We start from the raw sequence: 57,671 nt of genomic DNA on the forward strand, positions 1-57,671 counted from the left end.
CGATATGCCTGTGCACAGAGGTAGAGGAAAATATGAAGCAAAAGCTTCTCTAACTTTATACAACTATGAGGTAGAAGCTATTCTGGCTGCTTTACCAAAAGGACAAAGATTACAGGATATTAATCCGTTCAGCATTATTGTAAGTTATTTGGATGACAGCAACGAAGTAATCACTCACACCGTAAGAAACTGTGAATTCAACTCCAACAGCAGAGGAATTAGTCAGGGAGATACTAAAATTGCGGTTTCATTTGACTTAATCTGCTCTCATATCGAATGGAACTAACCATTACCAATATTCCCTAACCTTAATAATTCCTGTCTAAAAAACCGGCTCGAAAGAGAAACCCAATCTTATAGTGTTATGCAGAAAAGAAGTTCAAAAGCAACATGATTTCTGTCCGCAAATTATTTCTACAGCTCTTAGCTAGTCCGTTTTCGGGCAGGTAATTATCTACTTCACAGGCTGCCTGAGTATTTTTCATCCTGAAATACAGCTCAGGCAGCCTATTTTTCAATCAAAAATAAGTTCTCAAAATGGAAACAACCCATACAAAAACTGCCAATATCCTGGACGGAAATATTACCCAGGCGCAACTCAACCAATGGAAGTACAAACATAAAAAAGTAGTTAAACTCACCATTGCTGACGATGACGAAACCACGTTGTTTGCGTATTTCAAAAAACCCGATATGAGTATTCGCGCTGCGGTTTTACAAGCTTCCAAAATGGATGAGTTTAAAGCACTGGAAGTTCTTTTTAAAAACTGTTATCTCGGCGGTGATGGCAAAATCGAACAAGAAGACGATTTGCGTCTCAATATCACTACTGCATTCTCAGACCATATCCAACCAAAACCCGTAAAAGTCGAAATTTTGTAACAAACACCTTTTTGCCCTTTCCTAAAAACTATCTCAATGATTATTAAAAACCATACTATAGAACTTAAAGATACCTGTACTTCAGAAATGGCAAGGTTCAGGCAAATCATGCTGAGTATTTGGCGCCAGCAGATTGAGGATGATAAAAATGAAATCGTCATGAATCAGTATATCAAACTAAATAACCTTACACAACCTTATGGCGATTCACTTATACTTGATCAAGTCGAGGATATACTTTTTGATCCTTTTGTAAATGTAAATGGTCATTTTTATAATAAAGATGGAACTTTTGAGGGGAAAATAAATACTACGAAGAATAAAGGAAGTGTCAATGACGTGTACGTTTGCGACGGAAAAAGAAATGAAAAAGACACTTTTTTAAATGTAAGTAAATTAGACATAACGCATGAAAATTTTTGCTATATTGCCGGAGTAATAAAATCTGAGGATTCAAGTACTTTTGAAAGTGCCGCCGCAACCACTCAAGCAACTTTTAATGCTGTTAAATTTGAAAAAGGAGAAAAACTGACTATTGAAGAACAAGGCAAATTTGCAAAAAAACTTCTTTCTACAGGCTATTCAACAGCAAAATCGAAAGAATCATTAAAAGATACCGAAAATGATAATCTTTGCAAAAATGCACGTAAAGGACTAATTCATGTTTTACAAGGAAAAAAAGATTACTCAGAAGGAGCTGTATTGTGGGACGGAATCGATTTTGCTGATCGAGGAGTAATAAGTGATAGACCACATCCTAAAACAGGTAATGAAGGAGGAATACACATTACAAAAGAATTATGGGTCAAATTTGTAAATAATAGTGAATATAAACCTGACAGCAACGGCGTATTAAAATTAAATAGACATACTACGCCTGAAGGTAGATTACATGACAAAACAAAAGAGGAAGTATTAGCAACTATTCCTTTTAAAAAAAATAAAAGTGAAATCACACCTAAAAATGATTACTATGACATTTTCAATTTTCACCCAACAGAAGATACTATTTGGCAGAGTTCTAATAAAAAGAAAGATATAGATTATTATGAATCATTAGGAACAGGTCGTAATAGCGGAAGAGTATTGCACAAAGCCACTGTAGTTGTAGGAAAACATATTTTTTGGAAATTTTATTATGACAGCCCTAATAATAAAGGATATTTATGGAAATATTATATGAATCATAAATTATGAAACAATTATTTTACATTCTATTTATTTGCACTCTCGGATGTAATAAAACAACCACGAGAGAAGATTTAAACAAAAGCATACAGAAACCTATTGTATCGAAAAATTCAGAAAGCGATTCAATAATTAATCCTATTTTTAAATATGAAGATAATGGGAATATCATCAAAGCTGATACTTTCAAATTAAAAAATAGCTATACTTTAATAATTTATCCTACGAAAGATTCTGTAGAAAAATGCGGTGTTATAAACTATAGGATTATAAGTAAAAAAATTGACAAAAGTTTTTTATTAAGTGATAACCTCAAAGAAAATTATATTCCTTATTTTAAGAACATTGATTTTCAAAATTATTTTGCCTTGCATAGTAATGGAGGAGGAACAAGCAATTTGTATTTCTGGTTGTACGATAAACGAACTGGTCTCGAAGTTTTGACAGATAGTAATTTTAAAATACAATTAGATTTTGATTTAAAAAATGAACTCATTTTGTATACAGATGAAGATAATGAATATAAAAAATTCATTTATGATATAAAAACAAAAGTAAAGACATTCGTTGATATTCCTCAATCATTTACTGATAAACAAGAATGTACTCGCAATAATTATTTTGAAAAAACTTCATACATAAAAAGAGTTACAGATAAATATTATTTTATAGCATTTAGGGATTGTCCTTCTAAAATTGAGTTTAGAGTAAAGAGAGCCAAATAATCTTAGTCTTTAAAATACAAAATAATAAATTAATTAAAGACTAATGAACTTAACTAAAATTTAAAAATACTTTTCAAATAGTTTGGTCAAATTCGAAAACAATGACATCATTAATCGGTTTGTATCAAAAGAAGCGGCGGATATCTTGTACAAAATCGGATTACCGAATCATAATACTTTTGGTGGCGGCTATCATTTTTTTGGAAATGCAGAATAATTAGATCAAAAGTATTTAAAAATAGGTACAAGAAATACTTTTATCAATGAACCATCTGGATTATGCATTGAAATTGAAACTCAAAAAATAATCGGGAGGACAAATTATAGCGATGGTATAAAAACCTACACTATTAATAAAAATCTAAAAACCAATCTTGAGTATTTATATATCTTCAGACGTTTTACTAACGAAGTAAAAACACACAAAACATTACCAAAACTACTGATTTACAAATCCATAACTTCACAAAACACACTATTACGGCGTGTTTTTGCGGTGTTCTTAAAAGCACTTACACTACCAAATTTATCTTTCTAAAAAGGAATATTTTCAGGATTTATTCAAGGCATTCTTTCAGCTTTAAATAAATTAAAAACCACAAATGCTCTTATCGCTTATCTATTTCCGTGCTTGTTTTCAAACAGTCAGGAGAGTTTTTTTATTGCCAAAACTTGAAATCATTACGACAAGCCACTATGGATCAAACCGCAAAAATTATACTTTTGCAAGACATGCAAATGTTCCTTTAGAACAAACAAAAACAATGAATTTTCCCAGAAGAAGAATAAATAAATAGATATATGAAAAAGATACTTATTGTAATCCTGCTTACATCGATTGGTTGTGGCAACAAACAAAAAGAATTGGAATATTTAATCTGTAAAGATTCTATACAATATTGGAATTACGAATGGCCAAGAGATAGGGCTCAATATTATGGGTTTACGTTTAGCCTAAGTAAAAATGGAAAGCTAAAGAAGTACTCTTATGATAAAGTAAAAAATAGAAGAAGCGTTTTTTGGGATATTCAAGATCCGGATATTAGTAAATGGAGTGTATCAAAAGACTCTGTTCTAACTGTTATGGGAGATAAGGATAAAATAATTAAATACACAGATGATACAATTTATGTCATTGGTCTGCAAAATAAAACCAAAAGTTATTATGTGAGAGTAAAAGGAGATTTAAATATCTCTAAAGATGGCAACATCCCTAATTTGTAAATTTAGTAACCAATCAGAAAATCCTTCCTATCAAGACAAAGCGCTGCGCATGCAAAGGTTTATCTAAAGCAATTTCAGCATAGTAGTTTAAAATGACAAATAAAGATTATTACGAAGGCCAAATGGCTAATTTTATTACATCCATTAACTATGCTTCAAGACAAAATAAAGCCCAAATTTTAGGAGGTTATTATATTAATTATCGAAATTCAGGAGGAACTCAACTGTTTAATAATAAAGAATTACTTTTAATTCAAATAAGTGAGCCTTTAGATGGACCGCATTAAATACCAACTATGACAAATAAAATTTTGCTATTACCACTATTTTTTATTCTTATTTCGTGCAAAAATAGAGATGAACTAGGATTGACAAACCCTGTCAAAAAATGGGTATATTTCGACTCAGATAAAAAATTTGACAAAGACAGCATAAAGTTTCTCACCTATTTAAAGTTTGATGCCAACGGAAAATGTGTCAATTTATTCTTTAGTGGAAATCAGTATAATTCTTCTATGGATTGGAAGTTTACGAAAGATGATAGTATTCTGGAAATAAGCGATAAAAGGTTTTTAGTTCAAAAAATTTATAAAGACAGTATCCTCATGAAAGACTTAAAATACAATAGACCAGTTAAAATGCTAAATTGGTCTATTGTATCAAAAGAATTATGAAATAACAAATAGATCACACTCACAACATTTAAGTAAACTAAATGATACTGATAAATGAGTTGTAAGAAGTAACATTATTATAAACTCTAAAAGATTTATTACTAAACTTACTGAAAAAGAAGGAGCAAATAGATTTTTTTGATGATTTTGTACAAAAATTATAAATGCCTGTATCCCTATAACCTATTTACTCGTAATATTCATAGGGGTAAAAATCCAATAGAAGATTTTATAAACAATTCTTTTTAGAGTTTTATCGAACTATATAAATGAAACAAATAGGAATTAAAAACGAAATTTTTATAGCAATCGACGAAAAAATCTCTAACAGATGGTTTTCAAAAATAGTATTTGTTATAAATGAACATGATTTTAGATATAATGAAGAAGAAAACCTTAGTTTTCTATGTGTAGATTTTGAAGTGTTTAAAATTGCTATTGATAACGATCCTAAAGTATTTAAAGATGATTATTTCTGGTCTATCAATAACGATGAATTAATTAAAAAATGGAATAACTATTTTAATAGCAAAACAATTGAGGAAATGGAAGATCCAGAAATTGAATTATTTGATAAAAAATTTAATACTGTTAAAATTCCATTCACCAGTAGGTTTTTCAATTTATGGGTTTTTATAGGATATTTAAAAGATGACATTTGGCACTGGAAAGTTTGGGAAACAATAAATCCCAAAGAGATACTAGATTTTAAAATTTCAGCGAAAAGTTTAAATGAACTTTTAATTCAAACGCCAAATTATCTTAGAGAAACTATCTTATTAGATTAAATGCTATTGTTTCCAAAATGTTGTTTCTCTATTTCAAAAATTATTATTGCTTTATCCGTCCTAAATGTTAATCATAAAAAATCAATTATGAATATCAAAGAACAAGTAATTCAAAACTTAAAAAATTGGTTAACAAAAACAAAAGTCATATCATATGATGAGCGTATTCCTTTGAATTGCTGGGATAAAGAATTAAAAGATCTAAGAAACGGAACAGTAAAAGAAGTTTACATAGTATCATTTAAAACAAAAAGTACTACTATAGAGTATAATGAAAAAGGCGAAGTAGTTTCTTTTTTCGAAGGACTGTACTGTTTTGCTTATTTTGATGCCGAAACTTTAGAGCTCCTTTATATAATGAAAAAAGCTGGATATATTGAGGTTGACGGCTCTTATTAAGTAAAACCAATACATTTTTTAATTTTCCTCATTAATAAAACAATGAAAACCATAACAAAAGTTCTATTCTTTATCGGAGTTTTTCTTTTTCTCTTTAGCTATATTATTGATCCTTATAAAATCAATGAAGGAAATTATATTGTAATTGATGGAGATACTGTCGCATTCTTAAAAATGCTATACATAATTACATGCCTGCTTTTCGGATATTCATCTTATCTATTTCTTAGATTTTTTAGAAGTAGAGTTTATTTCATTTTTTCTCTTATTTTACTTATCATTAATCTAATATTTTTAGGGAAAATGTTTTTGTATTTTGACCCATTTTTAAACTAAAATTCTAAAAAAAGGTTGTTTATCTTCTAAAGATAATTCCATTTTCAATCTATTAAACATCCATTTTTCCAAAGAAGAAAAACGGGTGTTGTTTATCATTTATTTTCGTTTTTGTCTGCAAAATGCCCCCCAAAAAACACATAATACCCTACTGAAACTACTGATTTACAAAGTAAAATCATTTTTAAAATAGGCTATTTCGGCGTATTTTTACAGTGCTGCTAAAGGCAATATACCATCAATAGCAGCCTCCTTAAAAGGAACATCTCAGATTTATTGAAGACCTTTTTTCAACCTTGAATAAATTTCAAAACAAATAATCTTATCGAATACTTAAAACCCTGATGTTTTCTAATAATCCAGAGGAGCTTTTTATGGTCTAAACCTAAAATCATTAATACCAATAAATATGGATCAAACTACAAAAAAACACATTGATTTGCTTCACCCTTCGGTTCGGGAAGAAGTAACCAAAATTATCGAAGAATGCGATCTGGCGCTGAACGGAAGAGCAAAAGTCAGAATTACTCAAGGACTCCGATCTTTTCAGGAGCAGGAAGATCTTTATGCTTTTGGCCGAACCAAACCCGGAAAAAAAGTAACGAATGCTAAAGGAGGCCAATCTATTCACAATTATGGTTTTGCAGTCGATATCTGTTTAATTATAGACGGTAAAACGGCTTCCTGGGATACTGTAAAAGACTGGGACAACGACCAAATTTCGGACTGGCAGGAATGTGTAAAAATTTTCACTAAGTACAATTGGAACTGGGGCGGAGACTGGAAAACTTTTAAAGATCTTCCACACTTTGACAAAAAAGGGTACAGCGACTGGAAGGTGCTCAGCAAATTAAAACGTGACCGAAAAAACTATGTAATCTTATACAAATAACGCAGATGAAACCTTTCAAATTAAAACATACAGCTCTCCTACTTGTTCTGGCTTTTACCATTACCTCCTGTACTTCGACAAAAACAGCCCCATTCGACCTTTATTCCTATCAAAAAACAATTGCAATAAAAGTTGAAACCATTAAGCTAATGGAGAAAGCCACTACCCCATTTGCGGTTCATAAAGTCGAAATAAACGCTTTATTCCTTGACATTGAAAAGTTGACTGAATACGAAAAAAACAAACTCCATAACGAAATCACTTTTTCGATGTGGAAAACCCTAAACGATAAAGAAAAGAATCTTTTGGCCGGTTTTTTCAAACGATGGGAAACGAAAGGAATTTTATCTCCAGCTTTTATACAAGAATCCGAAAAACAAGTTTTGCAAGCTCTCGATTTACTGATTCAGTACGAAGCCAAAAAAGATAAAGAGTCAAAAGATGCTCTTTTATATTTAATCAACAGCAATACCTGAAACGATGCATAACGATACATTACCAGACCAATTAAAAAGCAAACTAAAAATTATTATAACAGAAAGTTATAAGGATAACAAATTCGAACTGGAGAAAGATTTGAACACTTTCTTGGAAATCTCCGGAGAGAAATTGGAACGCTGGCTCTTTCTTTTCTCCTCCGGAAATTTAACCCAAGAAGATTTAGAATGGCTGTTAAAAAGTCAATTCAATTTAATGGAATTTCAAACGCTTCAAGCAACCGGAATATCAAAAATAAAACTGAATGCTATTAAAAATAACATCCTAAAAATGATTTTCAAAGTACTTCTTGATCTGGTTATCCCACAGGGTTAAATCCGTGTGCTTTTTTCAAAAAAAACAACACCAAAACACTAAAAATCAATAACTTAAAAACCTACATCAACTTACTGAAACTACTGATTCGCAAGCCTTAAAATCTTGGTAAAAGACAAATTCGGGCGTATTTTTACAGTATCAAATAAAAGGGCATTTTTTGAGTATGGCGCGCAGATTCAAAGAAGCTATTCATTAACAAAAAAACAAAAAGTAACGACATATGAAAGATTTTATCATAGAAGATGACTTGTTAATCACCAATGGAGATTTCTCCATTAAAAATGCAGATCAGCAAAACATAGAACATCTATTGTTAAGTCAAAAAGGAAGTTATAAAGAGTTTCCTATTCTGGGAGTAGGAATAAAAAAATACATCAACAGCCCGGATGCAACCTCCAGGTTAAGACTAGAAAACGAAATAGACAAACAATTATCGTATGACAACTTTCACGTAAAAACATTAGATGTCAACGATTTACAAAACATTAAAATCGATGGAAACTATTAAACCACAAGAAAATCAAAACATTTTTGATGTCTCTTTACAGGAATACGGAAGTATTGAAAAAGTATTCGACCTTTTAGACGACAACGACAGATTTAACATCACAGAAGACCTTTCTGTTTACGAAGATTTAAAAATAGGCCGCGAAGCTTTCAAAAAAGATATTGTAGAATATTACAATACCCGAAACTTAAAGCCTGCCACAGCTATTACAGAAGAAGAACAGTATTTACTGGATAATTTCTCCGGAATCGATTATATGATTATTGAAGACGATTTCATCATTTATTAACAATTTGTTTAGAATGGAATAACCTCAACAACAGCACTAAAAGTTCAGATTATCCAATAACAAAACATATGCATTTCTCCTTTTAGAAGTCTCTAAAAGAAAACTACTGCTTTGTAGTATTTACAAATAAACATAAACAATTATCTCTAAGCATATTACACATGTCTTACAGGCTAAACTATTTCAAAAAATTAAAATATGGCACGTACAATTGCTGAAATACAGAACGAAATTCTGATTGAGAAAGGAAAGGAATCTTCCTTAAACAACTTAACAGATTCAAAAACTGCTATTTGGAAACTTTGGATCAACATAGTCGCTACCGCTATCTGGATTCACGAAAAAATAGTAGAAAAAAATGCGTTGATCTCAAGACCGCATACCTTAAACTGGTACAGAAGCCAGGCCTTAAATTTTCATTACGGTCGGTCTTTATCCTCTGATTCCAACAACAAAATACCACTCCTCTGGAAAGATGGTTCGTATCAGTTTGACACTACAGGTCTTGACGAAACAGAAATCGAAAAATTAAAAATAATCAAACATTGCGCAGTAAGCGAAATTGATCTGGAAACAGTACTCGATCCAACAAAAAATAAAAACCGGGAAACTATTTTTTCGGACTACTTCCGTAACAAAGTGGGGGTTGTATTTTTAAAAGTAGCTACAGTAAAAGGGGATAAAATCTCGAGAATTGATGTTCCTAATGAACTCTACGCTTTTAAAGAATATATGGCCAAAATTAAAGATGCCGGCAACCATATCTTTATCACTTCTGATAACGGTGATATCTTAAAACTAAATTTAACCGTTTATGTTGATCCTCTGAATATCTATATTGATCCGTCAAATCCTGCTAATCCAAAAAATGGTTCATTGATTCTGGACGAAAAGATATTTCCTGTACAAGATGCTGTCAAAGAGCATTTAAAAAGTATTGAGTTCAACGGTGCTTTTGTAAAAACCTATTTTATCGATGCATTGCAGAATACGCCGGGTATTAAAATTCCGATTGTCAATAAAGTCGAAACCAGCTGGGCTAAAAATCCAAATGATCAACAAAGCCCTCCTTTAGACGATGCTACCAAAACGGAATACTTTATCCCTAACTCAGGCTATTTTGATCTGGATGCCTTAGAGGTACAGGTAAATTATATTCCTTATACATTTTACCGAGACAAACAATAGCCTAATACCTATACTATGAATAAATACACTGTTTTAAAATGGGAAAAGCTACTATTATGGCTCATCCCGCCGGTTGTCAGAAAAAAAACGCATCTGGAATGGCTCAATGTTTTACTGGCTCCTCTTCGTACGATTTATGAAGAGACATTATACAAAATGCAGCATACAGGGCAGGTCATTTATCTGGAGAAAGTACTCAACGACGCTTTTAATCCCACAAAAAATTACGATCCCAACCTAAGTATGGAACAAAAGCGATCAGAGGGGCTTATTTATATAGACGAATCTATCAAACCTGCTATTCAATATGTCTATCTCCACAAAGAATACTACGAACCGGATATTACTTTGCCCGACAAAAAGGTCATAAAAGGAGCTTTAATGATTCCGCAATTAAACATTTTCACTAAAAATGAACTTAAAAACAGAGACAACAAACCGATTTATCTTGCCCATCGCAAAGATTATACAGAGGTAAACTATGCCAATTTTAGAGTGTTCATACCCGAAAATCTAATTAAGGATCAAACCATAACTGTTCGACCTAATCCCGACAGCGCTGTAGAAAAAACAGAACCGATCGACGTGACCGATTTAAAATATCACAATCTTCTTAATTTTTATAAACTGGCAGGTAAAAGCTATGAAAGTTACTCTTACAGCCCCAAAAAGCAAATTATAACCGCACAAACAACTCCGTAAGTCAGACATCAAAAGTGTGAGATGTGAAAAATAAAAAGTGAGAACAACTTAAAAAATAACAATCCTTTAAAATCATATAAATGAAACAAATAAATTTTAGTCATCCCGGAGGTTTTCCTCTCGAGCAGGAAACTTTAGAAAGAATTCAGTCCGCCTACAGGTCGGAACTATTCGGTGCTTTAAAAGCGCATTTTAGCATCGAAACCTGCAAAAACTATATGATAATGCCTGCTACAGCGGAAAAAAATGGCTGGGCTATTATTCATTTGGGTAAAAAAGCTTGTACTGATCCGGAATATAATAAAGAAACTCCGGAAGGAATTTTGTACCCTATTAAAAAAGGGGAACCAACAGGATATTTAAAAACCATCCGAAAAGACACAAACCTGATTTATGGGACCGGAAAATCTCAAACGGCTTACTTTGATTACGAAGCAGTATATATAGAACAAGCTGAATATACTACCGGTGCTTCACAAACAGATAAAACACTTGCAGCCAATTATCATATTCTGGCAAGTTTTAAGAAAATTTTGGATCATGCCGCCCTCGAAGCGATTTTGGCTGGATTAAATAAAGCTATTGAAGCAAATACTAAAGCAATTGAGACTAATGCTGAAAATATAGAAAAGAATACTGAGAATATAGGCAAGAACGCTGATGCAATTACAAAAATAAAAGAAGACTATCTTCCTATAGACGGCTCAAAAGCCATGACTGGAAATCTAACGGTAGAGGGAAAAGTATATTTAAAGCAGACCGGCAAAGAAAATCCTGATGGTTCTATATTAGTACTGGACAGTTCAAATCAGGTTATTAAAAGCAATACCCTAATCAGTCGTTTACTTGAACGTGTTACAGAATTAGAAAAGAAAAAACCAGTTGAATCTGCCATACCAAAAGGCATGATTGCTATCTGGGGGCGACCTGCTGCTGAAATTCCCGAAGGCTGGCAAGAATATGCTCCTTTGAGAGGAAGAATGCCTGTAGGATTTGATCTCACTCAGTCAGAATTCAATGAAATTGAAAAGCAAAGAGGTGCCAAAAATAAAACCTTAACAATTGATGAGATGCCGAGCCATCGTCATAAAGTAGGTCCTTATGCAGGAGTAGTCTCACCTGGTGACAGTGACTGGATAGCCGAACCTTATGAAGACGATGTACGAAGAGCTGGTAATTATTCAGCTCCAGAAGGTGGAGGTCAGCAGTTTTCAATTCTAAATCCTTATAGCGTAGTTCATTTCATCGAATATACCGGACTGCCAAATAATACAACAAAACCTGCGCCTCCAACAAATCTGATAGTAACGAAAGCTACCAGTTCAAGTATATCTCTAGGCTGGACAAAAGCTACTGGCAATGTGACAGACTACTTACTATCTATAGATGGAGGTGATTTTATTTCACTAGGCAACGTTGATAAGCATACTGTTACTAATTTAACTCCGGAAAGACCCTACACTTTTACAATTTTTACAAAAGATACTGCAGGAAATATTTCAGATGGTAGCGCAATTACTAAAGTTACTCCTAAGGTACTCCCTGTACCAGAATCTTTAAGGGCTGTATGTCCGAAAAATGAGGTAACTATTAACTGGAATCCTGTAAATAGCAACACCCCTATTACTTACTTAATAATTAGAACAATAACACAATTTCCCGACAGAGAACCAGTAAAGATTTACGTCGAAAATTCTACGACAGCAACAGATAGTTATTCTCATTCTGGCACAGGAATGAACACTCATGTTTACACAATACAAGCATTAGGTGAAGATGGAAATGAATCTAAATTTAGTTATCCTGTTGAAGTAGCTGTGTTCCCGTGGGATCATGAGTGTTTCGATGTAGAATCTCTAGTCACTATGGCATCCGGGCAATCCAAAAAGCTAAAAAATATTGTCATTGGTGATAAACTTCAGGGGTTCTCTTTTCCAAATGAGATTGACGAGTCTGAGGGCGATTATATGACATGGAACGGAAAACTAACTGAAGCTGCCAAAGCAGAGGTAACTGTAACCGACAAAAAAACAAGTATTCAACCCAATTTTTATGAAATTAAAACCCAAGAAACTACAATTAAAGTTACAGGAGAACATCCACTGTTGGTAACCGAAGATGGTGAAAATCTAAAATGGACGCGTGCTAAAAATGTACAGCAAACGATGTTATTGATTGATAGACTCGGAAAAACCAAACCTATTGAATCGATTGTATTCAGAGAAGAACCTCTTGAAGTAGCTCTTCTGGATGTCGAAAATGTAGACAATTATGTTATTTCAGGGATCGTTGCTCACAATACAAAGGTAAATCCAGAAATATAGACTCTATTATTCTTTTGGGGGAATATGTCCCCCAAAAGATTCTTTGTCTCCCTTTTCTAACCTAAACTAACGCTATGAAAATTGTAAAATTTATTTTTACCGCTTTGGCATTGCTGTGGCTTTTGATAACCATCCTGATCATGGGACAAGTAGCCATCCTTATACTACCAATCCTTTTTATTTCGAAAAAACATTACACCGAATGGATCCTCTTTACATTTGCCTTAATCTGCTCTTTTGGCGTTTACCCCATTTCTTTTATCTATGCCGCCATCAAATGGAAAGGCTTTCTAAGCTATTTAAGAAAACTCAGCTTAAGTATTGATATCAGTGGGAATATGGTTGCTGGGGCTTTATTAAACGACAACTTTATTACGAGCACTTCCGTCCATAAATTTGGCGTCGTTCAGGAAACGATCAGCGACAATTTAGGCGAAAACGAAAGAGACAATACCTTATCCATTTTCGGAAAGAGATTTACCAATCTGCTTGGCGTAATTGATTTTGATCATGCCAAAAAGTCTATAGTAGAAGATTAATTCAACCCTAAACCTATGATGATGCATAGAATTACAGAATATTCAAATGAATTAAAATTATTGCTTTATGGAATTTTTATTTACCTGGAAATGGATGCAGAAATTGTGAAAGTGCTGTTTTATTTAATGGTATTGGATACTTTTTTAGGCATTGTCAAAACCATCGTATTAAATAATCCTTTTAGTTTTAAAAAACTGGCTCTGGGATTTGTTTCCAAACTGGCCGTATTGTTGATCCCAACAGCTTTGGCGTTAATGAGCAAAGGACTCAATTACAACTTCAAATGGTTTGTCACCATTGTAATGGACTTGTTGATCGTAAGCGATGGCATTTCAATCATCAGTAATATTATAGCCATAAAAACAAAAAAAGAAGTAGAAAATTTCGATGCCATGACCTTGATCTTAAAATCGATAAGAAATCGTTTGATACAGCTTTTCAAAAGAATCCTCATCACGATTGACCCCAGATACCATGTTGAAGAATAATCCAATACACTTTTAAACAGAAAAAAAATAAAACAAATAATAAATAATGGCAACAAATATAAATACTATTCTGAGCTGGTTCAAAACCAGATCAAAGCCTACACAAAAGCAATTCCACGCTACATGGTTAAGCTTTTGGCATAAAGATGAGCCGATTCCACAAGCCTCTATTTCTAATTTAACCACAACTTTAGACACAAAAACGGATCAATCTCAGTTTGACGCTCATATCACAGACGATAACGCTCATGCTACTACTTTTGAAAAAAAATTAGATAAAGGTGATTACAACGGAACAGCGCAACATTTAAAAAATGATATTAATTCTGTAATATCAAAGTTGGATAATAATTACTATACGATTCCAAAAATAGATAGTAAAATTTCTGAAAAACAGGATATGCTAACTGATGTAAACTTTGGCACATTCCAAAACACATTAACAACAGTAAGCTCAATTTCTGATACTGATAAAATTCACTTTCTCGCGGGTAAATTAACTCGCATAATCTCGTGGACAAACTTTAAAAATTTGTTCAAAACAATAAACGGGAATTCCATTTTTGGTACTGGCGATGTAATTTTAGGAGACATGACAACTGATACAGACCAATCTGTATCAGGAATCAAAACTTTTCTAAATGGAAAATTTGGTCTGAGAAATGTCGCTAATACTTTTTCTTCTTTCTTTACAAATATTAATACAGCTTCTAGAACATACACTTTACCTGATAAAAGTGGAACGATAGCAATGACATCTGATTTGCCAGCTACCATCATAAATAGCGGTCTCCAAAATCGCTTAACAAAATATAACTCCGCAAACGAGATACGTCAGAGCAGATTAACTGACAATGGAGATTATTTTGGTATCGATACTGTTAACATACCTACAAAAGACATTACTCTATCTTATAATTCAAACAGAACAATTGGCATTGAATTGTCTGATAGTACTACAGTAGGGAGAGAACTTTCTGTAGCTGCCGGCAGCACTGTTAACTATACTTTAAATCCAAATATTACCGTAACTTCCGATCCAATATCAAATTACAGAGTTATAGGTTCAGGTTATAATGGCAAAGTCTATATAGCTGGTTGGAATATGAATATTTATTCTTCTGATAATGGTAATTTATTTACTTCTCTTGGATTTCGTGCTGGAGGTACTGGACAAGAATGTACTGGAATATGTGGTGGCCCGAATGATGAAATATATTATACGAATTATGACGGTATATTTTTCAAAAAAGTTGGAACATCAACTGCCAATGTCATGAATATATCATTCCCATCCGCAACTAAAACTTTTATTTGCGTAGCTCGAAATGGAAATGTTTACATAACAAGTAACGGTGGTAAAATATATCTGCAAACAGGAGGAATTGGAAATTTTGAAGCTTTACCAGAACCAAATAGACCTTATACTGGTATATGTAGTGCCCCTAATGGTGATATCTATACATGTACTGATAATGGTGATATCTATGTAAGGGTTTTAGGAATTGATAATTTCGTTGCATTGGGTCAAACAAGAAGAGCCTGGAATGGAATATGTTCAACAAATAACGGCGATATATATGCTTGTGTATCTAATGGAGACATATATAAGCGTTTCTCAGGAACTGCTAATTTCATAGCATTGAATCAAACAAATAGATCTTGGCGAGGAATTGCCTCAGGCAACAATATGACAATGTTTAGTTTCTTGTACGAATCTAATATCTTTAAATTAAATACCAATTCACTAGGAACCAACGATTTAAACGGCGGCAAATTAACCCTTAAATCAGGAACAGGTAAAGGTACGGGAAAAAACAGCATCGAATTTTACACTGGCCAAAAAACGATTTCCGGAACTGACATGCAGATAGAAACATTACGATTTTACATAGACGAAAACGGATTTTTTGTTTATTTAACTCCTCCAATTTATACAAGTGATACAGCCGCAGATGAAGATACTAATCTTCCTTCAGGCGCGTATTATAAAATAACCGGAAATCGTACACTTTTTCAAAAACCTTAAATTTATATTTTTTTTCAAAAGAATCCTCATCACGATTGACCCCAGATACCATGTTGAAGAATAGATTTAGTATACTCCGTTCATTTTTATAAAAATCCATGATTTTTTTATAACTATCGAAGTAACTGTTATAAAATTAAAACCCCTCTTACAAAACCGTAAGAGGGGCTATATTTATACATTTTACATCTCACATTTTAAACCTACTTCTTAATAAATTTCTGAACATAGTTTGCTTTATCAGTCACTATATTGATGATGTACATACCATTGGCAAAATCTCTAACATTAATCTGATTGTTATTGATCTGAGCGTTAATTAATTTGCCTGAAATATCATAGACAGTTACTTTTAACACCTCATCTTCTGTTCTAATGTTCAATACATCTGAAACCGGGTTTGGATAAACTGCCAGTTCTAATTTCGTGAATTCACCGGTACCTAAATTGGTTGTTGTATTTACAATGATTGATTTTTCAACCCATTTACCATTGGAATTAAAACGAATCACCACTGTTGCAGTACCCTGGGTTTTTGGAGTCAGAACTAATTCGTCATTCACATTTATTACAGCCGAAACAACCTCTGTATCACTAACAGATTTTACAGATTTCACGATCGCTGCCGACAAATTATCAGCATCCGAGACAATGTTTTTTAAATCGATTACAGTTGATTCTTTTATCGAAACTTCCGAAGGCAAAGTACTGCTCACCACAGGCGCGATATTGTCCGGAAAAACGATCGTGCCGGGAAACCAATAGTAGTCGTCTAAAACTCTTGTCTGAGTTAGATTTCCTGTACGATCAAAAATATGAACCCAGTTTTTCTGAAAATGTGCTCCAAATCCGTTTTCTGTAGTATTGAGAATCAGCTCATCTGAAACCGGATCAATACGCAGTGCGGCACCATAAGGGATTTGTTTAAAAGCATCTGTCTGACCCGGAATCGTTGCAAAATTCTCATTAAAGCTTTTTGAAGTAATATCAAATTTTACAATTTTTGTTCCTGAAGTAAAAGAACTGATCGCGTTTATCCAAAACAAAGCATTCTCCTGAGTACTATACGTAAAACTCCCCGCGTTCCAGGCTCCCCAGGAACCCAAATATTTGGTTGTTGGAATTGCATATTCGGTCACAGTAAAAGTTATAGCATTAATATTGATTAGCTTTTGATCCTGAATTCCCCATACACTTCCGTCTTTGGCCTGAACTACTGAGTGGAATTTACCGGTAATAGTCTTAATCAAAGTATTAGTAGCAGGATCGATTATCAGCATTCCTCCACTTTGTGTTACTGCAAATACATACTGAGACGTACGAATCATATTACCAACCTGTCCTGCAGTACCTGTGCCTGCTAATAAACTCCCTACCTTCAGATTGGCAATATCAAAAAGATAAATACCTTTTGAAGTACCAATATATCCAGTGTTTTCATTAACTCCGACAAACGAACGTCCATCTGCTCCAATGTTTGCAAATCCGGCAATTTTCTTCATGTTTTTTGCATTGGCAACAACCAATCTTCCGCCTGGACTAAAATTTTGATCTCCTCCGCTTGCTGCCTGTTTGGAAATAAAATAAAAATTATCTCCGTAAATTGTTCCATAACAAGTGGTCACGCCAAAGGTTTCATTGTTGTTCGCTACACTATAAATTCGGTAATTAGTACTTCCGTCTTTATTAATAAAATTCACAGAACCATTGGTATGTCCGAACCAATCTTCGTTTACCATAAAAAATCCATTTGTAAAATCTGTTGCTTCTACATAAGGTACAACCGGGGTAAAAGTTCCGGCAATAGGAAGCACATTTTTAGAGGGTGCGTAATTCCAAACATCCCAGGAATCATTTTGCAGAATACGACCAGATGCCCCCGTACTTACAGCAGTAAAATCAGTATCGGCAGGATTTTTTCCCCAATACGTCCATTCTCCATTTGTCCATCCGGATTGCCAATGATCGTTTGTATCTATTGCTGTGTAGCTGTCAAAGTCGTAAGCAGTCGTATTCACAAAACCATTTGCTGGATAAAGAGGATAAGCATAATCTGTGCCTTTATAAAGTCCGATCGTTTTAATTCCATTCAGATCAAAACCCAATCCTCCTACCGAAGATCCTGTTTGAGTTCCTTTATACAAGAGAGCGAAAAAACGACGGTCCGCTTTTAGTATGGCTTTCAACATGTCTTCTCCTGTGGCGGTACCCTCCCATCTGAATCCCCAGACTAAAGCATCGGTATTTTTACCATCATTCCACTGCACCACAAATGCTGCCCGATTAGAGCCGGTACCTATCCAATACTTAATATCATCAAAGGTTGTCGCAGCAGTCGTGTTTTTGGCAATTTTATTTTTCGCTGCTGTTTGTTTATTATTATTTAGAATTGTGCCCTCCAATACTACCTGCCCACGCATAAAAACGACAGAAAAGAACATCAATAATAACAAGTAATTTTTCTTCATATTCAATTTAATTTTAATTTTTTATTATTTAAGATACAAGTCATAAGCTCCCGCAACATCTGTAGAAACTTCTCCCAGCCAACCTGCTTCCTGATTGATTGCTGTATGTATTTTGACGAAATCTATTCCGGGAAGTTTTACATATTTTCCGTTTTTGTCAACGGCCCAGGAAATGTCAATATTAGAACCTTCGTCACCATTGGGTGCATTATCTGCATAACCAAAATCAAATCCTGTACCTACCCAATAGTTTCCGGTACCACTTTGATCATAAAAATTATCTTTAATTCGGGTTCCTTTCAAGGTATAAGAAGCCTCCGAAATCCATAACGGATAATAACTTTGCTCGTGAAATCCGTTTTTGGTTTTATATCCTGAATTCCCCTGATTGTCTTCCCATTTAATGTACTGTACATCGGTCTGCCAAAAATCCTGACCTGCAACAGCCGGTTTGTTAGGATCCGGTTTGAAATAAGTCACACTATAGTTCTTCACGGTAGTACTTTTAAAATATTCACTTCCGGCTATTTCGTACCATTCGTCCTCGTCGGGCTTCCCATTTTTATTTTTATCGTAAGCCACCAGAATAATTCCGGGTTCACAAGATCCTGAACGAGTTTCCTTGGTATCATTAGCCCAAAATGCATTTCCTAAAATTTTAAAATCACGGCCATTCCCATTTGGAATTGTATGATCAAAACCAAATACAACATACCCTCCAAACCCTCCTAAAGAAATCATACTGGCATTAGAACCAACAAGTGACTTTTTTGCGGCATTGATCAAATTACTTTCGGTATTTCCCGGTGCGTATAAGGGAAGTTCATTGGTAAACTGGCCGACTCCGGGACGAAATTCCAGTACATTAGAGATGTATTTACTATAATTTCCAGTTTCTTTTGTTACGTTAATAATCGATTGGAATGTTTTTACAACACCATTGGTCTCCACTTTTAACGTTAAGGGGTAATTCTTTGCATACGGACTGATAAAATCCAGTTGAAGGCTTTCTGAGATCACTGAATCTTTAATACTCCAGGTTAATTTTGAATTACTATTTAATTTTAAATCAATATTGAGCACTTTAAAACGATCTATCGTATAGGATTCTTTTAGTATTTCTCCAAAATTTTCATTTTCCGCTTCTTCTTCCCGATCCGTTCCACAGGAAATAAATCCCAATAAAAGAGTTAAAACTAGTGCGCATTTTAAAAATGCGAAAGGGGCTTTTTTCATATTTTTTTATTTTTATTCTTTAATGACAAATGATTGCTGAGGTACAACAAAATAAATTTCCAGTGAGCGTAACATCTAATTCTTTACTCTTCACAACTTACTTTTTAGTTATAAAAGCAATATGTGCCGGAATATTACCTGCCGTAGTTTTCCATTTTAATTTTCCTTCGGGAGTGAAACAATAGATGTAACCTGTGACTACATAATTTTGGGCATCGGTAATATATATTTCTTTCGTTTCGGGATTTACCTGTAAACCATAGGGAATCATGATATGTTTATCTGTACCATCTGTAATTATTTTGTCGTTAATCACTTTTTTAGTCTTTGTATCTAATATTCCGTACGTAACCTTATTACTGTTGGTCAGATAGCTCCACGAAACACTGTAATAATAGAGCAAATCATCGACCAGACAGGTTGCTGAAACGGGAATATCAAGCTGCATTTTCTTTTCATCCGTCTTCGTGTCAATCACAAAAAGATTAGACGGTGTGTTGTAATAATCACCTCTCGAACTCACATAAATATCACCTCTGCTGTCTACCTGCATGCTATGAAGATTAATCCCCACATCAATTTTTTTTATTTCGGTAAAAGTTTCAAGATCGATAACGGATACGGTACGGTCATAATTAGGTACTTTGTAACCTCCTGAATTGGCAACATACAATTTTCCGTTATGTACCACCATTTGTTCCGGCTGATAACCAACGGTCACTTTGCGCTTTATTTCTAATGAAGTGGTGTCAATCTCAGCAACAAATCCAATTTCGGCATTGGGATCAATGGCAACAGGGCCTGAATACGAGCTTACATAGGCTTTATTTTTGTAGAAAGTGACATATCGACAATTCGGAATGTCTATTTTTTTGATTCGTTTTGCGGACCATTTGTCGATTACCTCAACCTTATTGGAGCAGTTGATCACCGCATACACTTTATTTCCGTAAATTTTTATGTCGTTACCTACATCCCCCAGTTCTTTTACCACTGTTGGATTGCGTTCGGAATAAATATCAGTGGTATAATTTCCGGTTCTGTAATTGAATACATCAATACTGGCACGGTTCATTCCCATATTACCTTCGTTTAAAAGGTAAAAACCTTCTATGTTGCCATCACTTCTGGGTGCAGCTACACTTTTATCCGAAGAGGGAAAAATAGTTTCTTCTTCTCTACAGGAAACCAAAAGAAGAGCAACAAATAAACTAAGCAGGAATTGGGTACTTCTCTTTTTCATAGTGCAATACTGATTATAAATTTTAAAGTACGGCCCGGCATCGGATAGTTATAAATCACTTCGTACTGCTGATTCAGGGCATTGTTCAATTCGATCGTTCCTTTTATTTTATACTGATGAAAAGAGAACATTTTCTGAACCGCCAAATCATGGGTGTACCAAGGCTGTACTTCATTAATTTTGATATTGTTTACATTTCCGTTGTAGCGTTTTCCTACATATATAAAACTGTAGTTAAAATTCCATGACTTATAATCTGCATTTAATATTCCGGATCCGCTGTGCCAGGGTGTGTAAGGAATCTGATCTCCGTAAGAGGATAATTCCAAACCGGCAAACTTGGTGTAATCTCGACTCTCCGAATACGTATAAGTTAAATGAGTGGTCAGATTTACTTTGCCGAAATGCATTTTCATATCCACAGCCGACTCTATTCCCTTTCCTTTCACCTGCCCGATATTAGTCATCATCCAGCGGAATAAATTTCCGGTTGGAGCGGCAATTATTTTATCTTTAGTATTGGTATAATATCCATCGACCTGAAGAGAAAACTGATCCAGGAAGCCTTTCTCCATCGGTATATTGTAGGTAAATCCAACATCGTACTGATTCATGTATTCGGGCCTTAAGGTACTGGAACCGACCATCGTATAATACAAATCATTAAATGTGGGCATTCGGAACATCCGTTTCGCAAAAGCTCTTACATTAAAATCGTGGTCTTTAAAGGGTGTGTAACCCAAAAATATAGCAGGAGTAAATTCTGTTTTATCGGGAGCTTTGGCATTGTAACGCACTTCTTCCTGCACGTACGTTCCCACAACACTACCCAGAACTTTAAGACCATTCAGTCTATAGGAACTTGCCAGCGCAAACAAAGCGGTGTAGCGCTCCGGATAAGAGAACAGGGTTTTTATACCTTTTCTGGTCGCATTAAGACGGTTGTACTGAAAATCGGTCGACAACGAAACGTCCCAAGTGGGTAGAATCTTGTACAGATTGACTGCTGAAAAATAATATTCCTGTTGGTAATAACTATCGTCAGATTGGGCGCCTTCGGTAACCACTTCACCCAGTACATTGGTGGTGTCTCTGGCTACATAATGGGTATAATCATAGGCATATTTTGCTTTAGCCTGAAATTTATATCTTTCGCTAAGGTCTTTTATAAAAGTACCCTGCGCAAAAAAATTCTTGTCGTACTGTCTAAAACCATCCGAAAACTTATTTTCTACAATAGCGCCCGGTGCTCCTCTTTCGGAACCGTAATAATACACTTTGGCATCCCAGGTACCGTTCTTCATTTTCCCGTACAGACCAGACTCGAAACGAAATGCTTCTATATCGCTATTGTGTCTCGTAGCTGAGGTATCGTAAGCCACAGTACCGTCAAGATTGTTTCTTTTGTATCTGAATTTGTATTCTCCGTTAGATTTTATGTATTCAGAACTGGCACTCCAACTTAGTTTATCACTTAATTTCTGCTCCAACCTGAAAGAAAGATCATTGTAATTGATAGACATGGTTTTATAACGCACTAAGAAATTGGTCTTTTTGTTATTCTCAAAAACAGGCCGTTTGGTGCGCAAATAAATAGTAGAAGCAGCTGCAAAGTCTTTGGCCGACTGAAATATTTCGCTCTTCTGACCATTATACATGGTGAGAGATTCCATATCGTCGAGGGAGTATTTTCCTAAATCCGTAACTCCGTTCTGTGCATTTCCTAACTGAATTCCGTCATAAAAAACACCCACGTGATGTGTTCCCATGTTACGTACATCCACCGTTTTAAGTCCGCCCAAACCGCCATAATCCTTGATTTGTACTCCGGCAAAATAACGAAGTGCATCGGCAACATTGTGGCTGGCTAAATTTTCAAGCAGTATTCCTGAGAGGTTTTGTACGGGAATCACTTCCTGATAAGGTTTTGCTTTTAACAGTACTTCTTTCAAAACCTTCAGACTGTCCTTAGTAGTCTGCGAGTGAAGTACGAGGGGAGCTAACAATACGAAAAGAAATAAAAGTAATTTTCTGGTCTTACACATCACTGATTTAATTAAATAAACTTCGGGATGTGATCGTCAAAAAAGCAATAAGGCAGGATCCCATTAAAAAATAACAGGTCCGTTTATTGTTGTTCAACTTTATTCCACGAAAGTCTTAAACTATGTGATTCCGGCAGGTCTCCTGACTTGTTCCATCTTTAAACAGCCTTCTCATCCCGCAAAGCGGGGCAATGGCATGAGTAACGTTAAAGACTTTTACAGAACTTACAGTAGCGGGTCTGTTCAGGATTTACACCTGATTCCCTTTTAACTGTTTTCTCTAAAGAAAAAACAGACCTGAATCTGGCCGTAAAGATAGAATTATCTTTATAAAAACAAGAGTTAATTAGTTCATATTACACTTTTGACAATGAATGAGACCAAATCTCATTCATTCATTAAAAGAATGCTATCTTAAACATTCTTTACTTTTTTAAATCGAACCGTAACAAAAAAACATTTTTGCGACCAATAACAAGTTCAGTTGGATTGCTTTTTCATAAACATTGAAGAACTGAAACAAAATCATTCAAAACAGGATTTGATTTTATTAATAATGAAGTGAAACAGAAATATTAAAAGTAAATTAACAAATCCCGAGATTTTTGCATCTTTATATTTGTTAAATTGCGCCCCTGTAAATGAAGATGCCCCTCGTACTACATATTCTTCGAAAAACTCTTGTAAAATGGACTGGAGAAAGGTTTTGGGCCGAAAGTCAAAATTAAAAGAACACTAAAAGAGAAACAAAAAATTCAATGAATACAACAAAGGCTTCCATTATTGCTATTGGAGGATATGTACCGGAAACGGTTTTAAGCAATACTGATTTAGAAAAAAGAATAGATACAACAGATGAGTGGATTACCTCTCGAACAGGCATAAAAGAAAGAAGAATATTGGATGACCCGGCACTGGCAACCTCAGATATGGCTTCTTTCGCCATTAAAGATCTAATAAAAAATTATGATATAAATCCTCTGGATATTGATTGTCTGATACTAGCAACATCAACACCCGATCATATTCTTACTCCCGCTGCCAGTTTGGTATGCGAAAAAGCAGGACTGAAAAGTGCCTGGGGATTTGACCTTAACGCTGCCTGCAGCGGCTTTTTATATGCACTTTCCGTAGGTGCAAGCTTTATTGAAAGCGGCAGATATAAAAATGTTATCGTAGTTGGTGCCGATAAAATGAGTTCGATCGTTAATTATGAAGACCGAAACAGCTGTATTTTATTTGGCGATGGCGCTGGTGCTGTACTTTTACAGCCTACTACAGACGGTCGTGGTATTCATCAAAACATTTTCAGAACTGACGGAACAGGTGCCGAATTCCTTTCTGTACGTGCCGGAGGTTCCCTTTTGGCAACAACAGAAGAAACCATTCAAAACAAACAGCACTTTGTACATCAGGAAGGAAGAACCGTTTTTAAACACGCCGTGAGAAACATGAGCGGTACTTCGAAAGAACTAATGGAAAAAGCGTCATTGACTCCGGATATGGTAGACTGGGTAATCCCTCATCAGGCTAACTTAAGAATCATTCAGGCAGTAAGTGAAGAAGTTGGTATTCCTATTGAGAAGTTTAAAGTAAACATTCAAAGATACGGTAACACTACAGCGGCAACCATCCCGTTATGTCTTTGGGATTTCAAAAACGATTTCAAAAAAGGAGATAATCTTGTTATTACGGCTTTTGGAGCAGGATTTTCCTGGGGCAGTATGTACATCAAATGGTAAATAGTATATAAAAAATTACGCTAAACTCTTATGCTGAGGTAACTCATCATAAATTCAATATCGATTTCAAACAAAAAAACAATCAGGACAAAATGTACTGATTGTTTTTTTATTTGTAATTCAGATTAAATATAAAATCCAAACTATTATTCTTTCACAGGCAACTGTATCTGTTCTGGTCAGTCTATTGATAGTAAGAAATACGCTTTCAATTTTTTTTACAAACCGGTCATTTGTCCTGCTATCATTTTACCCTTAAAAAACACGCCTTCTCTTTTTGGTAAACGAGCTACCGCTTCGGCAGAACAGCTTGCTTTTACCAAAATAAAATGCGCATCATCTCCAGCTGCCGGCCATACGCGTACACCTGCATCGTTAAGCGGCAACACCTCGTTTGTGGTGGCGATATGCAAAGCACGGCTCAAATTGTACTCGTCTGTCCAACCGTAAAGCTGTGCACATAATTTTGCTTTTTCCAGCATATCGCAGGTTCCAAAAGGCATCCAGTGGTCTACAATACTGTCGGTACCTGTCATCAGTTTCACACCGTACTTCTTTAAAGTCGGAATAGGCATGATGGTTTTTCCCATCGGTACTGTAGAAATAACTCCGATACCCAGTGCTCCCATCTTTTCGGCAATTCCTTCTAAATCTTTCGGATCCATTCTGGCCAGTGCAAAACCGTGGCTGATATAAGTTTTCCCTTGTAATTGCTTGTTCTCTTCGGTTTTTTTGATAATGTATTCTATCGCTGATTTCCCTGAAGGTGGCGATTCGTGTAAATGAATATCGATTCCTTTATTGTGGTCTAATGCAATCTGAAACATAGTATCGAGCGATTTTTCCATATTTCCATCAACCGTTGTAGGGTCAAGACCGCCGATAAAATCTACTCCCATTTTTGCAGCTTCTCTTAGTAAAGATTCTGATTGCGAATATAAAATTCCGTGCTGCGGAAAAGCCACAATCTCCCATCCAAAACTTTCTTTATTATTCTCTAATGCCTTCAACAAATGCTCCAGACTTTTTAATCCACTCACGGGGTCAATATTACACTGGCAACGGGCAAAATAGCTCCCCTGACTTTTCATCAACTGAATAGCCTGCTCTGCTTTGTACTGAGAATCGACAAGCAGTTCAGGAATTATCTTTTGTTCCAGAGTGATCATATCTTTTACCGTAAATCCTTTTCTGGGAGCAGCATTCCATTTTCCGCCGTAAAAAGTTTTATCAATATGAATGTGCATGTCGCGCAATCCCGGAAGCATCAAAAGACCTTTAGCATCTACTTTTTTTAGTTTCCCTTCGGGTTTGTCGGTTGTAATATTTTTAATCTTCCCATCTGCAATATGTACATTGTACAAACTGGTTTTGGTCGCAATTACTTCTTTCTTTTCATTATACTCAAAACTGTCTTCCAGTCTTACATTGGTTAAAATATATTCTTTAGCAGAGGCTATACTATTTTCAGGCTCTTCCAGAGAATGTGCCATTGCAGTATTGCTTATTCCGGAAAACAAGGCAGCTCCCGTTGCTGCGGCTCCCATTCTTAAAAATTGCTTTCGGTTTATTTTGTTGTCGCTCATCGGTTAATAGTGTAAAATATTCCTGAGAAATTAGCCCTCAAAAAATAATGGTGAACTGCAAAATTCACTTAATTTTTTAAAACCGGAGCAGGAAGATTAATGATAAGAATGGTACAGATTATAATTTTCCTTAAAATCGGTCGGTGTTTTTCCGATATACTTTTTAAACACTTTGGCAAAATAGCCATTATCACTAAACCCTAACTGATAAGCAATCTCTTTTACAGATAAGTCAGTACTAATCAACAATCGTTTGGCTTCCAGAATGGTTCTCTCTTTAATAACATCGCCGGCAGATTTGTTCAGGAATTTTTGAGAAAGAATATTCAAATAATTGGACGTCACATTCAATTCACCGGCGTAAAAATTCACCGAAAATTCGGTAGTAAAATGATCTTCAATCAGTGTCTTGAACTTTTTTATAATTTTTTCTGATTTGGCCGCAACATCATGATCGGGAAACTGCAACACGTATTCTTTTTGCAATACTTTAAACAGCAGGTGCAATCTTAACAACACTATTTCTTTGGTCAATAGATCGTCTTTAAGCAAATCTGATTCTATTTCCTCCAACTGGCTTTTAACTTTCTGAAATCCAATCTTATCCAGGGAAAGACAAAATGGTGAACTCTGTCCGAAAAAAGGCAGCTGCGACAAATTGGAAAAAACAGTCATTATTTCAGGCGAAATCATCAGCTGAAAGCCATTGGTATTGACATCGAGTGACCAATTGTGTACCTGTCCGGATCCTACAAAATGAATTTGATAATCGGCTACTTTGGTTTGTTTAAAATCCACGCTGTGAAATCCGGAACCGTTCTCTACGAAAAAAACAAGGTAGAAATCGTGTTTATGAGGCTGCTCGAATTCGTTACGTCCTTTTACACTGTGCCGAAACAAGGTGATGCCGAACGTTTGCTCGCCAAGTATATTTAAAACAGACAAAGTGGGTATGGCAGTTTTGCTCAAAAGAATCGATAGTGTTGGTTTACTATTTTCAAAATTATGTAATTAATCGATAGGTAAACTGTTGTGTATATTTTTTTTCACGCAGATTCAGGAGATTAGTCAACCCGTTTGCTATCCCTCAGGTTAGCAGATTTTTGCTAATCATTTTAATCCATTAATCTGTGGCTAATGCTTCAACACCTATAAACCTATTTTTTATGACTTCGATAAAATTCAAAATCACATTTTACTCAGCCCCCTAAACCGAGCAGCTCAAAACCTTCATTAATTCTGTAAAAAACAGACTCTTTACACAAATTTGAAAGTTTTATGATAAAAACTGAAAGACGATTTTCAATCTCAAATCTAACTTCGCTCTATCAAAGCATTAGAACAAACAGATCATAAATCTAAAAGAGTACACAATGAAAAAAAACCTAAGCTTATTAGTAGCAGTCTTTGCTATTACCATAAACTCCTTTGCCAATCTCAAACAAGAAGATCCATCTTTGGTTTGGTTTAAAAAAACAACCGAAACCATTCGCTTCCAGCTAAACAAAGCGGCACAGACTTACAAACCGGGGAAAAATCCGCGTTCCGTAAATCCTGATGGAACTGTGAGACTGGCGGGCTTAACCGACTGGACTACCGGTTTTTTTCCGGGAAGTTTATGGTACGGCTACGAGCTTACAGGTGACAAAATTTTGGCTGAAGAGGCTAAAAAGTTTACACTTGCTTTGGATTCTATTCGAAATATCAAAAACACACACGATGTGGGCTTTATGCTCTATTGTTCTTACGGGAATGCTTACAGAATCACTCATGACAAAATTTATCTTCCGGCATTAGCTGACGGAGCAGCAAATCTCTACGCCCGTTTTAGTCCAACAGTTGGAGCTATTCGTTCCTGGGATTTTGAGTGGTTGCATTATCCGGTGATTATCGATAATATGATGAACCTTGAATATTTGTATTGGAGTGCCAGCGCCTTTAACAAACCTGAATATACCACTGCAGCCAATACCCATGCTCTGACGACCATAAAAAACCATTTTAGAAAAGACTACAGCTCTTATCATTTGGTCGATTACGATCCGAAAACGGGTAAAGTATTGCGTAAAGGAACACATCAGGGTGTTACCGACGAATCGGCATGGGCACGCGGTCAGGCCTGGGGATTGTATGGATATACGATGTGTTATGCTAATACCAAAAACCCGAAATTTTTACAACAGGCCGAAAGTATTGCTGCCTTTCTAATGAATCATCCTCGTATGCCAAAAGACAAAATACCGGTTTGGGATTTTGATGTGCACAATGCCATGGACACTGCTGAACTTGCTCCCAGAGATGCTTCGGCAGCAGCCGTAATTGCTTCGGCATTGCTCGATTTGAGCACTCAGGTTAAAGATGGCAAAAAATATATGAACTATGCCGAAGACATTTTAAAATCTTTATCGTCTGATGCTTATCTCGCAAAACCGGGTGAAAACAATTATTTTTTACTGAAACACAGCGTGGGTGCTTTTTTATACAATTCAGAGATTGACACTCCTCTTGACTATGCCGATTATTATTATCTGGAAGCTTTAAAAAGATATGCATCTCTTAAAAAAATAGAAATCTAAAAGTAAACAGTTCGTGCAATACCCTGTCTGCGAAAAAAAACAAAACATGAAGTTCTTCTGGATAAAATTAAAAAAAAAGAAAAAACTTACAAAATAATCAGTAATTTCCCAACAAATATTTCCACTGATATTTTTTCAAAGTAACTTCCTGACCAAATCAACTTCATTATGAACCCGCAAAACCTCCGATTCTAACCGTTGGAAGTTTTGCGGGTTAGTTGCTAAGAATACAATAAATTACTAACCACTAATCTATTAATAACCACTCTTATGCACAAAAAAATGCTTTTATCCGTCGGGCTAATAGCCTTAGTTTTTAACTTTTCGTACGCTCAGTTGAGTGTTGTAAACGAGATTGCCGTCAAATATCGAAACTGGCTCACAGGGGAGAATCTCGATTATTCTAAAACAGAAGTCAAAGAAAGATACAGTCGTTACCTTACTAATGGTATAGCCGCCAAAAACCTTTCAGCATATGACTTTGCTAATCCGGGTCCAGCATGGAATTTTACCGTCAGTGCCGACCAGACTGCGTATCAGGTTTTGGTTGAACAAAAACTAATACGCTTAGTCTTTTTGTACCAGTTAAAAGGGTCAGCCACAAGTCCTAATCCCGATTATCACAGCACAACATTGCGCGATTCTATTTTGGCACTTTTCAACTATATGAAAGCAAAAGGCATTAGCAACACTGCTAATTTTGGTTATGTCTCTGTGCCCGAAACCGAAGAAGTTATCACCAGTCACCATGGTGTTTGTCTACGCTCGTCAGGATATGCTACTGCCGTTTTTTTAATGAAAGACGAACTGGTCGCCGTCGGAGAATTTACACATCATTTAGGAGCGCTTAAAACTTTAACCGCTTTTATTTCTCCGGATTACCCTAATTTCAACTTCACCAATCCCGGTTTCAATTCTGACGTTATCCGTTCTTCCATTCAGCAGCGATTTTGTTATGTACTGGCTCAGGACGATGCTTCAACTACAAAAGTCACCGATATGGATTTTCTGAAACGTTTTATTGACAATGCACTCCAAATAAGCAATGGCTGGAACGATTGTATTAAGCCTGATTTTATTACCTATCATCACAGAGGTGCTTATTCCAACTCGTACGGAGTAGAAGCGCTGCATCAGTCTTCGATTATGAATATGATGCTCAAAAACACCTCCTATGAATTAAATGCCGAAGCACAAAGCAACTTAAAAAATGCCATTTTAAACTACAGCAAATTCAGTAAAGGTTTTGAAATGCCTTTAGGGCTCGCCGGAAGATTCTTCACCAACACTGATGCGCTTAACGACTTACGACCTGCACTGGCATTTTTATATGTAACCGATCCTGTAGCCAATCTGGAAGCAGGGAGAGAATTTGTCCGCCTTTGGAACCTTTCTGCAACCGCTAATACTAATTTACTGAGACAAAATGCCCTATCGATCACATTGGTCTATACACCAGGCGGTGTTATTGACATACTGCAGACTTTAAACTCGGGACTTAGCCCTCTTCCGGAAATAACCGACGGGCAATTTAATTTTCCCTTTGCCGGATTGAGCGTTCACAAATACAATGGCTTTCAGGCAAGCATCAAAGGAACCAATAAACACATCTGGCATTTTGAGGATTCGGCCTCAGAAAATGTTTTTGGCAGATACACCTCTGCAGGCGCTATGGATTTACTGACCACCGGTGCTCCTGTGACCCGAGCTTCAAACGGTTATTCTGAAAATGGCTGGGATTGGTCGCATCTTCCCGGAACAACGGTTGCCTACCTTCCGTTAAACGTACTTGAAACAGGCACTATGAGGGAAATGAACGGAAAATCGTTTCTGGCAGTAGGTTCTTTAGACAACAACGGTGTTTTTGGTATGGATTATAAAGATTATAATTCGGCTACCGGAATGACGGCCCTAAAATCTAATTTTTTCTTTAAAAATATGATTCTTTGTCTGGGTTCTAATATCAGAGATACAAACGGAACCTACCCTATTCATACCACTCTGTTTCAAACTGCGCTCGCCAATACGACAACAGCCACTTATGTTAATGGTACAGCTACTACAGGCAATACTTATACACTTACCCAAACGGGAGCCTTCTGGGCGACAGATGCCTTAGGCAATGGCTACGTTGTTCCTGCCAATTCGAGCAATACCGATGCCATAACTGTTAACCGACTCGAGCAAAACTCCCGAAATAACAGTAATACGACCAATACGAGCGGTAATTTTACTACTGCTTTTATCAATCATGGTAGCGCACCAGTATCCGCCAAATTTCAATATGCGGTCGTACTACAGGGCGGACAGACCGCTACACAACAACTGGCAGCTAATTTTACTTCTTACTTTAAAATCTACCATCAAAACAGTCAGGCACACATTGTACAATACCTGCCGGATGCCCTATTTGGTTATGTTATTTTTACTCCAAATACTATATTTACTTATGATGTAGTGGTGAGTGTAAACAAACCGGCCGCTGTGATGACTCAAAAAACAGACAACGGAAACCGATTAAAAGTCAGTCTGACCAATCCAAACTTAGGGTTGTTGGCTCCCAATGAAACTTATACCTGGAGTCAGATTAGCAGTCAAAACTCAATTTTAAACAGAGTGGCACAAGCAGATCCGGTAAAACTAACGTTGGCAGGTCAGTGGGAATTGGCCGCACCAACTTCCAATATAACCACCACTATCAATGGTGCTAATACAGAAGTGACCTTCAATACCATTAACGGACTTACAATTCAAACCGAACTCGTGAAATCATCCGCATTGGCTATTCCTGATCCGGCGGAGCACGCTTCTAAAGATTTAACCGTAATTGTTGCTCCCAACCCTTCACAATCTGATTTTAAAATCAATGTTACAGCTGAGCCCGGACAGACTATTTTTGTAAATGTGTTCGACACTTTAGGAAAACGTGTCAACATCCTAAAATCAGATTACGGGCAAACCATCTTTCTGGGCAGTGACTGGACTCCCGGAATATACTTTGCCGAAATACGTCAGGGCAAACAAAAGAAAACCGTCAAATTAATAAAACAATAAACGATTAACTGAATTTGGAATTAAAAAAACAATAACTAAATACTAATGAAAAACCTTAAAAAAACAATAACCTTATTACTGCTATTTACCACCGCTTATTTTACTCATGCACAGGAAAAACAACTGACAAAAGAAAGTTTTGATGTTGTCAACCTTCATTATCCCGGTTTGGAAAAAGTAAATCAGCTGTACAATTCTGGCAAATACGATGAAGCTGCAAGAGCCTTGCTTACGTATTACCGCGAGCGAAAAAATATCAAAAATCCTGATTTTAATGTGGGCGATGAAGCCCGATTTAGAGGGAAAGATATTGGAAAAGCCAATCAGTTAAAGGCCGATAATGCTTTGTTGCATCAGTTTCAGCCTCACAAAGGTTATGGCTATTTTGATTACGGAACCGATATTAACTGGGATTATTGGCCTGTAAAAGACAATGAAGTACGTTGGCAGCTGCATCGTGTAACCTGGTGGCAACCTATGGGAATGGCCTACAGAAGCAGCGGCGATGAAAAATATGCCAAAGAATGGGTTTCCCAGTTTCGTGATTGGGAGAGAAAAAACGTTTTAGGGCGTTCGAAAGAAAACGATCAGATTGCCTGGCGTCCATTAGAAGTATCAGAGCGCATACAAAGTCTTCCCGGAACCTTCAACCTGTTTGTAGTTTCACCGAATTTCACGCCCGCTTTTCTGATGGAATTCCTAAACAGTTTTTCAAAGCAGACGGCCTATATTCCTAAAAATTACAGCAAAGAAGGCAATCATTTATTATTTGAAGCACAGCGCGTTTTGGGAGCAGGAGCTTCTTTTCCGGAACTCAAAGCAGCAGAAGAATGGCGCAAAAGCGGAATTGAAATACTCAATCGTGAAATCAAATTACAAGTTCTTCCTGATGGAGTGCAATGGGAACTTTCACCCATCTATCATGTTGCCTGTATTGATATCTTTTTAAAAGCGTATAAATCGGCTAAAATGGCCGGAGTCGAAAAGGAATTTCCCGAAACCTACAGCAAAACAATCGAAAAAATGATGGTTGCAACGGCCAATATCTCCTTTCCTGATTACAGTACTCCTATGTTTGGCGATTCCTGGATCTTTGATAAAAACGGCAGAATAAAGCAATTTCTAAGCTGGTCAAAAATGTTTCCCGAAAACGGGCTTTTGAAATATTTAGGTACGGCTGGTGCCGAAGGACAATTACCCAACTATAAATCCCAAGCTTTATCAGACGGAGGTTTTTATACTTTTAGAAACGGATGGAACGATCAATCGACTGTGATGATTGTTAAAGCGGGGCCTTCTGCTGAATTTCATGCGCAGCCGGATAATGGTACTTTTGAACTTTGGGTAAAAGGACGCAATTTTACACCGGACACGGGCTGTTATATTTACAGCGGAGATGCTGAGGTAACTAAAATGAGAAACTGGTTCCGCCAAACCAAAGTACACAGTACGTTAACACTCGACAATCAAAACATGGTCATTACCAAAGCCAAAGAGAACAAATGGAGTACCTCTAAAAACTTAGATCAATTAACCTATACCAATCCAAGTTATACTGACTTAAACCACCAACGCACCATTCTTTTTATAGATCAGAAGTACTTTTTGATTCTTGATAAAGCGATTGGAAAAGCTAGCGGAAACTTAGGCGTTCATTTTCAATTAAAAGAAGACAGCAAACCCGTTTTCAATAAAACGAACAATAGTGTTACGACCACTTACGAAGACGGTAACAATCTTTTGATACAATCCTTAAATACCGACAAAGTAACACTAAACGAAGAAGAAGGCAAAGTTTCCTATCAGTACGCCAAAGAAATTGCACGCCCGGCTTTTGTTTTTGAAAAAGCAAAAACCACTGCTGCAACACAAAGTTTTATTACGGTAGTTTATCCATATGATGGAACTAAAGCTCCGGAGATCAGTATTAAGATGAATAAGGTTAATAATTTCGAAAAAGGAATTATTGATATGAGTTTACAAATTGATGGTAAAAAAAGTGAGGTAAAAACAAATCTGAATGATTAAGATTTTCTAGTTTCTTTCAAAATATTATGTATTATAAAGGCGTCTAAATTTTAGGCGCTTTTTTTTTTGGACCTACTAATTACCGGATAATTCCTTCTTCCCCAATTTTTTATCAGTTTTTTCATTCCTATTTCATCCGTCATAATCTGCCACCCCGATGGGGTTCTAGCGTTGGGGGTACTGTTTTCTATAAATATGAAGCCTTCCGGGGCTTTATGTTTTGACACCATGATTACCGGATAATATGTGCCATTCCTACGGAATTCAAATATTCGGTGCGAAATTATTTTTAAATGAATTAAAATCCATCCCTACAAAATAGACCGAGCCTAAGGCTCTTTTTCAATAGTTCCGGAGGAACGACTCATATTGTAGCAATGGATTTTAATCCGTTGAATGTAAAAGGAACACAACATTTGAATTCCGTAGGAATGGCACATATAAAAATTACCAGCCCGCTGGGGTTCTAACCTATAAGACATTGTTTTTTTTATAAGTATGAAATCCCTCTGGGACTTTATTTTAAACGCACCTCCATTAATCTAACCAGAAAAAAACAGTTCCACAGAAGTAAAATATTTATAACAATTTTATAATCGCACGACAGGTAAAGCTCCAGCGGAGCGGCATCTATTTCACAAACAAATAAAGCTTCCGATTAAATTCCCCATCAATTTCTAAATAACGATGAATCTATCGTCCAATTCCTATTCAAAAAATAAATGTTCGCAATACTTTTATCAGTTTTATCTGAAAAAGAGAAAGCAAACTACTTTACTTCCCTCCTATATTCTGTAAAAATTACATCGTTTTCGTTAATCTGTTATTGCCTTTAATTTAACTTTTGCCCAACACAAATGATCACGGAACAATGTAGTAAAAACAGTGCTTTTACACCAAAAACAGAATCGAACAAACGTTCTAAAAACCTGATTATACCAGTAATAACAAGGGTTTTAAAAACTCCATTCATCAAAATCAATAGTAATTTGGACATTTTCAAAACTGTCCTCTATAGTCGATTTATATATTTGTTTTTATTAAATCAAAAAAACATGACCAATTCCAAAAAAATGAACCAGAAACTACAGAATCTATTTTTAATTGTCAGGCGGAAAATCCCGCTGCGAATTTAAGGAGTTAATAAATTGTTATAATTTTCGCTCCTAAAATAAAGAAGGCGATTTGTCAAACAAGAGTATGCAACAGCAATTGATCCCAAACTTATTACAACAGTAATTCGGAATTTCGGTCGAGCTCGCTCAAAAGTCATAAGAACAATAAGGCAAAAGAGTGATGATGAATTCATCTGGCAAGATCTGATATCAACTTATATAACATCAATTTAGGAAATAAGGTTACTCTTATTCCGGTCAAAAAAAAATTATGAAAAGGACTCTATTTTTATTTTTGCTGTTTGCCACCTGCAAAGTAATGTACGGGCAGGATATTATTACCGTAAAAGGGGTGGTAACCGATGCTCAGAACATGCCTATGCCCGGAGCAACTGTTTCTGAAAAAGGAACCAAAAATGCCACTGTTACTGCCATGGATGGCGATTATCAAATTAAGGTAAAACCAAATGCGATCTTAGTCTTTTCGTTCATAGGAACTAAATCTAAAGAAGAAGCTGTAAAAAACAGAACGCTTATCAATATTAAACTACTCGACGACGCGAACAATCTTGATGAGGTAGTTGTAGTAGGCTACGGAACCAAAGCGAGAAAAGACCTTACGGGAGCTATTTCTTCTGTTAAAGGACAGGAATTGTCCAAAATTCCGGTCCAAAATGTGGCACAGGCATTACAAGGTCGTATTGCCGGTATGCAGGTGACCATGTCTGACGGTACGCCCGGATCTGAACCTTCTCTTAGGATCAGAGGTGGAACTTCGATTACGCAAAGCAACGAACCTCTGTATGTTGTCGACGGCGTAGCCCAAACCGGAGGATTAAGCTTTTTAGATCCTATGGATATTGAATCTGTAGACGTTTTAAAAGATGCCTCTTCAACTTCTATCTATGGTGCACAGGGCGCTAACGGAGTGGTGTTAGTAACCACCAAAAAAGCAAAGGGGGGAAAACTCACTTTAAGTTATGACACGTATGCCGGAATAAAAACTATTGCCAAAACCCTTCCGGTAATGAATCCTTACCAATACACCCAATTACTATATGAGGCTGCGACGGACGATGCCAGAATGCAGAAGTTTGTAGGTGCATTTGGTACTTATGATCAGCTTGAAGGCCTTTACAAAGACAGGCCGGGCATCAACTGGCAGGATGAGATTTTTGGAAATGCCGTGGAAAGTCAATACCACAAACTAAGCATCAGCGGTGGTGAAAATGATACCAAATACAACGCTTTTTACTCGGTGAATAACGATCAGGGAATTATGCTGGGAAGTGCTTCGGTAAAAAATATCGCAAAACTAAACGTAACCAATTCGATCAGCAAAAAGTTTACGGTTACCGCAATTGTCAACTACTCCAACCAAAAAATAACCGGATTATCGACAAATGATGGAGGAAATGCGCGTTTGAGCATGCTGCAAAACGTATTGCAGTACCGACCTACTATTGGAAAAACAGGATCTGACGAAGACCTTAAAACTTTAACCGTAGATCCGTTAGACAATCAGGATTCTCCAACATTTCAGAGTCCGCTGATTACCATTGACAGTCAGAAAAGAGAAGCCATTACCAGAGCCATCAATATGAGTTTACAGCTGCAATACAATATCACTCCAAGTTTAATCTATCGCGGATTGGTAAGTTATACAGACAACAGCATGAAAAGCAAATATTTTAATGATTCCAGAGGTATCCAAGCCATCAGAAGTGGTGGTGCCAATGGCGGAGTGACGCACAATATTAGTACCCGATTAAATTACAACAACGTTCTGACGTACAGTAAAACTTTTAACAAAAAACACAAGTTTGATGCCTCTATCGGACAAGAGTACATTTACAATTATGCCGAAGGAATTACTACTTCAGCTACCGCTTTTCCTGAGGTTAATCTGGGTTGGGACAAATTACAACTGGGTACCATTGCCGGAATTCCGGTTACTTATGCTGAAGACGACAAAATATTATCTTTTTTTGGAAGAGCCAACTATTCGTTCAAAAACAGATATTTACTGTCTGCCACTTTAAGAGCTGACGGATCTTCTAAATTCGGGACAGAAAATCAATGGGGATACTTCCCTTCTGTTTCTGCAGCCTGGAGAATCATCGAAGAGCCTTTCATGGAGAAATTGCCTGTCTTCTCTGATCTAAAACTTCGTTTGAGTTATGGGGAAGCCGGAAATAACCGAATTGCCAATTATGCTGCTTTGGGGATCTTTAATTCAGGATCTTATCCTCTGAACAATCAGATGAATATTACGGCATTTCAAAACAATCTTCCTAATCCTTACTTAAAATGGGAAGCTACGAAATCGGCCAACATTGGTTTTGACATCGGTTTTTTCAAGCAAAGAATAGCGCTTACTACCGAGCTATACGAAAACAGATCTAAGGATTTACTGTACAACACCCGTGTACCGGCAAGTTCAGGTTTCAAAAAACAATTTCAGAATATTGGAGCCACTTCTAATCGCGGTATCGAATTTACTTTGAATACGATAAACGTAAAAACCAATAGTTTTAATTGGAGTACCACCTTCAATATTGCTTTTAATAAAACCAAAGTGTTAAGTCTGAGCGAAGGTGAAAATTCACTTATTACCAACAGTTATACGGATAGAAACGACTACATTTTACAGGTTGGAAAACCGGTAGGCGTCATGTACGGTTACGTGAGAGACGGTTTGTATCAGGTAAATGATTTCGATTATAATGCAACAACCAGTGCGTACACCCTAAAACCAGGTGTGGTAAGTGATAATATCGTAGCACAGCCGGGTTTTATTAAATTCAAAGACATCAGCGGCCCTAATGGCACCCCGGATGGCGTAATTAATGATCTGGACCGAACTGCCATCGGAGATGCCAATCCTAAATATACAGGAGGTCTGAACAACACCTTTAGTTACAAAGGAATTGATTTGAGCGTATTCCTTGATTTTACGGTAGGAAACGATATTTATAATGCCAACGTATTAAACAATTCAAGACTGAATCTGGACAACTTAAACACACTGGCGATTTATGCTGACAGATGGACTACTATTAATGCAGCGGGACAGCGTGTAACCGATCCTACCGAACTGGCTGCGCTTAACGAAGGTAAAACCAATCCTGCTTTTAACGGAAACACTACGGGACGTTTGTACAGCGATATTATTGAGGACGGTTCGTTTTTAAGAATCAACAATATTAGTCTGGGGTACACCTTGCCAAAAGAATGGCTTAAAAAATCTAAAATCTCTAGTTTGAGAATTTATTTTACCGCCTACAATCTTTATGTATTTACCAAATATTCAGGTTATGATCCCGAAGTAAGCGTACTCAATAATGCCATTACCCGAGGGGTCGATTTTAGTGCTTACCCTAGAAGTAAATCGTTTATCACAGGATTAAATATTTCGCTATAATTTAAAGTTTACAAAGATGAAAAACAATATATTTTCCCGCAAAACACTTATAGCAGCCGGTATTGCCTGCCTCTTATTACCGCTTAATTCCTGCGACAAAGAACTGGAAGTTACCCCCTACTCTTACTTTACCACTGCCAACTTTTTCTCGAATACGAACGAAGCCAACATGGCTACTCTTGGAGTTTACGAAACCATGTCGTCACTGGACAGTTATGGCTGGAACATTTCGTTGATTTTTGATGCCGATACCGATATCGAACAAATGAGTGGAATTGGTGCCGATGACTGGAGAACGATAGCACACTATCAGGGAATTTCTCAAACCAATACATTCTACACCGCTTGGAGTAAATTGTATGAAGGAATTGACAGAGCCAATGTAGTGATCGAAAGAATTCCTCAAATGGATCTTTTTTCAAACGGCAACGCAACCCAAAAAGAGCAGCTAAACAGATACCTGGGTGAAGCGAAATTTCTTCGTGGTTTCTATTATTCCGAACTCGTACGTTTATGGGGAGATGTTCCGTTTAAAACGAAAAGTTCCCAATCCGGAGACAATCTAAGAGGAGCTCTTGTAGACCGTCAGGAAATTTATAGCCAGATCATCAAAGACATGACCGAGGCCTCACTTCTCCTTCCGGAACAGCTGCCTACAGACGAGCGCATCAACAAATGGGGAGCCAAAGCCATGCTGGCCAGAGTAGCATTATTTGCCGGAGGATATTCTTTAAATGCAGATGGAACAATGAAACGTCCTTCAAACTACAAAGACTATTACAAACTGGCTCAGCAGCAGATCAATGATGTTATGGCGCAGAATCCGTATAAACTAAACCCATCCTACGCCAAAATTTTTAAAAATCAGTGTCAGCATGTACTGGAACCTACCGAGAATATTTTTCAGGTTGCTTTTTATAATCCGTCAGGAAACTTAGGAAATGCCTCCTGGGTAGGTAACTTCAACGGTCCGGCAACAGCAGCCGGTTTCTATCCATCCAATATTTCGAGATGTTTAGTACCAAAACCATTTTACAATAGTTTTAATGCTGCCGATCAGCGTCGAGATTTTTCCATTGCCACCTACTCCATCAACAATCTGGGGAACAAACTTCCGCTTTTAACCACCAATCAGGATGAAAGATGGACCGTTGGTAAATGGAGCAGAGAATATCAGACCAACGCAACCGCAGAAAGAGTATACACCCACATCAATTGGGTAATCATGCGTTATTCTGATTTGCTTTTGATGCGTGCTGAGGTAGAAAACGAACTAAACGAAGGTCCAAATACCATTGCTTATGATGCTATCAATCAGGTTCGTAAAAGAGCCTTTGGTGCCGACATACAGGGAAGTCGAATTGCGGTTGACTTAAAAACAAAAGGTTCCGGATATACCAATGCAGCCAATGTTTTAATACAAATCACAGGCGGTGGCGGAACCGATGCGGCAGCGGCAGTAATCAATCTTTCTTCAGGAGGAATCAATACCATAGGGATGTTACGTTCCGGCGATGGTTATACCTCTGTTCCTAACGTAACCATTACTACTACAGACGGAAAAGGTACCGGAGCAACCGCAACCGCAAGATTATTAGCTAAACCAACTACAACCGAAATGAGCTTAGCAACAGGTCTAAGCAAAGACAATTTCCTAAAAGCCGTTCAACAAGAGAGAGCGTGGGAACTTTCGGGCGAAGGAATGCGAAGAGCCGATTTGATCCGATGGGGAATCTTAGGGGATAAATTGATCGAAACAAGTGCCGCGGTCAAACAAATCCGATCGACTTATTTCTTCCCGGCAATTACCAATTTTGTAGCCGGAAAACATGAATTATACCCTTATCCACAAAATGAAACAGATGTGAACAAAAACATCACACGTCAGAATCCAAAGTATTAGACAAATAGTATTTAAAAATCATGCACAACCCACTAAATAAAGACGTTTATTTTGAAAAACTCAAATTATTAAAAATAAATGATGCAACATTATTTAGAAATGAATAAGTTTATAACCGTTAATGCAGGACTTTGTTCTGCATTAATTGTTTGTAACAGAAAAGAAAACTACTAAAAATAAAGAACAATATGGTTACCAAAAATGACACACAACTATCTAAATCGTACGCAATTGGAATAGACATTGGCGGTACTTCACTGAAATGTGGCGTTGTGAATGAACTGGGAGAAATTTTATTTTCGTTCATAGTATCCTTAAAAGAAGCCCGAACCGAGAAAGAAATCATCAGCTTAATGGTCGATGCGATCACACAATGTACCGACCAGTTAAACGAACCCATTGTGGGAATCGGAATTGGTTTTCCGGGTCTGATTGAAAATGACATTATCATTGGTGGAGGCGTTAACTTACCCGGTTTCGAACAATTACCCTTAGGAAAAATTCTAAATGACTTAACCGGACATTCTGTTGTAATTGATAACGATGCTAACTTAATGGGACTTGCCGAATTGATTTACGGGGCTGCCAAAGACAGTACCGATGCTGTTTTTCTAACCATTGGTACCGGAATAGGCGGTGCCATTATGATTAATAAAGGCTTGTACAGCGGTTTCAAAAATCGTGGTGGCGAACTGGGCCATACAGTAATTCAGCAAAATGGTATCGCCTGTAATTGCGGTGGACGAGGCTGTCTGGAAACCTACGCTTCTGTAACCGCTTTAATCAAGTACTATCAATCTCAAAATCCTGCCGCAGATGAAAATATTGACGGCAAAACCATCATCGAAAAATACCTTGCCGGAGAAAATCATGCGATAAAAACCATGGAACATCATTTTGATTACCTGGCTGCCGGAATTGTCAATTTTGTCAACATCTTCAGTCCGCAAAAAGTAATCATTGGAGGAGGTATTAGCGAAGCAGGTCAGTTTTATATTGACGAATTAACCCACAGAGTCAAAACCTTTGCCATCCCGATTGCCTTTGCACACACCCGTATAGTTGCAGCCGATCTGGGCAACAGAGCGGGATTATTGGGCGCCTGTGCTAATGCTTTTCAGAAATTTAAAAATCTGAAATACAGCACAACATAAAAGAATATACTCACGAAGGCGCAAAGCCGCAAAGATCTTAGTAGATTGTCTAAACGCACTGCATAAAAAACTTTGCGCCTTTGCGTCTCTGCGAGCAAATCCGCACAGAACAAATGAAACAAAAACACTCTGTCGCTCTAAAGTCGTTATTTTTAAGAATCACCTCACTAATTGCCCATTATTAAAGGTTTTAACTAAAATTAATAGCATTTTGAACAAATTCAAAACCCAAATTAAAGCCTGATAGCTAACTTCGTTTTTGCATTTAAGAATTTAAAAGGCAAAACGTAATCTATAAAAATCAGGCCGATATGATATTACAGAAAGTCATAGAATTTGTTTGTTTGTTGGGCATAGGGGCTATTCCTTTATCCGGCAATGCCCAAACCACTGCACGTCCAAACATCCTGATCATCATGACCGATCAGCAAACTGCCGATGCGATGAGTATTGCAGGAAACAAGGATCTTCAGACTCCTGCAATGGACAAGCTCGCGCAAAATGGAATCCGTTTTACCAAAGCCTATTGTGCTCAGCCTTTATGTACTCCGTCACGCACCGCCCTCATGAGTGGAAAAATGCCTTTTGAAACTGGCTTCGTAGGCAATGCTCCCGAAAAAGACGGTCAATGGCCTGACGATTTACTAATGATGGGGAAAATTTTCCAAAACGGAGGATACAAAACCGGCTATGTAGGCAAATGGCATCTTCCGGTTCCTACTACCAAAAAAAGCCAGCACGGTTTTGAGTACATCGAAAACACCAGTTTTCAGGATTACAACGATGCAGCGACACCTTCCTTTTGTGCGCGCTTCATTAAAGAAAATAAAAACACTCCTTTTCTTTTGGTCGCCTCTTTTTTAAATCCGCATGACATTTGCGAATGGGCTCGTGATGAAGATCTGAAAATGGATGTATTAGAAAAAGCACCACCGGTCGATCAGTGTCCGCAATTGCCCGCCAATTGGAAAATTCCCGAGTACGAACCTAAAATTGTCCGTGATCAGCAAAAAGTAAGTTTCAGAACCTACCCTTCTGTAAACTGGACTGCAGATCAATGGCGTCAATACCGCTGGGCCTACAACCGCTTAGTTGAAAAAGTAGACGGTTACATCGAAATGGTACTTGCCTCTTTGAAAAAATACAACATCGAAAAAAATACCATTATCGTTTTTACGGCCGATCATGGTGACGGCTATGCAGGACATAGCTGGAATCAAAAACAAATACTTTATGAAGAATCTGCTAAAATACCTTTTATCATTTCAAAAATAGGCGAATGGAAACCCCGCACCGATGAGCTGCTGGTTTGTAATGGTACCGACATTATTCCAACCATCTGTGGCTTTACCGGAGTACCCAAACCTGCCTATTTGAAAGGAATTGACATCAGTAAAAATATAGCCAATCCAACCCAAATCCTGCGGGATACTCTGGTTATCGAAACCGATTTTGCCGATAACGAAGAACTCTTAAACATTAGCGGACGTGCTGTAATTACTCAAAATCTCAAATACATCGTTTACAACAAAGGCGATTTAAAAGAACAGCTTTTCAATCTGACGACAGATCCGGGAGAAATCACCAATCTGGCAGTAAACAAGGCCTATAAAAAAGAACTAATTGCCCTGCGTCGTTATTTAAAAGAATGGTGCAAAAAGAACGGAGACCCTTTTCAATCCGGGTTATAAATAGGTCTAAAGAAAAAATAATATGATTCAGAAAAAAATATTCACATTAGTCGCATCGCTTGTGTTGCTGCCTGCTTTTAGTCAACAATCATCAGCAATTCTAAAACTCACCGCCGAAAAATTACATTCAAGAGTACGTGAATGGCCTTATCCTGTAAACGGAATTACGGTACCCACCAATGCTCCTGCCTTGCTTTGGCCTGGAACCAATGGAAAAAAAATGGTAACCCCAATGGAAAGCGGAAGCGATATTCCGGAAGATCCCAATATTGGCAATGTACGCTACAAAGTGATGCTGGCAAGCGATAAAAACTTCACCAAAAACCCGTTCACCAGTGCCGAACAGCGCTGGGCCGTTTATCCATTACACCAGAGTTTAAAAGCCGGAAAATGGTACTGGAAATACGGCTATGCCTTAAAAGGCAGCGATCAATGGACCTGGTCTCCGGTTTACGATTTCGTCGTAGATGCAAAATATGCTTCCCAAAAAGTATCTCCTCCCATTAGCGAAGTCCTTAAACGAAATGAAGGCGCACATCCTCTTTTATGGGATATGAATCGTATTGGAGAAGATTTTTACCGAAACAATCTGAACAATCCCGAAGCTAAAAAATTTATTGCTTTCGCAGAAAAACTAATGCTGGCTCCTCTTCCCACAGAGAAACCGCAAAGAGTAATTGATACCACAGGCAAAAATCCGTTAGAGAAAAAAATTATTATAGAAAGAATGTATCACGGTTTTGGGGATGCCGTTGGAAACCCTGTTCGCAATTTATGTATCGCCTATCAGCTCACCAAAGACAAACGCTTCATTTTAGATGCCAAGCGCAGAGCTTTAAACATCGCCAGCATGAATCCTGACGGCCTGGCAACAGGAGATGATTTTACAAGTGGTGCTGTCCTCGAGGCATTAGGATGGTTTTACGATAGCGGTTATGATTTTTTAACGCCTCAGGAAAAAGAAACCTTCAAAAATAGCATTACGATTAGAGCCAAAAGAGTTTACGACCATTTGCCCAATCGTTTTGAGCTGCACGTAAGCGACAATCATGTTTGGCAAATCACCTTACGCAACCTTGCCATCGCAACCGTAGCCGTAATTAATGATGTTCCGGAAGCCAAAGAATGGCTCACCTATATGTACGAAGTCTGGTCGGCACGTTTTCCGGTATTGGGTACTACCGATGGTGGCTGGCATGAAGGAAACGGTTATTTCAGAGTCAACTTTAAATCGATTATTTACCTGTCTCAAATGTTTGGTGATTTTAGCGGTGTCGATTATTTTAAATTACCGTGGATGCAGAATCTTCCGTATTATATGCTATACACCCATCCAAACGGTGCGGCAAGTACTGCCATTGGCGACATGTGGGAAAACATTCCGTACATCGTAAAAGGCGAAGCCTGGTTTGCCGATGCTTTGACCTACCGCATGAATGATCCTTATCTGAACTGGTATGTTGGTGAAATCAAAAGAGACTATCCGGCCTACTATCACGGTACCGATGATTTCTTATTCTTCAGGTTACTGAACTACAAACCCAATAGAAACTTACCTGCAACCTCGCCCGAAAAACTCCCTAAAACGCGCAAATTTGCTGATGTGGGCGTCGTAGCCATGCATGAAGATCTGACCAAAGCCAATACAACCCTGAGCAGTTATTTGTTCAGCAGTCCGTTTGGTTCTTCCGGTCACGGTCACGCTTCCCAAAATGCCTTTACGATTAATTATAAAGGAAAAGTCCTCTTTGGCGGAACCGGCTACTACAGTAATTTTAGCGACAAACACAATCTTTTAGATTACAGATCCTCAAAAGCTTATAACACCATTTTAGCCGACAGTCTGAACCAAAAAATTGGAGAAGAAGGTTACGGATGGATCCCAAGAGCACTTTCCGGTCAACACATTCAGTACGCTTTAGGTGATGCCAGCAATGCTTATGGAGACATAAAAAGTGATTCCTGGCTGAACAGATTCAAACAAATTAACGTAGTACCCAATAAAACAAACGGTTACGGAGAATCGGGTGTGACCTTGTACCGCAGACATATGCTGCAACTCGAAGGCGGTTATATTGTTTTATACGACGAATTGGAAGCCCAAAATCCCGTAAAATGGACTACCCAGTTTCATTGTCCGTACTATGTCATCGAAGGACAAAATTCGGCGAATGCCAAACAGCAAAATTTCACGGTACAAACAGATTTAGGAAATGTAAACGCCAGTGTTTTTGCTAATAGTCCGCTAAAAATGGCTGTACACCATCAATTTTACGAAGCCGCTGTCAACTGGAATAAAGTAACCAACGACGAAGGTCAAATCAAAGATTTTAAAGACCAATGGCATGCAGGAATCACTTCTGAACCCAAACAAAAATTCAGATATTTAACCATCATACAAATAAAAGACGGCAAAACGGAAGTAATCAAAACAGGATCAGACAAAGGTTTCTTGTCGCGTTTTCAGGTGGGTGACTGGGACATACGGGTACAATTAGACGGCGAAAAACCCGCTGCCTTACAAGTTACCGGAAAAAGGATAAAATCATTATTCAACTATGGAAGTTTACCCATTACATTTGAAGGTAAAACATTTTCTCCTAAAATTGCAGGAAGTTCGGTCTTACTTGAAATGAATGGTTCCAAAATAGACCAACAGGAAGCTGTTGACGAATTACCGGATGTTGCCAAGTACGACAAAAATTAAAAACAAAAGGACGTTTGCTTTTTCTTTAAATTTAGAGTTAAATTACCGATAACCTATTAAACACAAACCAAATCATTAAAATTGAAACTTTCATGAAGAAAACGATTGCCATAGCTGTGCTTTTCTATCTTATCCTTTTTGCCGCTAAAAGTCAGGCTCAGGTACAGGATCGATACTTCCGTACGATTTCGGTCGATAAAGGCTTGTCGCAAAGTTCCGTTTTTGCTATTGAACAGGATACTCTGGGTTTTATCTGGATAGGAACTCAGGACGGACTAAATCGTTATGACAGTAAAGGCTTTAAAGTTTATCGTCCCGTAAGGAATGTCAAAAACAGTTTGCAATCGTACTACATCCGAAGCTTATTTACCGATCATAAAGGGCAATTATGGGTGGGCGGTAATCAGGGAATTAGTGTTTACAATTACAGTACCGACAGCTTTACCAATTACAAGCTTCCGCGAACTATTGGCGAATGGTACATCTCCTCAATCACAGAAGACCCTGCACATAGAATTTGGGCAACCTCGATTACCGGAGAAGTTTTTGTTCTGAACCCTGAAGAACAGAATTTTTCATCCATCCGATTTAATGCTTCGTCACACGAAATCAAAAAAATTGCCTACATCGGCGTTTGGCAAAAACAAATAATTCTGGGAACAGATGTTGGTCTCTTTAAACTAAATCCCAACTCACATCAGCTTATAAAAATTAATTTAGGCCTAAAAAAGCCGTATATCAATGCGGTTTATATCGATAATAAAAAGCTGTGGGTGGCAACCGAAGGAGAAGGTCTAATTTGCTACAATGACGAAAATGGTCAGACCTCTTCTCTGCTCCACACTGCCGGAACCAAGAGTATTGCAGATAACAACATCAGATGTATTGGAAAAGATACCGAAGGAAATATCTGGCTCGGCACTTTTAAAGGACTCACCATTTTTAATCCTAAAACCAACTCTTTCAGTAATTATTACCATCAGATCGCACAGCCTTACACCATCAGTCAAAACTCAGTTCGCTGTTTCTTTAGAGACAAACAAAACGGAATCTGGCTGGGAACGTATTACGGAGGCATAAATTACTATCATAAAAACGATATTAAATTCAATTTGTTAAGCCAAAACTCAGGAAAACCTTCTTTGAATGATGAGGTCATTGGTGCAATCAAACAAGATTCAAAAGGTAATTTCTGGATTGGAAGCAATGACAAAGGCGTGAATTACTGGAACAAAAATGCCAATACCATCAACTATTTTTCGAACAGTGAGAACAACCCAAACAGTTTAAGTTCGAACAATATCAAGGCCATTGAATTTGACGATAAGGGGAATGTATTAATTGGTACCCACAATGGCGGATTAAATGTACTCAACCCGAATACCGGTTTTGTACAGCGTTTTCGCCATGACGAAAACAATCCCAACTCGATCGCAGGAGATTTGGTTTATAGCTTATTAAAAGACTCCAAAGGCCGTATCTGGGTAGGTACACGATCAGGGTTGGACCAGTTTCATCCGGAAACCAAATCGTTTACACACCTCCATTTAGACAAAGCCGGAAAACGTCTGGCGTCAGATGATATTACTTTTCTTTTTGAAGACAGCAAACACCGAATCTGGATTGGAACTACCAACGGTGTGACTCTTTTTTATCCGGACACTAATCTGTTTGCCACTATCGGTCGAGGCAAATTAAGCGATGATATTATAAATTGCATAACCGAAGATTCAAAACACCGGATCTGGATGGGTACCCGTGAAGGATTACGGTTGTACGATGAAACTCAGGAGTCCTTCAAAAATAGTAAAGCCCGAAAAGATTTTGTTAAAGAAAACATTTACGGCATCCTTCCGGACGACGAAGGAAATTTATGGATTTCGACCAACAGCGGCTTAATCAAATTTAATCCCGACAAAGGTTCTGTACAGACTTTTGACGAAAGTGATGGTCTGCAGAACAAACAATTTAACGATTATGCCTTTTGCAAAGCCAAAGACGGTATGCTGCTTTTTGGTGGAATCAAAGGACTTTCCTATTTCTATCCTACGATTGTAAAACAGCAGCCCCTTCCTTTAAAATTAAGTTTTACCGCTTTAGAAGTACTAAACAAAACGGTTGCCGCCGGAGATGATACCGACATACTCGAAGGACATATTGACCAAACCGGCGAATTAGAAATTGGACCTGAATACAAACAGTTCAGCATCTTCTTTAATACGTTTAATTATATTTCTTCCAATCGAACTTATTACTACTACAAACTGGAAGGAATCGACAAAGACTGGCAGCGAACAGATGAGCTTAAAGTAAGTTACAGCAATTTATCTGCAGGAAACTACAACTTCCAGATCAAAGCCATTGGACCAAACGGAGAAATGAGTGCTGTTCGAAACTTAAAAGTTGTTATACTTCCGCCCTGGTATAAAACCATCTGGTTTTCATTGTTATTGCTCGCCATCATTGGTACGGCAGCCTATATAGGTTTTAAAATTATAAAAGAAAGAATAAAAGCCGTTCAGCAATTAAAATTGGAACGCATCGATAAAGAACGCGTAAACTACATCAATCAGGTTAAAATGGATTTCTTTACCAATGTTTCTCATGAACTAAGAACTCCTTTAACCCTGATCTTAGCGCCTCTGGAAGAACTTTTAAAAATGCCTTTTGCTGATAAAATTTCCAAAAAGAAACATGAGCTTATGTTTATCAATGCCAAAAGACTGTATAATTTGGTCGATCAGCTTTTTGAGTTTCGGAAAACCGAAATGGGTACACGACAATTAAAAGTCGGCAAAGGTGATATTGTAAGCTTTACGCAAGAGATTTTTGAATCTTTTAAACCGCTTTCAGAGAAAAACAGCATTCACTATACCTATCATTCTGAAGAGCCGCAATTGTCATTTTATTTTGACAAAGATGCTATGGAAAAAATCCTCTTCAATCTTTTGTCTAATGCTTTTAAATATACTAAAACCGGGCAAAGTATTTCGGTCACACTAGTACAGAAAAAGGATACGGTACAAATAAAAGTCACGGACACAGGGGTCGGAATTAGTGCGGAAGATTTATCGAAGGTTTTCGACCGTTTTTATCAGGTAAATAATCGCGAAATGAATTTGGGTTCCGGTGTTGGTCTGGCCTTTACCAAACGTCTGGTCGAATTGCATCACGGTGAAATTACCGCCGAAAGTAAAATGCAGGAAGGAAGCAGTTTTACTGTTACCATTCCTATTTCGGATGCGATTTACCAAAACGATCAGCATGTGGAAGAATCTGCTTATGACCTCGCAATCCTGTCCGATAACGATCTTGAAAATGAAGATACCTTACTGCCGGAAGAAAATGAAATCATCGAAAAAAATCAACCAATTAAGCTTCTGATCGTCGACGACAACAAAGAGATTTTAGATTATCTACAGGACTATTTCAGTAAAATATACGAGGTCACCGTAGCTCATAATGGACAAATGGCATTGGAACTTCTCGAAATCCAGCCTTATGACCTGATCATCAGCGACGTGATGATGCCCGAACTGGATGGTTTACACTTTTGCAAACGCGTCAAACAAAACATTAATACTTCGCACATTCCGTTGATGTTATTAACGGCAAGAACCGAAACCAGCCAGCAGATAAAAGGACTCGAAATGGGTGCCGATGATTATATTACCAAACCATTTTCGACACCGTTACTCGCCGCAAAAATTACCAATCTGTTGCGCTCCCGTAAAAGACTGAAAGAATATTATGCAGTTGGAAAAGAAATGGTCCCTGAAAATATTGCTTTTAATACGCTGGATGAGGAGTTTCTAAAACAAGCTATTCGTATTGTTGAAGATCATTTGGCCAATTCTGAATTTTCAGTGGATCAGTTTAGCAGAGAAATTGGGATGAGCCGATCAAATCTGTATTTAAAACTAAAAGCCATTACCGGAGAATCGGCTATGGATTTTATCAAACGAATCCGATTTAAAAAAGCGGTCGAATTGATGCAGAGCAAACGTTATACGATTGCACAAATCACCTATATGTGCGGCTTTAACTCTCCTTCTTATTTTTCAACAGCCTTTAAACAGCATTATGGCTGTATGCCAAGTGAGTACTTAGCAAAAATCGACGATACAAAAGAATAATTCAAACTACACAAACTACTATAAATGCAAAAAGAAAAAACAATACCTTAAAAACCCTGATGTTATTACATTAGAAATCCTTTAAGCCACCCCGAATTTCAATTTTAGAAATCAGAATCTCGTTCAGATGAAACTTTCATTTTAGAACGGGAAGGCCAGAACTATGTCTTAACGGAACTGTTTTATTGAAAAAAACCAATCCCAAATCAACGTTTAAAAATTAAAATACTCTTTATGAAAATAATGAAACTCCTCTTACTACTGATTCTCGTTTCACCGATTACGATAACGGCACAAACCAAAGCAACGGTAATCCTGAACAACACATCAGTTTTAGACCGTAAAGAAACAATTGTAACTATCCCTTGGAAAACAGTCCTTTCCTCCTATCCACAAATAGATACGGCAAATTTTATAGTACTAAACAACAGCACCAAAAAACAAATTCCGTATCAACTGGAACATCATGGCAATCACACCATTCAAAATCTATTAGTACAGGTTGATCTAAAAGCTAAATCATCACTACATCTCACGATTCAAAAAGGAAAGCCGGCACCTTTTGCTGTCAAAACCTATGCACGTTATGTACCGGAACGTCTGGACGATTTTGCCTGGGAAAATGATAAAATTGCCTTTCGTGCTTATGGAAAGGCTCTCGAAAAAACAGAAGGTGATGCGTACGGTTATGATGTTTGGGCAAAACGAACCGATAAACTCGTCTTAAACGATCGCTACAAACGCAACGATTATCATATCGATCATGGCGACGGATTGGATTATTATCATGTTGGACACACTTTAGGTGCAGGAAATATGGCTCCGTACGTAAAAGATACCATCCGATATTCGGGCAATTACCACCAATGGAAAATTTTAGACAATGGACCTCTCCGCACCACTTTTCAACTGACATATGACCTCTGGAATGCCGGTGGAATACCCGTTAAAGCCACTAAAATTATTTCTATAGATGCCGGTTCACAGCTCAATCGAATAGAGAACACGTATACATTCGAGGATAAAAATCCTTTATCGGTTGTAGTTGGAATTATCAAACGAGAGAAAGCCGGAGTTCTTTCTTTAAACGAACAACAAGGTATTATGGGGTATTGGGAACCCACTTTTGATAAAGAAGGTACTACCGGAGTAGCATCAATCTTAACAACACCCGCAAAGGCCATGTGGGTAACCAAAGAACAATTACTCACCCAAACTACCGTCAAAAGCAACGAACCTCTTGTCTACTATACTGGCGCAGCCTGGGACAAGGCCGGAAAAATTACTTCGGCCAGACAATGGTTCAATTACCTCGATCATTTTAATGAAGAGCTTAAAAATCCTTTAACAATCAGTGTAAAATAGTAGTAAAACAACTTTACCTACATTTTTTAACGCATAGAAACAGGATTTACGTGACGTATCAAAAACGTTTCACCCGGAATAAAAGACAAAAAACGATGAGATAGAAATGGGGTTCTCTTTAGTTTCCTTTTAGTTTCAAAAAATCGATGTTTCTATGTGGTTAAATAAACGAACAAGACGATAACAAATTAAAATTACTAATCACCAAAAACAAACAAAAAATGTCAATTAACTTATTTGATTTAACGGGAAAAACAGCACTCATTACAGGAGGCGTTCATGGTTTAGGAATGGCAATGGCCAAAGGACTGGGACATGCAGGAGCAAAAATTGTAGTAAACGATCATTCCTCACAAGAAGCTGTTGATCATGCAATTACTGAATACAAATCAGAAGGAATTGAGGCTTTCGGATACCTGTTTGATGTAACAGACGAAGCTGCTGTAATTGCAGCCATCAGTAAAATTGAGGCCGAAGTGGGACCAATCGATATTTTAATCAACAATGCCGGAATTATCAAAAGAACCCCAATTATAGAAATGGAAGTTGCCGATTTTGAAGCGGTAGTGAAAGTAGATCTGACCGGTCCTTTTATTGTATCTAAAAATGTAGCAAAAGGAATGATTGCCCGTGGAGGAGGAAAAATCATCAACATGTGTTCAATGATGAGCGAACTGGGAAGAGACTCTGTAAGCGCTTACGCTTCTGCAAAAGGCGGACTTAAAATGCTGACCAAAAATATGGCCACCGAATGGGCTAAATTTAATATTCAGACCAACGGAATTGGACCGGGCTATTTCGCCACTAGCCAGACAGCGCCCATTAGAGTAAACGGGCATCCATTTAATGAATTTATTATGGGCAGGACTCCTGCAGGTCGTTGGGGAGATCCGGACGATTTACAGGGAGCCGCCATCTTTTTGAGCTCAAAAGCAAGTGATTTTGTAAACGGTCATATCGTGTATGTTGACGGTGGAATATTGGCAACAATAGGAAAACCTTCAAACGAAGACTAATACTTTCCTTTTGGATACTATCTTAAAAGGTCAAAACTAAACTAAAATGATAAAAAGTAACATTGATAAAGCAACGGGTTTCGAAAAACGATTTGAAAACATCGATACGGTTGTTTTCGAAAATTCAACCGAAGCTTCAAAAGCAGTCGCTCAGCAAATTGCGGCACTTATTCAATCCAAACAAAAAAACAACGAATCTTGTGTACTAGGCTTGGCAACCGGCTCTTCTCCAAAAGGATTGTATACCGAACTGGTTCGTTTGCACAAAGAAGAAGGCTTAAGTTTTAAAAACGTAATTACTTTCAACCTCGACGAATACTATCCGATGGAACCGGATTCCGTTAACAGCTATGTTCGATTTATGAAAGAACTGTTATTGGATCAGATAGACATCTTACCTGAAAACTACCACATTCCCGACGGAAAACTATCCAAGGAAGAAATTGCTGATTACTGTCACGAGTATGAAGCTAAAATCGAAGCTTTGGGCGGAATCGATCTGCAAATTCTTGGAATCGGCGGAAACGGTCATATTGGATTTAACGAATCAGGATCGCTACAAAACTCCAAAACGCGTTTAGTAGCTTTGGATCACATTACCAGAGTAGCAGCCAGCGGAGACTTTTCCGGTCTAAGCAACACGCCAAGAACCGCTATTACACTTGGAGTTAAAAAAATAATGGAGGCCAAACAGGTCATTTTAATGGCCTGGGGAGAAGGAAAATCCAATATCATAAAAAAATCGGTTGAAGGAGAAGTAACCAATCAAATTCCCGCTTCGTTTTTACAGGAACACAACCATGTTGTTTTTGTACTGGACAAAGAAGCTTCGTCAAAACTAACGCGTATCAACAGACCCTGGCTGGTTGAAAAAATCATCTGGACCGATAAACTGATTCGAAAAGCGGTTTTAGGACTGGCACTCGATTTAAAGAAACCGATTTTGATGCTTACCGATGCCGACTATATTGAAAATGGGATGAGCGATTTACTGGCCGATTCAGGTCCGGCATACGACATTAACATCAGGATTTTCAACAAACTTCAAAATACAATCACGGGTTGGCCCGGGGGTAAACCGAATGCTGACGATACAAATCGCCCGGAAAGAGCAGAACCAGTCCGAAAAAAAGTATTGCTTTTTAGTCCGCATCCTGACGATGATATTATCAGTATGGGTGGAACTTTTATGCGTTTACAGGAACAGGGGCACGAGGTACATGTGGCCTATCAAACTTCCGGAAATATTGCCGTTGCCGACGATGAAGCCCTGAGATTTGCCAAATTTGTCTGTGATTACAATGACAAATTTAAAATACAAAGTATCGAAGCTGAAACCATCTGCAAACAAGCGGAACACTTTTTAAAAAACAAAAAAGCCAGTGAGATTGATATTCCGGAAGTTCGCTATTTAAAAGGATTGATCCGAAAAGGAGAAGCACGTGCCACCAGTCAATTTGTAGGTTTACCGGAAGAACAGATTCATTTTATGGAACTTCCTTTTTACGAAACCGGAGCGATTGAAAAAAAGCCTTTGGGCAGTGAGGATATCCAACTGACCATGGATTTAATCGAAAAAATCAAACCACATCAAATCTATGCAGCAGGAGATCTGGCCGATCCGCACGGAACGCATAAAGTATGTCTGGACGCGATCTTTGAAGCTGTAAAAACACTAAAGCCAAAACCTTTTATGAACGATTGCTGGGTGTGGCTCTACCGAGGTGCATGGCAGGAATGGGGAATCGATGAGGTCGAAATGGCCGTACCCATGAGTCCCGATCAGGTATTGGCAAAACGCCACGGAATTTTCAAACATCAGTCGCAAAAAGACGGTGTTGTTTTTCAGGGCACCGATGCCAGAGAATTTTGGCAAAGAGCCGAAGACCGAAACAGTGAAACAGCTCAATTGTACAATCAATTAGGTTTGTCACGTTACGCCGCAATGGAAGCTTTTGTACGCTGGGAATTTTAACTTACTAATTCAAATCATATCTTTATTTTGTTCAAAAATGGATCGATTATAAAATCGTCGATTTAAAAAGAAGCCTTCTCAGATTATTTTGAGAAGGTTTTTTGATTTTTCAGAAATACGGATCCTTTTATTAGGTCCCATTCCTACGGAATTCAATTGTTTTGCTATTGATTTATTTTTGGATGGATTAAAATCCATCCCTACAAAATTGACAGAGCCAAAGGCTATCGTCGTAAAAATTCCGGAGGAACGACCAATATTGTAACAACGGATTTTAATCCGTTGAATAAAATGACATCACAGCATTCGAATTCCGTAGGAATGGCACATATTAAAAATAAATGGTAACTTTTCAGTCAATTTCGAGTCAAACCTATTTAAAAACCGATGACAACAGACATTATAGAATTAAATGATTTTATTGTTTTAATCGAACAATCGAATACCTCTAAGACTTTCATACAGCAATGTGAAATCGACGGAGATGCTGTTGGCTTTGCCTTTTATGGTTCCGGAAATGTTGAACTGGAAATCAAACACAACAATCAGACTAAATATCTGACCAATACAACCGGACTCGCCATTTGTTTTTTTGGCAATCAAAAGGTCGAGTTCTCACATAAAATAGAACCTGATAAACCTCTACAGTCCATTAGCATCTTCACTAAACCAAAACATTTACATTCCCTGCCTCAGGCCGAGAAAGAAATTTTTGAAAATTACCTTCCTGAATTATTAAATCCGCAGGAACATTTTGTGCAAGGGCCTTCCTTTTATATGACTTTGGAAATGCAGGTAGCGGTTCAAAAGATTTTCAATACCACCTACACCGGCAATACGAGATTACTGTTTTTAAGAAGTCAGGTCAACGAACTTTTGGCTCACTTCTATGCGTTGCTCGCAACAGGTACCAAAATTGATCTTTCAGAAATTGATAAAAACAAACTTTTCAAAGCAAAAGAAATTGTAACCAACAGCTATTCAAAACCGCCATCGATCACACAATTATCGCAAATGGTAGGCTTGAACAGTAACAAACTAAAAAAGAATTTTAAAGAACTTTTTGGCATTCCTGTTTTTAAATTCGTTCAGGAAGAAAGACTGCACAAGGCTTACGAATTATTACGTGACAACGAAAAAACAGTTCAGGAATCAGCCTGGGAGGTGGGTTACGACAGTCTGAGTTCGTTTTCGAATGCCTTTCATAAAAAATTTGGTATGCGTCCGAATGAAGTTCGGCAGCAATTCTTTTCAAACAAATCATAATTCTTTTGCGACAAATGAATCCGTTTTAATCTAAACACCTTTGTATCAGTAATCCTTTAAAAAATACTGATATGAAAAATACAAACATTTTAGTTCTGGGTTCCAATGGAAAAACAGGACGCAGAGTAGCCGAAAGATTAGCAAAAATAGATGGCATTCAAACTCGTTTGGGTTCCCGAAATGAAAAACTACCTTTCGATTGGGAAAAACCGGAAACCTGGGCAGCTGTCCTTCAGGGCATCGATACGGTTTATATTACTTTTCAACCAGACTTAGCCATTCCTTCAGCGACAGAAACTATTCAGAATTTTACTGGTCTTGCCACAAAATTAGGTGTACAGAAAATGGTTTTACTTTCGGGAAGAGGCGAAAAAGAAGCACAGCTTTGCGAGGAAATCGTTAAATCGGCTGCCAAAAACTGGACCATTATTCGTGCCAGCTGGTTCAATCAGAACTTTAGCGAAAGTTTCTTTTTAGATCCGATATTAGCCGGAATAGTGGCCTTACCAAGGGCTGAAGCACTGGAACCTTTTACCGATGCCGATGATATTGCCGATGTGGTTACTGCCGCTCTTTTAGAAGACAAACACAACGGACAAACTTATGAATTAACCGGTCCAAGGTTATTGACTTTCCAACAAGCCGTAAATGAAATTGCCAAAGCCAGTGGTCGAAATATTACCTTTCAGGGACTATCGTTAGAAGAATACAATCAGCTTTTGCAGGAATATCAGGTTCCGGAAGATCATATTTGGCTCATCAACTATCTTTTTGAACAGGTTTTAGACGGTAGAAATTCCAGTATTACCTCAGATATAGAAAACATTTTGGGCAGAAAAGCAAAGGATTTTTCCGCCTACGCGAAAGAGACTGCCAAAACCGAAATCTGGAATTCCTAAAACTAATACCGATTGTATGTTCAATATAGTCCAATTGCATTGTACTATTTTCATATTACATCGGCATTATATCGGAAAACATTGGACTAAAATATAAATAAAATTGATATAAGATCATGAAACATCTCAGAGGAATACTTTCCGGTTGTATCGTTTGGTTGTGCGTCAGTATTTCCTTTTATCTTTTAGGGAATACTCCCCTTCTGAAAGATTATTTTCTAATACAAGCCGCAATCGTTATGGTACTTATCGTTTTTTATGCCATCGTTGGCGCAAAATTCTATTATCAGAAAAAATACAACATCAACGGTTTTACACTTGGAGTATTAATGTCGGGAACAGCATTGTTTTTGGACGTTTTGATAACCGTTCCTTTTGTTGAAATTCCCGAAGGACGAAGTTATGAGAGCTTTTTCACCAGTCCAATTTTATGGACACTGGCTTTTATAAACGCATTTTCGGTTTACTGGTATTGGCACAGAAAAATAAAAACCTCCTAATCAACAATTTTCATAAAAAGATAAAAAAAGAAAGCTTGTCGTTAACAGACAAGCTTTCTTATCATTTGAAATCTAAAAATTAAACTTCTGCCATTTCCGGAATCGGAGTAGAAGCAACTGTATCTTTTGATTTCACCAGTTTATTGACTCTCCAAATCAAAAATATTGTCGAAAGTGTAATTACCGCAATTACATATCCTAAAATATCATAGTTTTCGAGAGGTGATGTCTTTGTTTTCTGATGTACAATAAACCCGGCACAAACCGCGGCAATTCCACCTGCAATTTGCTGCAAAGAAGACGAGATCGACATATAAGCACCACGATCTTCCAATCCGGGAATAGCTGTATTTAATGTTGTGGCAGGGATCATTCGACTCATAATACCCATAAACATAATCATAGTAAGCACTACGATTTGCCAAAGAGGCACCGGACCAAGATTGGTGTAAATGATAATCATAATAACCGAAAGTACAGATCCGGCCGCAAACAGTTTGAACTTACTGACTTTATCACTCAACTTACCCACCAAAGGCATGATGAAAAG

At 37.3% G+C, this 57,671-nt stretch carries 43 protein-coding genes and 1 riboswitch (2 of these 44 cut by a window edge); of the genes, 36 read left to right on the top strand and 7 right to left on the bottom strand.

Annotated elements, in window-relative coordinates; translation table 11 throughout:
• The 20 genes from OLM58_RS01290 to OLM58_RS01385 form a co-directional block, all read left to right on the top strand.
• On the top strand, positions 1-286 hold the 3' portion of the coding sequence (locus tag OLM58_RS01290; RefSeq protein ID WP_248729710.1) for a hypothetical protein. The gene continues 140 nt to the left of window position 1, outside the view; only the last 286 of its 426 coding nucleotides appear in the window; its start codon lies off the left edge, out of view; it ends in the stop codon at positions 284-286.
• A gap of 251 nt (positions 287-537) precedes the next feature.
• On the top strand, positions 538-882 hold the full coding sequence (locus OLM58_RS01295) for a hypothetical protein (protein ID WP_264530885.1): 345 nt from the start codon (positions 538-540) through the stop codon (positions 880-882).
• Positions 883-918: 36 nt separating this feature from the next.
• Positions 919-2,079 carry a hypothetical protein gene (locus tag OLM58_RS01300; RefSeq protein ID WP_264530886.1) on the top strand — a complete coding sequence of 387 codons (1,161 nt, stop codon included), beginning with the start codon at positions 919-921 and terminating at the stop codon, positions 2,077-2,079.
• A complete protein-coding gene (locus tag OLM58_RS01305; RefSeq protein WP_264530887.1) occupies positions 2,076-2,795 on the top strand; it encodes a hypothetical protein in 720 nt (239 codons plus the stop codon). The genes OLM58_RS01300 and OLM58_RS01305 overlap by 4 nt, the downstream gene beginning before the upstream one ends.
• A gap of 801 nt (positions 2,796-3,596) precedes the next feature.
• Entirely contained in the window at positions 3,597-4,019 is a 423-nt protein-coding gene (locus OLM58_RS01310; RefSeq protein ID WP_264530888.1) for a hypothetical protein, read from the top strand.
• Between the two features lie 92 nt (positions 4,020-4,111).
• The gene (locus OLM58_RS01315; protein ID WP_264530889.1) at positions 4,112-4,306 is read left to right on the top strand and encodes a hypothetical protein; all 195 of its coding nucleotides are present in this window, start codon (positions 4,112-4,114) and stop codon (positions 4,304-4,306) included.
• Between the two features lie 9 nt (positions 4,307-4,315).
• A complete protein-coding gene (locus OLM58_RS01320; protein ID WP_264530890.1) occupies positions 4,316-4,693 on the top strand; it encodes a hypothetical protein in 378 nt (125 codons plus the stop codon).
• Between the two features lie 269 nt (positions 4,694-4,962).
• Positions 4,963-5,481 (top strand): hypothetical protein, encoded by a 519-nt coding sequence (locus OLM58_RS01325; RefSeq protein WP_264530891.1) that lies wholly within the window; start codon positions 4,963-4,965, stop codon positions 5,479-5,481.
• Between the two features lie 87 nt (positions 5,482-5,568).
• Positions 5,569-5,880: a hypothetical protein gene (locus tag OLM58_RS01330; RefSeq protein WP_264530892.1), complete on the top strand. Its 312-nt coding sequence runs from the start codon at positions 5,569-5,571 to the stop codon at positions 5,878-5,880.
• A 745-nt stretch (positions 5,881-6,625) separates the two neighbouring features.
• Positions 6,626-7,108: a M15 family metallopeptidase gene (locus OLM58_RS01335; RefSeq protein WP_264530893.1), complete on the top strand. Its 483-nt coding sequence runs from the start codon at positions 6,626-6,628 to the stop codon at positions 7,106-7,108.
• A gap of 5 nt (positions 7,109-7,113) precedes the next feature.
• Positions 7,114-7,584, top strand: a complete 471-nt coding sequence (locus tag OLM58_RS01340; RefSeq protein ID WP_264530894.1) for a hypothetical protein — start codon at positions 7,114-7,116, stop codon at positions 7,582-7,584.
• 4 nt (positions 7,585-7,588) lie between these two features.
• On the top strand, positions 7,589-7,921 hold the full coding sequence (locus OLM58_RS01345; RefSeq protein WP_264530895.1) for a hypothetical protein: 333 nt from the start codon (positions 7,589-7,591) through the stop codon (positions 7,919-7,921).
• Positions 7,922-8,144: 223 nt separating this feature from the next.
• A complete protein-coding gene (locus tag OLM58_RS01350) occupies positions 8,145-8,432 on the top strand; it encodes a hypothetical protein (protein ID WP_264530896.1) in 288 nt (95 codons plus the stop codon).
• Entirely contained in the window at positions 8,419-8,721 is a 303-nt protein-coding gene (locus OLM58_RS01355) for a hypothetical protein (protein ID WP_264530897.1), read from the top strand. Before OLM58_RS01350 ends, OLM58_RS01355 begins: the two co-directional genes overlap by 14 nt.
• A 198-nt stretch (positions 8,722-8,919) precedes the next feature.
• Positions 8,920-9,909, top strand: a complete 990-nt coding sequence (locus OLM58_RS01360; protein WP_264530898.1) for a hypothetical protein — start codon at positions 8,920-8,922, stop codon at positions 9,907-9,909.
• Positions 9,910-9,924: 15 nt separating this feature from the next.
• Positions 9,925-10,611, top strand: coding sequence for a hypothetical protein (locus tag OLM58_RS01365; RefSeq protein WP_264530899.1), 687 nt, complete (start codon positions 9,925-9,927; stop codon positions 10,609-10,611).
• A gap of 80 nt (positions 10,612-10,691) precedes the next feature.
• Positions 10,692-12,935 carry a fibronectin type III domain-containing protein gene (locus tag OLM58_RS01370; RefSeq protein WP_264530900.1) on the top strand — a complete coding sequence of 748 codons (2,244 nt, stop codon included), beginning with the start codon at positions 10,692-10,694 and terminating at the stop codon, positions 12,933-12,935.
• A gap of 74 nt (positions 12,936-13,009) precedes the next feature.
• Positions 13,010-13,474 (top strand): hypothetical protein, encoded by a 465-nt coding sequence (locus OLM58_RS01375; protein WP_264530901.1) that lies wholly within the window; start codon positions 13,010-13,012, stop codon positions 13,472-13,474.
• Positions 13,475-13,489: 15 nt separating this feature from the next.
• Entirely contained in the window at positions 13,490-13,963 is a 474-nt protein-coding gene (locus tag OLM58_RS01380) for a phage holin family protein (RefSeq protein WP_233430781.1), read from the top strand.
• Positions 13,964-14,009: 46 nt separating this feature from the next.
• Positions 14,010-15,992, top strand: a complete 1,983-nt coding sequence (locus tag OLM58_RS01385; RefSeq protein WP_264530902.1) for a hypothetical protein — start codon at positions 14,010-14,012, stop codon at positions 15,990-15,992.
• A gap of 203 nt (positions 15,993-16,195) precedes the next feature.
• Here OLM58_RS01385 and OLM58_RS01390 read toward each other — a convergent pair whose 3' ends face one another.
• From OLM58_RS01390 to OLM58_RS01405, 4 genes are all read right to left on the bottom strand, one after another.
• The gene (locus OLM58_RS01390; RefSeq protein WP_264530903.1) at positions 16,196-18,460 is read right to left on the bottom strand and encodes a DUF5074 domain-containing protein; all 2,265 of its coding nucleotides are present in this window, start codon (positions 18,458-18,460) and stop codon (positions 16,196-16,198) included.
• A 24-nt stretch (positions 18,461-18,484) separates the two neighbouring features.
• On the bottom strand, positions 18,485-19,696 hold the full coding sequence (locus tag OLM58_RS01395) for a cell surface protein (RefSeq protein WP_264530904.1): 1,212 nt from the start codon (positions 19,694-19,696) through the stop codon (positions 18,485-18,487).
• A gap of 97 nt (positions 19,697-19,793) precedes the next feature.
• Positions 19,794-20,939, bottom strand: coding sequence for a YncE family protein (locus OLM58_RS01400; RefSeq protein ID WP_264530905.1), 1,146 nt, complete (start codon positions 20,937-20,939; stop codon positions 19,794-19,796).
• Complete coding sequence (locus tag OLM58_RS01405) at positions 20,936-22,984, bottom strand: TonB-dependent receptor (RefSeq protein ID WP_264530906.1); 2,049 nt, start codon at positions 22,982-22,984, stop codon at positions 20,936-20,938. The genes OLM58_RS01400 and OLM58_RS01405 overlap by 4 nt, the downstream gene beginning before the upstream one ends.
• A gap of 114 nt (positions 22,985-23,098) precedes the next feature.
• A riboswitch (cobalamin riboswitch) is annotated at positions 23,099-23,300 on the bottom strand.
• A 442-nt stretch (positions 23,301-23,742) separates the two neighbouring features.
• On the opposite strand from OLM58_RS01405, the gene OLM58_RS01410 reads away from it, so the two are divergent.
• A complete protein-coding gene (locus OLM58_RS01410; RefSeq protein ID WP_264530907.1) occupies positions 23,743-24,726 on the top strand; it encodes a beta-ketoacyl-ACP synthase III in 984 nt (327 codons plus the stop codon).
• A gap of 218 nt (positions 24,727-24,944) precedes the next feature.
• On the opposite strand, the gene OLM58_RS01415 is transcribed toward OLM58_RS01410, so the two are convergent.
• Positions 24,945-26,312 carry an amidohydrolase gene (locus tag OLM58_RS01415; protein ID WP_264530908.1) on the bottom strand — a complete coding sequence of 456 codons (1,368 nt, stop codon included), beginning with the start codon at positions 26,310-26,312 and terminating at the stop codon, positions 24,945-24,947.
• 96 nt (positions 26,313-26,408) lie between these two features.
• Complete coding sequence (locus OLM58_RS01420) at positions 26,409-27,281, bottom strand: helix-turn-helix domain-containing protein (RefSeq protein WP_264530909.1); 873 nt, start codon at positions 27,279-27,281, stop codon at positions 26,409-26,411.
• 404 nt (positions 27,282-27,685) lie between these two features.
• Between OLM58_RS01420 and OLM58_RS01425 the strand changes: the two genes are divergently transcribed.
• The 15 genes from OLM58_RS01425 (at position 27,686) to OLM58_RS01495 (ending at position 57,121) form a co-directional block, all read left to right on the top strand.
• Complete coding sequence (locus OLM58_RS01425) at positions 27,686-28,888, top strand: glycoside hydrolase family 88 protein (RefSeq protein ID WP_264530910.1); 1,203 nt, start codon at positions 27,686-27,688, stop codon at positions 28,886-28,888.
• A gap of 282 nt (positions 28,889-29,170) precedes the next feature.
• Positions 29,171-31,942, top strand: a complete 2,772-nt coding sequence (locus tag OLM58_RS01430) for a polysaccharide lyase family 8 super-sandwich domain-containing protein (protein ID WP_264530911.1) — start codon at positions 29,171-29,173, stop codon at positions 31,940-31,942.
• A 45-nt stretch (positions 31,943-31,987) separates the two neighbouring features.
• Positions 31,988-33,970 (top strand): heparin-sulfate lyase HepC, encoded by a 1,983-nt coding sequence (hepC, locus tag OLM58_RS01435; protein WP_264530912.1) that lies wholly within the window; start codon positions 31,988-31,990, stop codon positions 33,968-33,970.
• 1,386 nt (positions 33,971-35,356) lie between these two features.
• Complete coding sequence (locus OLM58_RS01440) at positions 35,357-38,509, top strand: SusC/RagA family TonB-linked outer membrane protein (protein ID WP_264530913.1); 3,153 nt, start codon at positions 35,357-35,359, stop codon at positions 38,507-38,509.
• A gap of 16 nt (positions 38,510-38,525) precedes the next feature.
• Positions 38,526-40,412 carry a RagB/SusD family nutrient uptake outer membrane protein gene (locus tag OLM58_RS01445; RefSeq protein WP_264530914.1) on the top strand — a complete coding sequence of 629 codons (1,887 nt, stop codon included), beginning with the start codon at positions 38,526-38,528 and terminating at the stop codon, positions 40,410-40,412.
• A 188-nt stretch (positions 40,413-40,600) separates the two neighbouring features.
• Positions 40,601-41,566, top strand: coding sequence for an ROK family protein (locus OLM58_RS01450; RefSeq protein WP_264530915.1), 966 nt, complete (start codon positions 40,601-40,603; stop codon positions 41,564-41,566).
• Positions 41,567-41,877: 311 nt separating this feature from the next.
• Positions 41,878-43,257, top strand: coding sequence for a sulfatase (locus OLM58_RS01455; RefSeq protein ID WP_264530916.1), 1,380 nt, complete (start codon positions 41,878-41,880; stop codon positions 43,255-43,257).
• A gap of 22 nt (positions 43,258-43,279) precedes the next feature.
• A complete protein-coding gene (locus tag OLM58_RS01460; RefSeq protein ID WP_264530917.1) occupies positions 43,280-45,964 on the top strand; it encodes a DUF4962 domain-containing protein in 2,685 nt (894 codons plus the stop codon).
• Positions 45,965-46,056: 92 nt separating this feature from the next.
• Entirely contained in the window at positions 46,057-50,100 is a 4,044-nt protein-coding gene (locus tag OLM58_RS01465) for a two-component regulator propeller domain-containing protein (RefSeq protein ID WP_264530918.1), read from the top strand.
• Between the two features lie 234 nt (positions 50,101-50,334).
• Positions 50,335-51,465 (top strand): DUF4861 domain-containing protein, encoded by a 1,131-nt coding sequence (locus tag OLM58_RS01470; protein WP_264530919.1) that lies wholly within the window; start codon positions 50,335-50,337, stop codon positions 51,463-51,465.
• 221 nt (positions 51,466-51,686) lie between these two features.
• A complete protein-coding gene (locus OLM58_RS01475; RefSeq protein WP_264530920.1) occupies positions 51,687-52,481 on the top strand; it encodes a gluconate 5-dehydrogenase in 795 nt (264 codons plus the stop codon).
• A 46-nt stretch (positions 52,482-52,527) separates the two neighbouring features.
• On the top strand, positions 52,528-54,456 hold the full coding sequence (nagB, locus tag OLM58_RS01480) for a glucosamine-6-phosphate deaminase (RefSeq protein ID WP_264530921.1): 1,929 nt from the start codon (positions 52,528-52,530) through the stop codon (positions 54,454-54,456).
• A gap of 387 nt (positions 54,457-54,843) precedes the next feature.
• Positions 54,844-55,722 carry a helix-turn-helix domain-containing protein gene (locus OLM58_RS01485; protein ID WP_070907362.1) on the top strand — a complete coding sequence of 293 codons (879 nt, stop codon included), beginning with the start codon at positions 54,844-54,846 and terminating at the stop codon, positions 55,720-55,722.
• Between the two features lie 71 nt (positions 55,723-55,793).
• The gene (locus tag OLM58_RS01490) at positions 55,794-56,621 is read left to right on the top strand and encodes an NmrA family transcriptional regulator (protein ID WP_264530922.1); all 828 of its coding nucleotides are present in this window, start codon (positions 55,794-55,796) and stop codon (positions 56,619-56,621) included.
• Positions 56,622-56,737: 116 nt separating this feature from the next.
• On the top strand, positions 56,738-57,121 hold the full coding sequence (locus tag OLM58_RS01495; protein ID WP_264530923.1) for a DUF5367 domain-containing protein: 384 nt from the start codon (positions 56,738-56,740) through the stop codon (positions 57,119-57,121).
• Between the two features lie 79 nt (positions 57,122-57,200).
• Here OLM58_RS01495 and OLM58_RS01500 read toward each other — a convergent pair whose 3' ends face one another.
• Positions 57,201-57,671: the final stretch of an MFS transporter gene (locus tag OLM58_RS01500; RefSeq protein WP_264530924.1), read on the bottom strand. Its footprint extends 801 nt past the window's final position; only the last 471 of its 1,272 coding nucleotides appear in the window; its start codon lies off the right edge, out of view; the stop codon is at positions 57,201-57,203.

This window comes from Flavobacterium sp. N502540 (genome assembly GCF_025947365.1).
In the GTDB taxonomy this organism is placed as follows: domain Bacteria; phylum Bacteroidota; class Bacteroidia; order Flavobacteriales; family Flavobacteriaceae; genus Flavobacterium.

Bases quoted from the DNA above. Each gene is read 5' to 3' on its own strand.
- OLM58_RS01410 (WP_264530907.1), top strand. From the start codon at position 23,743: ATGAATACAACAAAGGCTTCCATTATTGCTATTGGAGGATATGTACCG.
- OLM58_RS01345 (WP_264530895.1), top strand. From the start codon at position 7,589: ATGCATAACGATACATTACCAGACCAATTAAAAAGCAAACTAAAAATT.
- OLM58_RS01475 (WP_264530920.1), top strand. From the start codon at position 51,687: ATGTCAATTAACTTATTTGATTTAACGGGAAAAACAGCACTCATTACA.
- OLM58_RS01390 (WP_264530903.1), bottom strand. From the start codon at position 18,460: ATGAAGAAAAATTACTTGTTATTATTGATGTTCTTTTCTGTCGTTTTT.
- OLM58_RS01360 (WP_264530898.1), top strand. From the start codon at position 8,920: ATGGCACGTACAATTGCTGAAATACAGAACGAAATTCTGATTGAGAAA.
- OLM58_RS01295 (WP_264530885.1), top strand. From the start codon at position 538: ATGGAAACAACCCATACAAAAACTGCCAATATCCTGGACGGAAATATT.
- OLM58_RS01495 (WP_264530923.1), top strand. From the start codon at position 56,738: ATGAAACATCTCAGAGGAATACTTTCCGGTTGTATCGTTTGGTTGTGC.
- OLM58_RS01455 (WP_264530916.1), top strand. From the start codon at position 41,878: ATGATATTACAGAAAGTCATAGAATTTGTTTGTTTGTTGGGCATAGGG.
- OLM58_RS01355 (WP_264530897.1), top strand. From the start codon at position 8,419: ATGGAAACTATTAAACCACAAGAAAATCAAAACATTTTTGATGTCTCT.
- OLM58_RS01490 (WP_264530922.1), top strand. From the start codon at position 55,794: ATGAAAAATACAAACATTTTAGTTCTGGGTTCCAATGGAAAAACAGGA.
- OLM58_RS01325 (WP_264530891.1), top strand. From the start codon at position 4,963: ATGAAACAAATAGGAATTAAAAACGAAATTTTTATAGCAATCGACGAA.
- OLM58_RS01485 (WP_070907362.1), top strand. From the start codon at position 54,844: ATGACAACAGACATTATAGAATTAAATGATTTTATTGTTTTAATCGAA.
- OLM58_RS01320 (WP_264530890.1), top strand. From the start codon at position 4,316: ATGACAAATAAAATTTTGCTATTACCACTATTTTTTATTCTTATTTCG.
- OLM58_RS01450 (WP_264530915.1), top strand. From the start codon at position 40,601: ATGGTTACCAAAAATGACACACAACTATCTAAATCGTACGCAATTGGA.
- OLM58_RS01370 (WP_264530900.1), top strand. From the start codon at position 10,692: ATGAAACAAATAAATTTTAGTCATCCCGGAGGTTTTCCTCTCGAGCAG.
- OLM58_RS01430 (WP_264530911.1), top strand. From the start codon at position 29,171: ATGCTTTTATCCGTCGGGCTAATAGCCTTAGTTTTTAACTTTTCGTAC.
- OLM58_RS01460 (WP_264530917.1), top strand. From the start codon at position 43,280: ATGATTCAGAAAAAAATATTCACATTAGTCGCATCGCTTGTGTTGCTG.
- OLM58_RS01445 (WP_264530914.1), top strand. From the start codon at position 38,526: ATGAAAAACAATATATTTTCCCGCAAAACACTTATAGCAGCCGGTATT.
- OLM58_RS01335 (WP_264530893.1), top strand. From the start codon at position 6,626: ATGGATCAAACTACAAAAAAACACATTGATTTGCTTCACCCTTCGGTT.
- OLM58_RS01350 (WP_264530896.1), top strand. From the start codon at position 8,145: ATGAAAGATTTTATCATAGAAGATGACTTGTTAATCACCAATGGAGAT.
- OLM58_RS01405 (WP_264530906.1), bottom strand. From the start codon at position 22,984: ATGTGTAAGACCAGAAAATTACTTTTATTTCTTTTCGTATTGTTAGCT.
- OLM58_RS01425 (WP_264530910.1), top strand. From the start codon at position 27,686: ATGAAAAAAAACCTAAGCTTATTAGTAGCAGTCTTTGCTATTACCATA.
- OLM58_RS01395 (WP_264530904.1), bottom strand. From the start codon at position 19,696: ATGAAAAAAGCCCCTTTCGCATTTTTAAAATGCGCACTAGTTTTAACT.
- OLM58_RS01380 (WP_233430781.1), top strand. From the start codon at position 13,490: ATGATGATGCATAGAATTACAGAATATTCAAATGAATTAAAATTATTG.
- OLM58_RS01315 (WP_264530889.1), top strand. From the start codon at position 4,112: ATGACAAATAAAGATTATTACGAAGGCCAAATGGCTAATTTTATTACA.
- OLM58_RS01365 (WP_264530899.1), top strand. From the start codon at position 9,925: ATGAATAAATACACTGTTTTAAAATGGGAAAAGCTACTATTATGGCTC.
- OLM58_RS01440 (WP_264530913.1), top strand. From the start codon at position 35,357: ATGAAAAGGACTCTATTTTTATTTTTGCTGTTTGCCACCTGCAAAGTA.
- hepC (WP_264530912.1), top strand. From the start codon at position 31,988: ATGAAAAACCTTAAAAAAACAATAACCTTATTACTGCTATTTACCACC.
- OLM58_RS01330 (WP_264530892.1), top strand. From the start codon at position 5,569: ATGAATATCAAAGAACAAGTAATTCAAAACTTAAAAAATTGGTTAACA.
- OLM58_RS01305 (WP_264530887.1), top strand. From the start codon at position 2,076: ATGAAACAATTATTTTACATTCTATTTATTTGCACTCTCGGATGTAAT.
- OLM58_RS01415 (WP_264530908.1), bottom strand. From the start codon at position 26,312: ATGAGCGACAACAAAATAAACCGAAAGCAATTTTTAAGAATGGGAGCC.
- OLM58_RS01470 (WP_264530919.1), top strand. From the start codon at position 50,335: ATGAAAATAATGAAACTCCTCTTACTACTGATTCTCGTTTCACCGATT.
- OLM58_RS01465 (WP_264530918.1), top strand. From the start codon at position 46,057: ATGAAGAAAACGATTGCCATAGCTGTGCTTTTCTATCTTATCCTTTTT.
- OLM58_RS01300 (WP_264530886.1), top strand. From the start codon at position 919: ATGATTATTAAAAACCATACTATAGAACTTAAAGATACCTGTACTTCA.
- nagB (WP_264530921.1), top strand. From the start codon at position 52,528: ATGATAAAAAGTAACATTGATAAAGCAACGGGTTTCGAAAAACGATTT.
- OLM58_RS01375 (WP_264530901.1), top strand. From the start codon at position 13,010: ATGAAAATTGTAAAATTTATTTTTACCGCTTTGGCATTGCTGTGGCTT.
- OLM58_RS01310 (WP_264530888.1), top strand. From the start codon at position 3,597: ATGAAAAAGATACTTATTGTAATCCTGCTTACATCGATTGGTTGTGGC.
- OLM58_RS01340 (WP_264530894.1), top strand. From the start codon at position 7,114: ATGAAACCTTTCAAATTAAAACATACAGCTCTCCTACTTGTTCTGGCT.
- OLM58_RS01385 (WP_264530902.1), top strand. From the start codon at position 14,010: ATGGCAACAAATATAAATACTATTCTGAGCTGGTTCAAAACCAGATCA.
- OLM58_RS01400 (WP_264530905.1), bottom strand. From the start codon at position 20,939: ATGAAAAAGAGAAGTACCCAATTCCTGCTTAGTTTATTTGTTGCTCTT.